The sequence below is a fragment of the Citrobacter sp. S39 genome (assembly GCF_009495675.1).
GTDB classification, from domain to species: Bacteria; Pseudomonadota; Gammaproteobacteria; order Enterobacterales; family Enterobacteriaceae; genus Citrobacter; species Citrobacter freundii.
This window is the reverse complement of the sequence record NZ_CP045555.1, coordinates 3,556,725-3,614,395: the sequence shown is the minus strand read 5'-3', so window position 1 is coordinate 3,614,395 and position 57,671 is coordinate 3,556,725. Positions and strand designations below refer to the sequence as shown.

At 50.2% G+C, this 57,671-nt stretch carries 54 protein-coding genes, 2 tRNA genes and 2 pseudogenes (2 of these 58 cut by a window edge); 25 read left to right on the top strand and 33 right to left on the bottom strand.

All coding sequences use genetic code 11. The features are described 5' to 3' along the window. The 8 genes from ttrR to ydhT all read left to right on the top strand — a co-directional run. Window positions 1–423: the 3' portion of a tetrathionate respiration response regulator TtrR gene (gene ttrR, locus GFB57_RS17235; protein WP_003029348.1), read on the top strand. Its footprint begins 162 nt before the window's first position; only the last 423 of its 585 coding nucleotides appear in the window; the start codon falls outside the window, past its left edge; the stop codon is at window positions 421–423. Window positions 424–515: 92 nt separating this feature from the next. After that, on the top strand, window positions 516–725 hold the full coding sequence (fumD, locus tag GFB57_RS17230) for a fumarate hydratase FumD (protein ID WP_003029345.1): 210 nt from the start codon (window positions 516–518) through the stop codon (window positions 723–725). Between the two features lie 481 nt (window positions 726–1,206). Further along, the gene (locus GFB57_RS17225) at window positions 1,207–1,833 is read left to right on the top strand and encodes a ferredoxin-like protein (protein ID WP_003029338.1); all 627 of its coding nucleotides are present in this window, start codon (window positions 1,207–1,209) and stop codon (window positions 1,831–1,833) included. A gap of 120 nt (window positions 1,834–1,953) precedes the next feature. After that, on the top strand, window positions 1,954–4,056 hold the full coding sequence (locus GFB57_RS17215) for an aldehyde ferredoxin oxidoreductase (protein ID WP_003029336.1): 2,103 nt from the start codon (window positions 1,954–1,956) through the stop codon (window positions 4,054–4,056). Window positions 4,057–4,066: 10 nt separating this feature from the next. Beyond that, entirely contained in the window at window positions 4,067–4,732 is a 666-nt protein-coding gene (locus GFB57_RS17210) for a YdhW family putative oxidoreductase system protein (RefSeq protein WP_003029334.1), read from the top strand. Between the two features lie 63 nt (window positions 4,733–4,795). After that, the gene (locus GFB57_RS17205; RefSeq protein WP_003029332.1) at window positions 4,796–5,464 is read left to right on the top strand and encodes a 4Fe-4S dicluster domain-containing protein; all 669 of its coding nucleotides are present in this window, start codon (window positions 4,796–4,798) and stop codon (window positions 5,462–5,464) included. After that, a complete protein-coding gene (gene phsC, locus GFB57_RS17200) occupies window positions 5,461–6,246 on the top strand; it encodes a thiosulfate reductase cytochrome B subunit (protein ID WP_003029330.1) in 786 nt (261 codons plus the stop codon). The genes GFB57_RS17205 and phsC overlap by 4 nt, the downstream gene beginning before the upstream one ends. A 3-nt stretch (window positions 6,247–6,249) precedes the next feature. Beyond that, window positions 6,250–7,062 carry a protein YdhT gene (gene ydhT / locus GFB57_RS17195; protein ID WP_003029328.1) on the top strand — a complete coding sequence of 271 codons (813 nt, stop codon included), beginning with the start codon at window positions 6,250–6,252 and terminating at the stop codon, window positions 7,060–7,062. 9 nt (window positions 7,063–7,071) lie between these two features. Here ydhT and GFB57_RS17190 read toward each other — a convergent pair whose 3' ends face one another. Genes GFB57_RS17190 through GFB57_RS17175 form a run of 4 tightly spaced genes read right to left on the bottom strand, consistent with a single transcriptional unit; the run spans window position 7,072 to window position 10,177 of the window. Then, window positions 7,072–7,749 carry an amino acid ABC transporter permease gene (locus tag GFB57_RS17190; protein WP_003029326.1) on the bottom strand — a complete coding sequence of 226 codons (678 nt, stop codon included), beginning with the start codon at window positions 7,747–7,749 and terminating at the stop codon, window positions 7,072–7,074. Next, complete coding sequence (locus tag GFB57_RS17185) at window positions 7,739–8,524, bottom strand: amino acid ABC transporter permease (protein ID WP_003029324.1); 786 nt, start codon at window positions 8,522–8,524, stop codon at window positions 7,739–7,741. Before GFB57_RS17185 ends, GFB57_RS17190 begins: the two co-directional genes overlap by 11 nt. After that, entirely contained in the window at window positions 8,524–9,342 is an 819-nt protein-coding gene (locus tag GFB57_RS17180; protein ID WP_003029322.1) for an amino acid ABC transporter ATP-binding protein, read from the bottom strand. The genes GFB57_RS17185 and GFB57_RS17180 overlap by 1 nt, the downstream gene beginning before the upstream one ends. A gap of 1 nt (window position 9,343) precedes the next feature. Further along, on the bottom strand, window positions 9,344–10,177 hold the full coding sequence (locus tag GFB57_RS17175; RefSeq protein WP_003029319.1) for an ABC transporter substrate-binding protein: 834 nt from the start codon (window positions 10,175–10,177) through the stop codon (window positions 9,344–9,346). 305 nt (window positions 10,178–10,482) lie between these two features. Here GFB57_RS17175 and GFB57_RS17170 point away from each other — a divergent pair, with 305 nt between their 5' ends. Continuing rightward, window positions 10,483–11,376: a LysR family transcriptional regulator gene (locus GFB57_RS17170; protein WP_003029317.1), complete on the top strand. Its 894-nt coding sequence runs from the start codon at window positions 10,483–10,485 to the stop codon at window positions 11,374–11,376. Between the two features lie 49 nt (window positions 11,377–11,425). Here the strand turns inward: GFB57_RS17170 and GFB57_RS17165 are convergent, their stop codons facing one another. Continuing rightward, a complete protein-coding gene (locus GFB57_RS17165) occupies window positions 11,426–11,560 on the bottom strand; it encodes a hypothetical protein (RefSeq protein WP_085952529.1) in 135 nt (44 codons plus the stop codon). 339 nt (window positions 11,561–11,899) lie between these two features. Between GFB57_RS17165 and GFB57_RS17160 the strand changes: the two genes are divergently transcribed. Continuing rightward, complete coding sequence (locus tag GFB57_RS17160; RefSeq protein ID WP_003029313.1) at window positions 11,900–13,381, top strand: APC family permease; 1,482 nt, start codon at window positions 11,900–11,902, stop codon at window positions 13,379–13,381. Window positions 13,382–13,402: 21 nt separating this feature from the next. Here the strand turns inward: GFB57_RS17160 and GFB57_RS17155 are convergent, their stop codons facing one another. Together GFB57_RS17155 and GFB57_RS17150 are read right to left on the bottom strand one after the other, a co-directional pair. Continuing rightward, entirely contained in the window at window positions 13,403–14,101 is a 699-nt protein-coding gene (locus tag GFB57_RS17155) for a cache domain-containing protein (protein ID WP_003029308.1), read from the bottom strand. Between the two features lie 24 nt (window positions 14,102–14,125). Continuing rightward, window positions 14,126–14,851 carry a GntR family transcriptional regulator gene (locus GFB57_RS17150; protein WP_003029304.1) on the bottom strand — a complete coding sequence of 242 codons (726 nt, stop codon included), beginning with the start codon at window positions 14,849–14,851 and terminating at the stop codon, window positions 14,126–14,128. A gap of 315 nt (window positions 14,852–15,166) precedes the next feature. Between GFB57_RS17150 and GFB57_RS17145 the strand changes: the two genes are divergently transcribed. The 4 genes from GFB57_RS17145 to GFB57_RS17130 all read left to right on the top strand — a co-directional run bounded on the left by GFB57_RS17145 (window position 15,167) and on the right by GFB57_RS17130 (window position 20,272). Next, window positions 15,167–16,594: a gamma-aminobutyraldehyde dehydrogenase gene (locus GFB57_RS17145; RefSeq protein ID WP_003029301.1), complete on the top strand. Its 1,428-nt coding sequence runs from the start codon at window positions 15,167–15,169 to the stop codon at window positions 16,592–16,594. Between the two features lie 11 nt (window positions 16,595–16,605). Continuing rightward, complete coding sequence (locus tag GFB57_RS17140) at window positions 16,606–17,079, top strand: ester cyclase (RefSeq protein WP_003029299.1); 474 nt, start codon at window positions 16,606–16,608, stop codon at window positions 17,077–17,079. An 88-nt stretch (window positions 17,080–17,167) separates the two neighbouring features. Continuing rightward, the gene (locus tag GFB57_RS17135; RefSeq protein WP_290366839.1) at window positions 17,168–19,060 is read left to right on the top strand and encodes an FAD/NAD(P)-binding protein; all 1,893 of its coding nucleotides are present in this window, start codon (window positions 17,168–17,170) and stop codon (window positions 19,058–19,060) included. A gap of 3 nt (window positions 19,061–19,063) precedes the next feature. Continuing rightward, window positions 19,064–20,272: a cytochrome c gene (locus tag GFB57_RS17130; protein WP_003029295.1), complete on the top strand. Its 1,209-nt coding sequence runs from the start codon at window positions 19,064–19,066 to the stop codon at window positions 20,270–20,272. Window positions 20,273–20,315: 43 nt separating this feature from the next. On the opposite strand, the gene GFB57_RS17125 is transcribed toward GFB57_RS17130, so the two are convergent. Further along, complete coding sequence (locus GFB57_RS17125) at window positions 20,316–21,791, bottom strand: PLP-dependent aminotransferase family protein (protein ID WP_290366838.1); 1,476 nt, start codon at window positions 21,789–21,791, stop codon at window positions 20,316–20,318. Window positions 21,792–21,897: 106 nt separating this feature from the next. Here GFB57_RS17125 and puuE point away from each other — a divergent pair, with 106 nt between their 5' ends. From puuE to GFB57_RS17095, 6 genes are all read left to right on the top strand, one after another. Next, on the top strand, window positions 21,898–23,160 hold the full coding sequence (gene puuE / locus GFB57_RS17120; RefSeq protein ID WP_003029290.1) for a 4-aminobutyrate transaminase: 1,263 nt from the start codon (window positions 21,898–21,900) through the stop codon (window positions 23,158–23,160). A gap of 213 nt (window positions 23,161–23,373) precedes the next feature. Continuing rightward, complete coding sequence (locus tag GFB57_RS17115) at window positions 23,374–25,506, top strand: TonB-dependent siderophore receptor (protein WP_290366837.1); 2,133 nt, start codon at window positions 23,374–23,376, stop codon at window positions 25,504–25,506. A 9-nt stretch (window positions 25,507–25,515) separates the two neighbouring features. Next, window positions 25,516–26,526 (top strand): ABC transporter substrate-binding protein, encoded by a 1,011-nt coding sequence (locus GFB57_RS17110; protein WP_003029287.1) that lies wholly within the window; start codon window positions 25,516–25,518, stop codon window positions 26,524–26,526. 158 nt (window positions 26,527–26,684) lie between these two features. Continuing rightward, window positions 26,685–27,740 carry an ABC transporter substrate-binding protein gene (locus tag GFB57_RS17105; RefSeq protein ID WP_003029285.1) on the top strand — a complete coding sequence of 352 codons (1,056 nt, stop codon included), beginning with the start codon at window positions 26,685–26,687 and terminating at the stop codon, window positions 27,738–27,740. Then, window positions 27,727–28,731, top strand: coding sequence for an iron ABC transporter permease (locus tag GFB57_RS17100; protein WP_003029283.1), 1,005 nt, complete (start codon window positions 27,727–27,729; stop codon window positions 28,729–28,731). The genes GFB57_RS17105 and GFB57_RS17100 overlap by 14 nt, the downstream gene beginning before the upstream one ends. Further along, entirely contained in the window at window positions 28,728–29,480 is a 753-nt protein-coding gene (locus tag GFB57_RS17095) for an ABC transporter ATP-binding protein (RefSeq protein WP_003029280.1), read from the top strand. Before GFB57_RS17100 ends, GFB57_RS17095 begins: the two co-directional genes overlap by 4 nt. On the opposite strand, the gene GFB57_RS17090 is transcribed toward GFB57_RS17095, so the two are convergent. From GFB57_RS17090 to GFB57_RS17035, 12 genes and pseudogenes are all read right to left on the bottom strand, one after another. Beyond that, window positions 29,467–30,189: a substrate-binding domain-containing protein gene (locus tag GFB57_RS17090; protein ID WP_003029278.1), complete on the bottom strand. Its 723-nt coding sequence runs from the start codon at window positions 30,187–30,189 to the stop codon at window positions 29,467–29,469. The genes GFB57_RS17095 and GFB57_RS17090 overlap by 14 nt on opposite strands. Before the next feature lie 169 nt (window positions 30,190–30,358). After that, window positions 30,359–30,435 (bottom strand) — tRNA-Val (locus GFB57_RS17085). Window positions 30,436–30,439: 4 nt separating this feature from the next. Beyond that, a tRNA-Val gene (locus GFB57_RS17080) sits at window positions 30,440–30,516 on the bottom strand. Window positions 30,517–30,715: 199 nt separating this feature from the next. After that, window positions 30,716–31,182, bottom strand: a pseudogene (locus GFB57_RS17075) (glutathione peroxidase). Window positions 31,183–31,394: 212 nt separating this feature from the next. Next, complete coding sequence (gap, locus tag GFB57_RS17070) at window positions 31,395–32,405, bottom strand: type I glyceraldehyde-3-phosphate dehydrogenase (RefSeq protein ID WP_003029274.1); 1,011 nt, start codon at window positions 32,403–32,405, stop codon at window positions 31,395–31,397. Between the two features lie 78 nt (window positions 32,406–32,483). Continuing rightward, window positions 32,484–33,464: a helix-turn-helix domain-containing protein gene (locus tag GFB57_RS17065; RefSeq protein ID WP_003029273.1), complete on the bottom strand. Its 981-nt coding sequence runs from the start codon at window positions 33,462–33,464 to the stop codon at window positions 32,484–32,486. A 72-nt stretch (window positions 33,465–33,536) separates the two neighbouring features. Further along, window positions 33,537–34,178 (bottom strand): DUF1120 domain-containing protein, encoded by a 642-nt coding sequence (locus tag GFB57_RS17060; protein ID WP_003029271.1) that lies wholly within the window; start codon window positions 34,176–34,178, stop codon window positions 33,537–33,539. A 145-nt stretch (window positions 34,179–34,323) separates the two neighbouring features. Continuing rightward, window positions 34,324–34,875: a hypothetical protein gene (locus GFB57_RS17055; RefSeq protein WP_003029269.1), complete on the bottom strand. Its 552-nt coding sequence runs from the start codon at window positions 34,873–34,875 to the stop codon at window positions 34,324–34,326. Beyond that, window positions 34,872–37,205, bottom strand: a complete 2,334-nt coding sequence (locus GFB57_RS17050) for a fimbrial biogenesis usher protein (protein WP_003029267.1) — start codon at window positions 37,203–37,205, stop codon at window positions 34,872–34,874. The genes GFB57_RS17055 and GFB57_RS17050 overlap by 4 nt, the downstream gene beginning before the upstream one ends. Before the next feature lie 202 nt (window positions 37,206–37,407). Beyond that, entirely contained in the window at window positions 37,408–38,112 is a 705-nt protein-coding gene (locus tag GFB57_RS17045; RefSeq protein WP_003029264.1) for a fimbria/pilus chaperone family protein, read from the bottom strand. Between the two features lie 99 nt (window positions 38,113–38,211). Further along, window positions 38,212–38,916 carry a DUF1120 domain-containing protein gene (locus tag GFB57_RS17040; protein ID WP_003029262.1) on the bottom strand — a complete coding sequence of 235 codons (705 nt, stop codon included), beginning with the start codon at window positions 38,914–38,916 and terminating at the stop codon, window positions 38,212–38,214. A gap of 224 nt (window positions 38,917–39,140) precedes the next feature. After that, entirely contained in the window at window positions 39,141–39,446 is a 306-nt protein-coding gene (locus GFB57_RS17035; RefSeq protein WP_003029261.1) for a helix-turn-helix transcriptional regulator, read from the bottom strand. 749 nt (window positions 39,447–40,195) lie between these two features. On the opposite strand from GFB57_RS17035, the pseudogene GFB57_RS17030 reads away from it, so the two are divergent. The 3 genes and pseudogenes from GFB57_RS17030 to GFB57_RS17020 all read left to right on the top strand — a co-directional run. Beyond that, window positions 40,196–40,279: pseudogene (locus GFB57_RS17030) on the top strand (DNA methylase); the annotation flags it as partial. A 134-nt stretch (window positions 40,280–40,413) separates the two neighbouring features. Continuing rightward, complete coding sequence (locus GFB57_RS17025; RefSeq protein WP_003029259.1) at window positions 40,414–41,103, top strand: YafY family protein; 690 nt, start codon at window positions 40,414–40,416, stop codon at window positions 41,101–41,103. Between the two features lie 70 nt (window positions 41,104–41,173). Then, window positions 41,174–41,920, top strand: a complete 747-nt coding sequence (locus tag GFB57_RS17020; protein ID WP_003029256.1) for an SDR family NAD(P)-dependent oxidoreductase — start codon at window positions 41,174–41,176, stop codon at window positions 41,918–41,920. Window positions 41,921–42,340: 420 nt separating this feature from the next. Here GFB57_RS17020 and trpS read toward each other — a convergent pair whose 3' ends face one another. From trpS to GFB57_RS16965, 11 genes are all read right to left on the bottom strand, one after another. Further along, window positions 42,341–43,345, bottom strand: a complete 1,005-nt coding sequence (trpS, locus tag GFB57_RS17015) for a tryptophan--tRNA ligase (RefSeq protein ID WP_003029254.1) — start codon at window positions 43,343–43,345, stop codon at window positions 42,341–42,343. 201 nt (window positions 43,346–43,546) lie between these two features. Continuing rightward, on the bottom strand, window positions 43,547–45,331 hold the full coding sequence (locus GFB57_RS17010; RefSeq protein WP_003029251.1) for a diguanylate cyclase: 1,785 nt from the start codon (window positions 45,329–45,331) through the stop codon (window positions 43,547–43,549). A 119-nt stretch (window positions 45,332–45,450) separates the two neighbouring features. Next, window positions 45,451–46,560 carry an AI-2E family transporter gene (locus GFB57_RS17005; protein WP_003029249.1) on the bottom strand — a complete coding sequence of 370 codons (1,110 nt, stop codon included), beginning with the start codon at window positions 46,558–46,560 and terminating at the stop codon, window positions 45,451–45,453. A 165-nt stretch (window positions 46,561–46,725) separates the two neighbouring features. After that, entirely contained in the window at window positions 46,726–47,208 is a 483-nt protein-coding gene (locus tag GFB57_RS17000; RefSeq protein WP_003029247.1) for a glutathione peroxidase, read from the bottom strand. Between the two features lie 84 nt (window positions 47,209–47,292). Then, window positions 47,293–49,257, bottom strand: a complete 1,965-nt coding sequence (locus GFB57_RS16995; RefSeq protein WP_003029244.1) for a GGDEF domain-containing phosphodiesterase — start codon at window positions 49,255–49,257, stop codon at window positions 47,293–47,295. Window positions 49,258–49,274: 17 nt separating this feature from the next. Continuing rightward, window positions 49,275–49,769 carry a molybdopterin-dependent oxidoreductase gene (locus tag GFB57_RS16990; RefSeq protein ID WP_003029241.1) on the bottom strand — a complete coding sequence of 165 codons (495 nt, stop codon included), beginning with the start codon at window positions 49,767–49,769 and terminating at the stop codon, window positions 49,275–49,277. A 409-nt stretch (window positions 49,770–50,178) separates the two neighbouring features. Further along, window positions 50,179–50,820 (bottom strand): PAS domain-containing protein, encoded by a 642-nt coding sequence (locus tag GFB57_RS16985; protein ID WP_003029239.1) that lies wholly within the window; start codon window positions 50,818–50,820, stop codon window positions 50,179–50,181. A 127-nt stretch (window positions 50,821–50,947) separates the two neighbouring features. Next, window positions 50,948–51,916 carry a threo-3-hydroxy-L-aspartate ammonia-lyase gene (locus tag GFB57_RS16980; RefSeq protein ID WP_003029236.1) on the bottom strand — a complete coding sequence of 323 codons (969 nt, stop codon included), beginning with the start codon at window positions 51,914–51,916 and terminating at the stop codon, window positions 50,948–50,950. Window positions 51,917–51,943: 27 nt separating this feature from the next. Further along, the gene (locus GFB57_RS16975) at window positions 51,944–52,339 is read right to left on the bottom strand and encodes a RidA family protein (RefSeq protein WP_003029233.1); all 396 of its coding nucleotides are present in this window, start codon (window positions 52,337–52,339) and stop codon (window positions 51,944–51,946) included. 222 nt (window positions 52,340–52,561) lie between these two features. Next, the gene (locus GFB57_RS16970) at window positions 52,562–52,870 is read right to left on the bottom strand and encodes a monooxygenase (RefSeq protein WP_003029229.1); all 309 of its coding nucleotides are present in this window, start codon (window positions 52,868–52,870) and stop codon (window positions 52,562–52,564) included. A gap of 36 nt (window positions 52,871–52,906) precedes the next feature. Beyond that, entirely contained in the window at window positions 52,907–53,698 is a 792-nt protein-coding gene (locus tag GFB57_RS16965) for a PhzF family phenazine biosynthesis protein (protein WP_003029228.1), read from the bottom strand. Between the two features lie 129 nt (window positions 53,699–53,827). On the opposite strand from GFB57_RS16965, the gene GFB57_RS16960 reads away from it, so the two are divergent. Then, entirely contained in the window at window positions 53,828–54,526 is a 699-nt protein-coding gene (locus GFB57_RS16960) for an RluA family pseudouridine synthase (RefSeq protein ID WP_003029226.1), read from the top strand. A gap of 39 nt (window positions 54,527–54,565) precedes the next feature. Here the strand turns inward: GFB57_RS16960 and mdtK are convergent, their stop codons facing one another. Beyond that, window positions 54,566–55,939 (bottom strand): multidrug efflux MATE transporter MdtK, encoded by a 1,374-nt coding sequence (gene mdtK, locus GFB57_RS16955; RefSeq protein ID WP_003029224.1) that lies wholly within the window; start codon window positions 55,937–55,939, stop codon window positions 54,566–54,568. Between the two features lie 217 nt (window positions 55,940–56,156). Between mdtK and GFB57_RS16950 the strand changes: the two genes are divergently transcribed. Then, a complete protein-coding gene (locus tag GFB57_RS16950; protein ID WP_003029220.1) occupies window positions 56,157–56,804 on the top strand; it encodes a riboflavin synthase in 648 nt (215 codons plus the stop codon). A 41-nt stretch (window positions 56,805–56,845) separates the two neighbouring features. Here GFB57_RS16950 and cfa read toward each other — a convergent pair whose 3' ends face one another. Then, window positions 56,846–57,671: the 3' portion of a cyclopropane fatty acyl phospholipid synthase gene (gene cfa / locus GFB57_RS16945; protein ID WP_003029219.1), read on the bottom strand. It continues 323 nt past the right edge of the window; the window shows 826 of its 1,149 coding nt (coding positions 324–1,149); the start codon falls outside the window, past its right edge; its stop codon occupies window positions 56,846–56,848.

Below are 57,671 nucleotides of genomic sequence, written 5' to 3'. Positions count from 1 at the left end.
ATGCCGGTACTGGATGGGCACGCTGTGCATGAAATCATGCGTCAGAAAGCAAGCACGCTGGCGGTGGTCTTTCTCACCGGGCATGGCGATGTGCCGATGGCGGTTGAGCAAATGAAACGTGGCGCGGTCGATTTTTTGCAAAAACCGGTGTCAGCCGTGCCGCTTCAGGCAGCATTAGAACATGCCTTGCAGGTCTCGGCAGCGGCGTTCTCGCGACAAGAGATCATCTGCTGCTATCAACAACTTACGCCAAAAGAACGGGAACTGGCGCATCTGGTAGCAAAAGGATTAATGAATCGGGAAATTGCTGATGCCATGAATATTGCCGTACGTACGGTTGAAGTGCACCGGGCGCGGGTGATGGAAAAAATGCAGGCGGGAAGTCTTGCTGAGCTTGTAAATCGACTTCAGAGAGTTCAGTAGAATGATGACATTTCTTTGATTTTCATTGAATTTTGTCTAAATCCTCAGAGTGATATATGCTGTTGGTTTGAGTTAATGACGAGTGGGCAAAAATGGGAAATCAGACGAAAGACGACGAGTTGTACCGTGAAATGTGCAGAGTAGTCGGTAAAGTAGTGCTGGAAATGCGCGATCTGGGACAAGAGCCTAAGCATATCGTCATTGCGGGAGTACTGAGAACCACCCTTGCTAACCAGCGTGTGAAGCGCAGTGAGTTAGAAAAACAGGCTATTGAGACCGTAATTAAAGCATTGGCCGGATAATCCGCAAAAAGAGGGCGGTAGTTTCTCTCGCCGTCCTCTTATTCTCATTACGTTAATCTATCAATAATTATAATTTAGTGTTGCAATTAACGCTATCCAACTCGCTATATATTTAATTGTATACCGGATGATATATAAAAATATATATGAGAGTGGAGTCACAAATATTTGCAAGACATATGAAGTGCTATTTCAATTTATCTTAATGATAATAAATCTCACTCCGCATTAATTATATCCCTTCCGTTTTTTAATTGATGACGATCAAGACTAAGCATGCTGAATAACCACATTATTTCTGTGCCTAACCCTAAAGGATTAGATTCATTCAGTTTAACCACCGTCATTTATGCGATCAGGTTAGGGCAAAAATTTACGTGTTGTTGGCAACTTTAACCGCCCGATATGGCTTGAGCTGCGCTGGTTTAAATTAGCCTGAAGGTGTTGCTACCACAGCATTTGCGAAGAGGATGCGAAATAAATGAACCAGGTTGATCGTCCATTTTTAGATTGTGGTTTAACGCGACTAGAATTTCTGCGGATATCAGGAAAAGGACTGGCGGGATTAACGATTGCTCCCGCGCTGTTATCCCTTTTTGGTTGTAAGCAGGAAGATGTCGATAGTGGGACTGTTGGGCTTATCAATACGCCTAAAGGGGTTCTGGTGACCCAGCGAGCTCGCTGTACGGGCTGTCACCGCTGTGAAATTTCCTGTACCAATTATAACGATGGTGCGGTGGGTACCTTCTTTTCCCGGATAAAAATCCATCGCAATTTCTTCTTTGGCGATGATGGTGTCGGGTCCGGTGGTGGGCTTTATGGCGATTTAAACTATACCGCTGATACCTGCCGGCAATGCAAAGATCCGCAGTGTATGAAGGTCTGCCCAATAGGTGCAATTACCTGGAAACAGGAAGACGGTTGTATTGCGGTGGACCACAAACGCTGTATTGGCTGTAGCGCGTGTACCACAGCCTGCCCGTGGATGATGGCGACCGTAAATACCGAAACGAAAAAGTCCTCAAAATGTGTGTTATGCGGGGAATGCGCCAATGCTTGTCCGACTGGGGCATTAAAAATTATCGAGTGGAAAGATATTACTGTTTGATAGATAGCAGGCATACCTGATTCGCGCCATTAATTGCCAAAAATACCGCAGTTTTGGATAAAAAAGCTGCCTGAAGAATGGCGGGTATATCTATTAAACCTTCTTGCAAAGGAAAACATGATGGCTAATGGTTGGACAGGTACTATTTTACGGGTCAATCTCACCACGGGTAATATCACCCTTGAAGATTCCAGTAAATTTAAAAAATTTGTCGGTGGGATGGGCTTTGGTTATAAAATTATGTACGACGAAGTCCCGCCAGGCACCATGCCTTTTGATGAAGGGAATAAGCTGGTTTTTGCCACCGGACCATTAACGGGTTCTGGCGCTCCCTGTAGCTCCCGCGTCAATATCACCTCCTTATCGACATTTACCAAAGGCAATTTAGTCGTGGATGCCCATATGGGGGGATTCTTTGCCGCGCAAATGAAATTCGCCGGTTACGACGCCATTATTATTGAAGGCAAGTCCGCATCACCGGTCTGGATCAACATTAAAGACGATAAGGTTAGCATCGAAAAAGCCGATTTCCTGTGGGGTAAGGGGACGCGCGCCACAACTGAAGAAATTTGTCGCATCACCAGCCCGGAAACCTGCGTCGCCGCGATAGGCCAGGCAGGGGAAAATCTGGTGCCGCTCTCCTGCATGATCAACAGTCGCAACCACAGCGGCGGAGCTGGTACCGGCGCAGTAATGGGCTCGAAAAACCTGAAGGCTATTGCGGTAGAAGGGACCAAAGGCGTCAATATTGCCGATCGCAAAGAGATGAAACGGCTCAATGACTACATGATGACCGAGCTCATCGGCGCTAACAACAACCACGTTGTGCCAAGCACCCCGCAGGCCTGGGCTGAATACTCTTCGCCAAATTCGCGCTGGACGGCGCGTAAAGGGCTGTTCTGGGGCGCAGCAGAAGGCGGACCAATCGAAACCGGGGAAATCCCGCCGGGAAACCAAAATACGGTAGGTTTCCGTACCTATAAATCGGTGTTCGATCTTGGGCCAGCCGCAGAAAAATACACGGTCAAAATGAGCGGCTGTCATTCATGCCCTATTCGTTGTATGTCACAGCTCAATGTTCCGCGGGTGAAAGATTTTGGCGTGCCGAGTACCGGCGGCAACACTTGTGTGGCGAACTTTGTGCACACCACCATTTTCCCCAATGGCCCGAAAGATTTTGACGATAAAGACGATGGGCGCGTGGTGGGAAACCTGATTGGTCTGAACCTGTTTGACGATTACGGTATCTGGTGTAACTACGGCCAGTTGCACCGTGATTTTACTTATTGCTATTCGAAAGGCGTCTTTAAGCGCGTACTGCCGGCTGAAGAGTATGCGGAGATCCGCTGGGATCAGTTGGAAGCGGGTGATCCTAATTTTATTAAAGACTTCTACTATCGGTTGGCGCATCGCGTGGGGGAACTCAGTCACCTTGCGGACGGCTCGTATGCCATTGCTGAACGCTGGGATTTGGGCGAAGAGTACTGGGGTTATGCCAAAAATAAACTGTGGTCGCCGTTCGGTTTTCCTGTTCACCATGCGAACGAGGCTTCAGCGCAGGTGGGGGCGATCACTAACTGTATGTTTAACCGTGACTGCATGGCGCACACCCATATCAACTTCATCGGTTCCGGTTTGCCGTTGAAATTGCAGCGCGAAGTGGCGGGCGAGCTGTTTGGTTCACAGGATGCCTACGATGAAACCAAAAACTACACCCCGATCAATGCAGCCAAGATCAAATATGCCAAATGGACGCTGCTGAAAGTCTGTCTGCATAACGCGGTTACGTTGTGTAACTGGGTTTGGCCGATGACGGTTTCACCACTCAAGAGCCGTAACTATCGCGGAGACTTGGATCTGGAAGCGAAGTTCTTCCAGGCAGTCACCGGTGATGAAACCACGCAGGCGAGTCTGGATCTGGCCGCTGAACGCATCTTTACTTTGCATCGTGCTTATACGGTCAAACTGATGCAAACCAAGGATATGCGCAATGAGCACGATCTCATCTGCTCCTGGGTATTCGATAAAGATCCGAAGATCCCGGTCTTCACTGAAGGAACCGACAAGATGGACAGGGAGGATATGCGTCAGTCATTGACGATGTTCTATCAGGAAATGGGCTGGGATCCAGAGCTGGGTTGCCCAACGCGTGAAACCCTGAACCGACTCGGACTTGAAGACGTGGCAGCTGATTTGGCGGCGCAAGACCTGTTGCCAGCGTAAGGAACGTGAGATGACTAACGTGAGCAACGTTCTGGCACCCGTAGAGGCGCTTCCTGACGAGGTAGATGGTCAAAAGAGACACTGGCTACAGGCGTTTCACCCGCCGGTAGAACAGGTGACTGCGCCGCAGGTTCAGGAGCCTGTCAGCCCGGAGTCGATTGTGGCGGATTTTATCCGTCAGCATTCGGCATCCGGGCAATTGGTGGGGCGCAGCGTATTTCTGCAGCCACCTTATTCGGTCCCTGAAACCGATCTATCCGCGCTGCTGGATGCGCTGTGTCAGGACGCAATTAACGCGGATATCACCCGTGTGCAGGGCGCGGAAGATGTCTATTTCTACTCAACGCAAACCATGACGGCAAACTACGCCGACATGTGCGTGCAGGTAGTGGAAAACGACATCTGCCGTGCAATTGCCGAGGCGGTACGCTTCGACGGCCGCACGTATCCTCGCCCCTATAAGGTCGCCATGTTGACGCAACCGCCGTATAGCTTTGAATCTCAGCAGATTACAGCGGCGCTAACGGCTATGGAAACGCATCCCGATTACGCAGATATACGTACTGTGGAATCGTCAAATGCGGAACCTTATCTGTTTAGCGAACGTTTTATGAGTTATGGCAAAGCGTACGGCCTGTGTGAATGGCTTGAGGTTGAGCAGTATCAGAACCCCTGAATTATTCAGGTTGATGTCATGGAACGTGTGGACGACCACTGTCACAGTTTAGAGGATAACCCGATGTCCTTCACCCGACGAAAATTTGTCATTGGCATGGGGACGGTGATTTTTTTCACCGGCCCAGGTCAAAATCTGTTAGCGAGTACCAGGAGCCCTAAAGCCGTTCGTTACGTCATGATTCACGACGAATCACTGTGTAACGGATGTAATATCTGCGCGCGGGCCTGCAGGAAAACCAACCATGTTCCTGCCCAGGGCAGCCGTTTGTCGATAGCGCATATTCCAGTCTCAGACAACGACAACGAAACGCTGTATCACTACTTTCGTCAATCCTGCCAGCATTGTGATGATGCGCCTTGTATTGAGGTGTGTCCAACCGGTGCCTCCTGGCGGGATGAGAACGGTATTGTGCGAGTAGATACGTCTTCCTGTATCGGCTGCAGTTACTGTATTGGTGCGTGTCCTTATCAGGTTCGTTATCTCAACCCGCATACTAAAGTGGCGGATAAATGCGACTTTTGCGCTGAATCACGCCTGGCGAAAGGTTTTCCACCGATCTGTGTTAACGCTTGCCCGGAACATGCGCTGATTTTTGGCCGTGAAGATAGCCCGGAAATTCAGACCTGGTTGCGAGAAAACAAGTATTACGAATATCAACTTGCAGGCGCCGGGAAACCCCATCTGTATCGTCGGTTCGGTCAACATTTGATTAAAAAGGAAAATGTATGAACGCGTCGCAAAATGCCGAACAGTTTCACGCCCAGCTTGCGCAGTATGTTCCCCTGTTTTCACCGGACTACTGGCCCGTGTGGTTAGTCGTTGCCGGGTTAATGCTGGTGGGAATGTGGCTGGTGCTGGCGCTTCACGCCATGCTGCGCTTTCGGGCGGCACATAAAACGTCGGCAGGGCACGGTGAGAAGGTCTATTTATATTCGAAGGCTGTTCGTTTGTGGCACTGGTCAAATGCGCTGCTGTTTTTGCTACTTCTGGTCAGTGGCCTGGTCAATCACTTCTCTGCCGTCAGCGCACCGGTAATGAAAAGCCTGCTTACCGTTCATGAGGTTTGCGGCTTTTTGCTACTTGCCTGCTGGGTTGGTTTTGTGCTGATCAACCTGATTGGCGGCAACGGACATCACTATATTATTCAACGTCAGGGCTGGATCGCTCGCGCGCAAAGACAAACACGTTTTTACCTGTTTGGCATTATGCAGGGCGAGTCACATCCATTCCCGGCATCGCCGCGTTCTAAATTCAATCCGCTACAGCAGGCGGCCTACGTTGGCGTGATGTATGGGTTGCTGCCACTACTGCTGATTTCTGGGTTGTTATCGCTTTACCCGACGGTCGTCGGAGATCTGTTTCCTGGTGTGCGTTACTGGCTGCTTCAGGCGCACTTTGCGCTGGCAATTGTCAGTCTGTTTTTCATTTTTGGGCATCTTTATCTTTGCACTACGGGCCGCACGCCGGGCGAAACCTTCAAGTGTATGGTGGATGGCTACCACCGGCATTAAGCGATGATGATTACACGAAGTGACTTACGGGCCTGGCGTGTTGGGCCCGTCATGTATCGCTGGTTTCTACGCGCGTTTCCCGCAGGAGGAAGCTATGCCGATGTTCATCGCGCGCTCCAGCGGGAAGGGTATACCGATTGGGCAAATAGCCTGGTGGAATACGGCTGGTCGAAATGGCGGGAAGAGGCGAGTTTTGCTCAGCAGGATATTGACGCAATGGGGAATATTTCCTGTGAGCAAGCCGCGGAGGAAACCAGTCGTCCGTTGGCGAGTGCAGAAGATTATGCCCGATTTAGCAGTGCGGGTGACAACGTTAAAATTGCCAGCACCGGGTATGCCGCACAGATCGCCAGTGCCGGTTACAGCGCACGGATTGGCAGTGTAGGCTATAACACGCATATCGGCAGTTCAGGCGATCGTGGGCGAATAGCGATTGCGGGAAATTCGGCGCGTATCAGCAGTGTGGGCGACGGAACGCGTATCGCCAGTACCGGCATGCGCGTACGCATCAGTTCGCTTGGTGACCGAAACCGGATTGCCAGTAGCGGTGATTTAACCCAGGTAGCCTGTTTTGGCGCAGAGACGAAAATCGCTAACTGCGCGGACAATATCCACATTATTGCCAGCGGAAAGAACGCCGTTGTTGCCAGTACCGGTGCTGTAGATTCGATAACGCTCGGTCCCGGCGGATGTGCGGCGCTGGCTTATCACGATGGCGAGAGAATGCGTTTTGCGCTTGCCGTTGAAGGGGAAAAAAACATTCGGGCGGGCGTGAAATATCGGCTCAACGAAGACCATCAGTTTGTGGAATGTTGAGCCGAGAGGTCATTTTAGTGCGAAGCGGCGCTGGGTGATTTTCTCCAGGCTAAAGCACAGCAGGTAATAGACCAGTCCGGTAAAGATAAAAATGGCTGCCGGGTAGATTTGCACCCGGCTGTTAACCTGACCGGCAACCGTTGTGAGTTCCGGTACGTTAACGATAAATGCCAGTGACGTGTCCTTCAGTAGCCCAATGAAAATCCCCGTCAACGACGGCAGTACGTTACGCAGCACCTGCGGCAGCAAGATAAGCCACAGGGCCTGATCCGGGCGAAACCCCTGAACGACTGCCGCTTCATATTGCCCACCAGGCAGTGCGCTAATTCCAGCATACACCGAGTGCATCACCGAAGCGGCGGTGAACCATGCCAGCGCCAGCGTCACGGTAACGGCACCGGGCAGATCGCTTCCGGTCAGCATGGGTAGCAAATACCACATCCAGAAAATCACAAAGATGAGCGGAATGCCGCGAATAAATTCCGCCCAGATAAACAACCCGTTGCGAACCGCGCCTGGAAATCGCCAGGCGCAGCAGGCAAGAACGATCCCGCCAGGCAGCGCCAGCAAAGCCGCACCGATAGCCATCAGCAAAGTGAGCAGTACACCGCCGGGTTGCCCCTCAGCTACACGTCCCCACAGGAGATAGTCAAGATTGTCGGTAATGACCGAAATATTAGCGATCATGCAGTATGCTCCTGACGCTGAAGATGCGCATTCTTACCTTTGACGATTTACCCGCCGCCGGCCGCGGCCCAAGACGCGTAAGCAACATACCCAGCACGATGCCGGTAAACAGATAGAGTGCGGTGCCAACGGCAAAGGCTTCCAGCGCGTGCGCGTTGTAGCTCTCAATTTGCCGTACCTGGTAGGTGAGCTCAGCAAATCCAATACCACTGGCAAGCGAGGAAAGCTTCATCAGGTTGAGATATTGCCCAACAATGGGTTGCCAGGCATTTGCCAGTCCCTGAGGCAGCAGAATGTGACGAAATATCGCCCAGGATGAAAACCCCTGCGCCACGGCAGCCTCGCGTTGTCCGGCAGAAACTGCCTGTAAACCTGAGGCGATCTCTTCGACCAAAAATGCTGAGGTAAATACGCCCAGTCCCCATGCTGAACAGATAAACTCCGGCGTTAACCACCAGACATCACCCGGCAGAATTGACCATGGATGATCAGCATTGATGAAGCTAATGACGTCACGGGGAAGCCAGTTCCATGCGGCAAAATACCAGAACATCAGTTGCACCAGTAAAGGGGTATTGCGAAACACCGAGACCCACACCCCGACCATCGTTTTAGCGAGACGATTGCCCGTCAGTCGCAGGCTGAGCAGTGAGATGGCAATGAGCGTGGCGAGCACGATACCTGCCAGCGTCACCCAAAGCGTGGTAAGAAAACCAGAAATTATCCATTGCAGGGGTTGCCCGCTCAGCACTCCCTGCCAGTCCATTGCATGCATTATGATGATGACTCCTGGTGTAACGGGTCGAGCACTTTTTTCAGGAAACGCTGGGTTCTCGGGTGCTGTGGTTGGACGAAAAAATCCTCCGGCGGGGCCACTTCAAGAATATCGCCACCATCGATGAAAACCACACGATCGGCAATCTCGCGGGCGAAATGCATTTCGTGGGTCACGACGATCATGGTGATACCGCTGTGGGCGAGATTTTTCATCACCTGCAATACCTCGCCGATCATTTCCGGATCCAGCGCGGAGGTGGGCTCATCAAACAGAATAATTTGCGGTGATGAAGCCAGTGCGCGGGCGATGGCCACGCGCTGCTGTTGTCCACCGGACAACTGTGCGGCATAGGCATTGGCTTTTTCCGCGAGTCCCACCTTTTCCAGCAACTCAAGTGCCCGACGATCCGCTTCCGTCTTATTCCAGCCGTGAACATATTCCAGCGCCAGCGCGATGTTTTGCAGTGCAGTCAGATGCGAATAGAGATTGAATTGCTGAAATACGAAACCGATACGGCTGCGTAGCTGGCGTAATGCCGCCCCGCGCAACTGGCTAATCGGTTTACCATCAATGAAGATTTCGCCATCGCTGAGCGACTCCAACTGGTTGATAAGACGTATAAGAGTGGACTTTCCAGAACCGGAAGGTCCCAGAATGGTCACCACTTCACCGGGCTCAACTGCCAGGTTGACGCCGTTAAGTACAGTTTGAGCGCCATACTCTTTAACCACATTGCGTAGTTCGACGCTCGCCTGACGCAAATGGGTAAAATCCGCAGCCGAAGCTGCGGAACGATGAAAAAGGGCTGAGAGCATATTATTTGGCTTCTATTTTAAAGGCGCGGGCTTGTGGATTTTTGGTTTCAGGACCAAACCAGACATCATAAATTTTGGCCGCCTGCCCGGTAGATTCCAGCTTCAAAAGTTCATCGTTGACGGCTTTTAACAACGCTGGCTCACCTTTTTTCACCCCCACGCCAATCTCTTCTTTGCTCAACAGGTCCGGTAGAATTTTGAAATCTGCTTTATCCGGCGCACCGCCTAATAAACCGGCCAGAATCGTACTGTCCTGGGTGATGGCCTGAACATTGCCGTTGCGCAGTGCGGTTAACGCCAGCGGGATATCGTCATAGGCCAGTACGCGCGACTGCGGGAAGCGCTGATGCAGTGCCTGTTCACCAGTAGTGCCTTTTACCGCGCCGATGCGTGCTTTGCTGTATTGATCGAGCTTATCCGGAGATTTTGCTGGCACAAGGAACTGCTGGCCGGTAACAAAATAGGGGACGGAGAAATCTATTACCTGCGACCGCTCAGGCGTGATCGTGATATCCGCAACGATTAAATCGGCTTTACCAGATTGTAATAACGGAATTCGGTTTGCCGGATTGGTCGCCACCAGTTCCAGTTTTACACCAAGAGATTTAGCCAGCGCTTCGGCAAAATCGACGTCGTAGCCGACAATCTTATGCGTTTTGGCATCGATGGAGCCAAACGGTGGGTTCGCGTCAAATGTTGCGACTTTTACTACGCCTGCGGCTTTGATATCGGCCAGTTGGTCAGCCTGAGCCTGCGAGACGGTAAGTCCAGAGGCCAACAGCACGCCGAATGCCAGCAGTGTTTTTTTAGCGCGGTAAGTTTTCGTAGCCATCATTGTATGAAATCCCTGTAGTTTTTGGTTTGTGCTTTTTACGCTCCCATAACTTACGGTTGGGACAAAATAAGAAAAAATTCTTATCTATATACAAAATGTTATTAGTGAAGGATGTGTTAATAGCGGGTGAAAATAATGCATGAGTGAAAGGTAAAATAGTGCATAAGCCTGATAATAATTTGCATTTTGTTTATGTGTGAGGGCACTCTTGAATAAGATTGAGCTGTGCTAATGTACAGAAGGTTTACTGGAATACCCTCCAGACCTGTACCATATGTCACAACAGGTTTGGATTGGGGATAAGCATGCTGCGTGATAATTTTAACGATCTCTATTATCTCATTATCGTAGCGCGCGAGCGTAGTTTTACCCGGGCAGCGGCAAAACTTGGGGTTTCGCAATCCGCGCTAAGCCATGCGATTCGCGGGCTTGAAGAACGGCTGGATGTACGGCTTCTCACCCGCACCACGCGCAGCGTTGCGCCGACCGCAGCCGGGGAACGGCTTATCAACAGTATCAGCCCGCGTTTTGATGACATTGAAACAGAGCTGCTGGCATTAACCGATGTCCGTCAGCGCGTGGCAGGTAACATCCGGCTGACGCTGGGCGAACATGCATTGCAATCTACCGTCTGGCCCGCGTTGGAGCCGTTTTTGCAGGCTTACCCTGATGTGAATGTGGAAATGACCATCGACAATAGTCTGACGGATATTGTGACTGGCCGCTATGACGCGGGGATTCGGCTTGGCGAGCAGGTGGCAAAAGACATGGTCGCCGTCAGAATTGGCCCGGACTGGCGCATGGTAGTGGTGGGGGCACCGACGTATTTTGCTCGCCATGGAAAACCGCAAACCCCTCACGACCTGCAAAATCACAGCTGTATTAACATGCGTATGCCGACGTTGGGCGGATTATACGCCTGGGAGTTTGCTAAAGACGGACAAGATTTGCGCGTGCGGGTTGAAGGGCAGCTTATTTTTAACAATCTACCCCCGCGAATTAGCGCAGCGATTGCCGGAAGGGGGCTGGCTTTTGTGCCGGAAGACACTGTCGAGCAGGCTGTTGCAGAGGGGGCGTTGGAAAAAGTTTTGGAGGACTGGTGTGAACCTTTTCCTGGCTATTATTTGTATTACCCCAGCCGAAAGCAGCATACCGCTGCCTTTGCGCAACTGATTGAGGCCTTACGGTATACGGGCTGAAGTGGGGGGTAACAGGCAATAAAAAACCGGCATTGCGCCGGTTTGGAAATCAGATTTTGCAGGCGTCGCCGCAGTCATTATCAGCAATAATTTCCTGCGCTTTCTTGTCTGCATCTTCCAGACGTTCAGCGTTACGCTCTTGCGCTTCTTCCAGTCCATCAAAGACCAGATTATCGAGATCAATTTTCCATCATTCACCTGCTCAGGTTCAGCGTTTAACATCACGTTATTATATTGCAAAAATGTTGCTTAACAGCAGCGATTCTTGCTACTTAGCATCGAACGCAATCCGCTGTGCGTATTTATCCGCCAAAGTGGCACACGGATCGCAATTGCTAAGGAATCGTTGGTTGTAAATACCGCAAAATTCGCGCTCTCTCTACCGTTTTACCCCCACTTTTTCATTAACGTGATGCGCGATCATTTTTAACAAATCTGCGACAAAATCACTATACATATAACTTAATATCTTTTATACATTAATTGTTCAACCCTGCGACTATTCCACAAAAGAGAAAGCTATATGGAACAGACACCTGATAAGAAAAACGATAATTTTCAAAAAGATGGCAAAGAACAGTTCAATAGATCGATCGGTTTAATTTCAAACTTCGCGTTGGGTTTTACCTACCTGTCGCCGCTTACCGCCGTCTATTCGCTGTTTGCGCTGGCCGTAACGCTGGCGGGGCCGCCTGCAGTATGGTGGATTTTAATCGTCGCATGCGGGCAACTTTTGGTGGCGCTGGTGTTTGGTGAGGTCGCTTCCCAGTATCCGATAACCGGCGGACTTTACCCTTGGGCCAGAAGGTTGTGGGGCAAGAAATATGCGTGGATCGCCGCCTGGATCTACCTGTGGGCACTGGTGGTCACCATTACGTCGATCGCGGAATATACATCAACGTTTGTTGAATCACTCTTCCACTATGGTCAGACTCCAGCCACGATGTTGGTGACTTCCGTTCTGCTGCTGCTGTTGATGATGGCGGTTAATATGTCCGGGACTAAAAATCTGGCCCGGGTGGCGAAAATTGGTTTCTGGTGTGAAATTGTCAGCGTGATCGCGCTGGGGATTTATCTGCTGATTTTCCACCGTTCGCAGCCGTTCTCTGTAATTTTTGACTCGATGGGTGTGCTGGCTCATGACGGCAGCTATTCCACCGCATTTATGTCTGCTGCGCTGATGGGACTGTTTATGTTCTTTGGCTTTGAGGCCTGCGGTAACGTTGCGGAAGAGGTGCAGAATCCCAGTAAAAAGATCCCAGTGGCGATGATTTTAAGCATCGTATTCGGCGCGATTTCCGCCATTATTTCTGTTATGGGTTATCTGCTGGCTTCACCGAATCTGGTCAGCATCGTGAATGGCAAAACGTCCGATCCGATCCCGGCAATCCTTAATGAAGCGCTGGGCGAAACCGGCGCGACTGTCTTTATCGTCGTCGCGATTATCGCCATGTTGTCGTGCATTTTGTCTCTCCAGGCTGCGTTAAGCCGTCTTATCTTTTCTTTCTCCCGCGACAGAATGCTGCCGGGAAGTGAATGGATGGCCAAAATCTCTAAAAATGGTGTTCCGGATAATGCCATGGTCGTCAGTTGCCTTCTGCCAGTGATCATCTGTGTTTGGGTTTATTTCCAGCCAGATAACCTGTCACGTATCACCGCGTTTGCTGTTATCGGGATTTACATCTCGTTCCAGATGGTTGTGCTTGCCGCGCTGCGTCAGCGCCTGAAAGGCTGGAAACCGGCGGGGGAGTGGACCATTGGCGGTTGGGGGGTAATCGTGAATGTGCTGGCGTTAGCTTACGGATTGTGCGGGATCTGGTTACTGGCGCAACCGGCAGACAGCAGCGACTTCATTGACCGTTGGACGGTCCTGTTCGGCCTGGCGATTGTCGTTGGCTCGGGACTTATTTATATGTTCCTGACCCGTCCGTTTGGTCGTTCAGCGGCGCCGGAAAACGACGCCATTGCGTACGCCAGTAAGCTCAATATGGGGCAGGATAACTAAAAACTAAGGGCCTTCGGGCCCTTAGTTTTGATAGTGATAAAGGATAAAGTAGTCGCTCTGATACACCACGGTACTATTTGCAGGTGACAGCAATTCACCCACGCGAAAACGTGGCCAACTGGAGAAAATGATCCTGTTTTCCAGATTGGTCAGAATCACATAATCAGGATGAGCGCAGGAGAGCAGTTCGGCTTCTATCTGACTGACCAGCAAATCGACCGCGGCAACACCGAGAAACTGGTCGTTGTAGTAGACCGGGACGGCTGACGTTAGGGTATAGGAGATATTGCAAATATAGTCGACGTAGGGACCGTGGATATAGGCTTTGCCAGCCGGAGGAGAATGCTTAAACCACTCAAAGGTTCTGAAATCCAATCGTTGTTGTGTGGCCTGATCCAAATCCAGATGCGCCTGGCTCAAACCATTATCTTTCTTATACCACCACTCCAGCAACCAGTACTCTTTTGTGTTTGCGGTGCTCTCAATATGGCTGGCGAATCCCGCCCCTGAACAGTAATGGTTGTCACTGAGCGTGCGCTTGATGTGCTGTTGAACGGTGGATCTTACTGATGGGTCGAGAACGACCTCGGCTGAGGCCTTTTGTACCCCTGAAATCGCCTCATGGATGCTCCTCGCTAGCGCAACGGTAGAATCTACGGTAGAAACAGTAATGTCATCAATTTTACGGATTAATGCGCTTAGGGATGTCGAAGAGCTCATTGTCTGTCCTGCCTTCACTGATTGTCAGTTTGAGTTATATTTCAGCTTTTTTTCAATAAGGTAGTAGGTAAACGTGTCGATGATCCGTGTGGCAAACTGTACTGACTCTGCCTCGTTGTGAGCAGCCAGTGCATCGGCCAGCGCTGAATAAAGCGCGATAATTTCCGCATGAATACTGTCTGTGCGATAAAGTATCGCCACAAGTGATGCCCATTCAGCCTGAACTTGCAGCTCCTGATTGGCCAGTCGCGCTGAATGCGAACTGGCAGCAATCGCCAGCAGACAACGCATATCGGCCTGGGTCATCAGCTCAGGTGAGTTTGCCTTTCTGAGTACCTCGACAAACTCGCGAAATTTGGCGATATCCGCACCGGTCATCCGTCGGGAAGCCAGCCTCGCGCTATGGCTAATAATGGCGCAATGCATTTCACCCAGATCAGACAGATAATCCGTACTGATCGCTTTGAACGGGTGTAGGGCGCTATTTTTGCCATCGATATTTTCGCAGACGAAGCTCCCGCCATTACGACCGCGAACCGTATGGATAAGATTATTAGCCCGAAGCGTGTTTAGCGCTTCTCTGATAGTGATATGTGAGACACCCATCATTTTTGCCAAATCAGTTTCGTTGGGAAGCTGTTCTTTTGGCTCCAGCAACCCCGTGATAATGGCATTTGAAAGGCGCTGGACTATCTGGTCTGAACGACTGACCTGCCCGATAGGCGCAAATATGACCGCGTGAGTAATCATAATCTTTTCTGTACTCAATTCCCTGAAACAACGACCATTTTTAACACATGCCCGTCGGGCAAGGAAGGTAAGAATGGCCGAGTTATTTTACATGCCTGGGCGCAACGTCACTGCACAAGCGGATGTGTGTCCCGATAACCTCATGATGAGCTGAGCATAACGCGTCAGCTGGCAATGAAAAGCCTTACCTTACAAATGTGAAAATTAAGTTAAAAATGCGAGGCTTATCATAGTGCCAATGTTGCGCATTTGAAAAAATTTTACAATATATATATTACATAAGATTCTTTATGTATTAATTGGCAGGAGACAAGCATGAAAACCCTGAAGCATTTTATTAATGGGCACTATGTAGCAGGCAGCAGCGAAAATAGCTTCGAACTGGTGAGTCCGGTTGACGGTGAAACATACGCAATTTCTCCCAACGCTAACGAGGCGGAGGTAGAGCAAGCCTACTCAGCAGCGGAGGCAGCGTTTAGCATCTGGAGAAAATCGACGCCAGCACAGCGGCAAAAGGCGTTATTGCTGCTGGCCGATGAGATTGAACGCAACGTTGAGCGACTGGTAACCGCGCAGAGTCAGGAAACCGGTCAGCTTCGCCATTTTATTGAGAAAGAGGAGATTGCGGCATCCTGCGATGCCATCCGCTTTTTTGCTGGCGCGGCGCGCTGTCTTGAAGGGAAGGCGGCCGGAGAATATTCCGCCGGGTTTACATCGACCATCCGTCGTGAACCGCTGGGTATCGTTGGGCAAGTTACGCCGTGGAACTACCCGTTCATGATGGCGGTGTGGAAGATTGCACCAGCGCTGGCGGCAGGCAACACGGTCGTGTTAAAGCCAAGCGACACCACTCCAGTGAGTACGCTGCTGTTGGCTGAACTGGCCGCACCGTTGTTTCCGAGGGGGGCGTTTAACGTTGTGCTGGGCAAAGCCAGCACCGGTTCGCTGGTGGTTTCAAATCCGAAGGCTTCACTGGTTTCGATTACCGGTTCGGTCCGCGCGGGTTTGCAGGTTGCGGCTTCGGCGGCGGCAAACCTGACCAGAGCACACCTGGAATTGGGTGGAAAAGCGCCTGCAGTCGTGTTCGCCGATGCGGATATGGACAAGGCGATTGCGACAATCACTACGGCAGGCTTTTTCAATGCCGGGCAGGATTGCACAGCGGCTACGCGGATCCTGGTAGAGCAATCCATCTATGCTGAGTTTCTGGAAAAACTGATCCAGAAAACAAAAAGTATCAAATTTGGGCCGCCAGAAGATCAGAATGCGCTGTACGGCGCATTGAATAGCCGGAATCAACTGGAGCAGGTGAAAGGTTTTATTGAGCGTTTACCGGCACATGCAAAAATTGAAACCGGTGGGCGCGCCGGGCCAGGTCCGGGCTTCTATTTTGAGCCGACGATTGTCTCCGGATTGCATCAAAATGATGAAGCTATTCAGCATGAAGTATTTGGTCCGGTAATGACCATTCAGTCGTTTTCTACTGACGAAGAGGCACTACACAAAGCGAATGATGTGGAGTATGGTCTTGCCGCCAGCGTCTGGACCCGTAACCATGGTCGCGCGCAGCGCTTCAGCATTGACCTCGATTTTGGCACGGTGTGGATTAACAATCACATTCCTCTGTGTGCCGAAATGCCGCACGGCGGGTTCAAAAAATCGGGTTATGGCAAAGATCTCTCATCCTATTCGCTCGAAGAATACACTCGGGTGAAACATATCATGTGTGACATTTCTGAATAGAGAGGATTACGATGAAAACAGTAAAAATTGCGGTTCTTTCATTAGTGATGCTCTCTGGCTATAGCTTTGCAGAAAGTACATCACTGAATACCGTAAAAGAATATATGGCGGCGTGGAATGCGCATGATGCTTCGCGAGCCGCTCAATATCTTGCGGATGATGCGGTTTATTATGATGCCGCCGCGGGTGAACCGGTAAACGGGAGAGAAAAAGCGGAAAAAGAGGTTATCGGCGCTTTTATTAAGGCGGTGCCAGATCTGAACTGGAAAATGGTTGGCAAACCCGTCTACGACGAAGACACCGTGGCATTCCGTTGGGAGTTTTCAGGCAAAAATAGTGGTGAATGGGCAGGGAGTCCGCCGACAAATAATCCGATCAAATTTGAAGGCGTAAGCTATATTCATGTTAAAGCAGGAAAAATCACCTGGCAGGGTGATTATTATGATTCTAAAAAACTGGATGAAGAGTTAAAGCCAGTGAAGTAGTCGGTTGTGCCCCTTTATAACTAAGAAGGGGTATTTCTCTTATTTTTGTCGTATTAAAGGCAGTGTGTAGCAATAAGGAAAAAAGTTAATGGCAATTACCAGACGTGATTTTCTCAACGGCGTCGCGGTGACTATTGCGGCGGGACTTACCCCGCTGGAGTGGGTCAGGGCGACAGGAAAGGGAAACGCATTTATAGATGGAAATTATTATCCTCCTGCGCTGACGGGGCTGCGAGGTAATCATCCTGGATCGTTTGAAATGGCGCATGCGCTAGGCCGCGAGCAGAAGCATTTTGATTTAAACGCTCTGCCCGTTGAGGAAGAGTACGATCTGGTGGTTGTTGGGGGCGGGATTAGCGGGTTAGCTGCCGGTTGTTTTTGGCGACAACTTGCCGGACAAAATAGCCGGGTCCTGATCCTCGATAACCATGACGATTTTGGCGGGCACGCTAAACGTAACGAATTCACCAGTTCGGGCAAGAAATTACTCGGTTATGGCGGCAGCGAAGCATTCCAGTCACCCGCGCATAATTTCAGCCCTGAAGTACAAAAACTGATGGAAACCGTGGGCGTCAGCGTCACGCGGTTAAAAGAGAGTTTTGACGTAAACTTCTACCCCGACTGGCAGCTCAGTCGCGGGGTTTTTTTCGACAAGAAGAATTTTGGCGTAACAAAAATCGTCAGCGGCGATCCGGGCCGCGCGGTATCTGATGATATTCCGCCGGACAGGCTCAATGGCCGTAAAATTGAAGACTTTATCAATGATTTTCCGCTAGGTGAGAACGACAGAAAAGCGCTGATCGACCTGCACGTGCGCCCTGGCGATTACCTTCCGGGTATGACGGTCGATGAGAAAATGGAATGGCTTGATACCCACAGCTACAGTGAATTTTTAGCAACAAAAGTGGGTTTGAGCAAAATGGCGCTGCTCTATTTTCAGCAGCGTTCCAATGACTTCTTTGCCATCGGCATTGAAGGCATCTCCTGCAGCGATGCCAGGGCGTGCGCCTTACCCGGCATGGAAGGGATGGGGTTACCGCCGTTGGACGGAGAGTCGCTGGCCGACCTCGAAGAGCCGTATGTTTACCATTTCCCGGACGGTAACGCCGGTCTGGCCCGACTGTTAGTCAGGTATATGCTGCCGGATGCGCTACCGGGTAACACGATGGAAGACTCTGTTCTCGCCAGATTGAATTATGAAAAGCTGGATCTACCAGAAAACACCACGCGCCTGCGCCTGAACAGCACAGTGATTAATGCGGCTAACGTGCAGGATGGCGTTGTGGTGACCTATCTGCGTGACGGTAAAATGCACCGTGTGCGCGGTAAGAACACCATCATGGCAGGCTATAACATGATGATCCCGTATCTGGTGCCTGAGATGCCGGAACAGCAGCAGGCGGATCTCAAACTGAACGTCAAGGCTCCGCTGGTGTACACCAACGTGGTGGTCAAAAACTGGCAGGCGTTCAAACAGCTTGGCGTACATGAATTTTATTCTCCAGCGGCACCTTACAGCCGGGTTAAGCTCGACTATCCGGTCAGTATTGGTGGGTATCAGCATCCGGCCTCCCCGGACGATCCGATGGTCATTCACATGGTCTATGTGCCGACCTATCCGGGCAGTAACCTATCGGCCAGAGAGCAGTTTCGCCTGGGACGAGCCTATTTGCTGGGGACCACTTTTGCGGCGCATGAGGAGATGATTCGCTCCCAGTTGCAGGAGATGTTTGGCTCAACAGGCTTTGATAATCAACGCGATATCTCCGCCATTACCGTTAACCGCTGGGCGCATGGCTATGCGTACTACGCCAATTCACTGTTCGATGATATGGATAAAATGCCAGAAATTATCGAGCGGGCGCGTCAGCCAGTCGGTCGCATTGCCATCGCTAACTCCGATTCTGACTGGAGTGCTTATGCCCACACGGCAATCGATCAGGCATGGCGTGCGGTTAATGAACTCAAGGATATGGGGTGATCTATGCGTAACGTAACCATTCTCGCCGCCTGTTTATTTACCGCTTCGGTAAGCGCTGCTGAATCTAACGGTGAATACATCGCGCGAATTTCAGACTGCGTCGCCTGTCATACCGCTGAAGGTGGTGCGGCGATGGCGGGGGGCAAAAAGTTTCCTACTCCGGTGGGGGATATTTATTCGACCAACATTACCCCGGACAAGGCACAGGGTATTGGTAATTACTCATACGAGGATTTTGAAAAGGCGGTACGCCAGGGAATTGCCAAAGACGGTCATCCGCTCTATCCGGCCATGCCTTATCCCTCTTATGCAAAACTTTCTGACGAGGATGTTCAGGCGCTGTATCGCTATTTTATGCATGATGTCACACCGTCTGCGCAACCCAATAAAGAGAATGCCATTCCGTGGCTACTCTCCGCCCGCTGGCCACTGCATATCTGGAACTGGCTGTTTACCGACGCGCCAGCGACGACAGTAGATAGCGCGAAACCAGATGACAACGCAGCCCTGGTAAAACGGGGCGCTTATCTGGTGGAAGGTCCCGGACACTGCGGTTCATGCCATACACCGAGAGGTATGGCGATGAATGAAAAAGCTTATACCCATGCTGATGCCGAGTACCTGAGTGGCGCGATGATTGACGGCTGGTATGCACCTTCGCTGCGGGGCAGCGGAATGTCTGAGCAGGCGTTAAAATCGCTGTTGCTGACCGGTAAGAGTAAGCATGCCGCGGTTTCAGGTTCGATGGCTGAAGTCGTCACGCAGAGTACACAGTATCTGACTGACGAAGATGCCACGGCGATCGCCCAATATCTGCTGAGTCTGAAAAGCGCGAAGCCTGAAACGGTGCGTGCTGCTGCGACTACAGTATCCTGGTCGAATTCACCTGAGGCGGGCAAAGTGACCTATAACCGTTACTGTTCAACTTGTCACGGTCTGGAAGGGAAAGGTACGGATGATAACGCACCTTCTTTGGTCAACAATCCGCTGGTCATGGTTGATGATCCGACGCCGCTGTTCAGAGTGATTGCCCACGGCGCAGAAACACCGACAACGCGTGGCAGCGTCTCCTTTAAGATGCCCGCCTACGGAGGCATGTTAAGTGACAACGAAATGCGCGACGTGATTAATTACGTGCGTAAGACCTGGGGTGAAGGGAATGGCGAAGTAAGCCATGAAGATCTGGCTGGGATTAAAAAAGCATCACATTAAACAGTATGCCGGATAAGGTGCTTGCACCACCATCCGGCAGCGCTTACACGGTGTTTGCCCTGATAATATCCGCGAGTCGGGTAAACGCCGCCGCCATTTCATGCTCTTCAATACTTGCAAACCCCAGCAACAGGCCGCTGCGTTTCTCTTCATTCACGTAGTAGCGTGACAGCGGGCGCACCAACAACCCTTGCGCATTCGCCTGTTGGGCAATGACCGCGTCATCGCTCCCTGCGGGTAACTGTAAGATCATATGCAGCCCGGCGTTGCTGCTGAAGGAACCAAGATAATGCTCACCAAGCTGGCGGCTGATAAGCTCTACCAGCATCTGGCGACGACGACTGTATAGTTGGCGCATTTTCCGAATGTGTGCTGCGTAATAACCCTCGCGAATAAACTCCGCCAGCGCGGCCTGAATCAACAGATGTCCACCACGATAGAGGTCGTTATGAACCTTTTTCAGCGGAGCGGCTAACGATTTAGGTAGCACGACATACCCGAGTCGCAGTGCGGGATAGAGTGTCTTACTGAATGTCCCGATGTAGATGACCGGTGTCTCTTCTTCCAGCCCCTGCAAAGAGGGGATCGGCTGGCCGGAAAAGCGGAACTCACTGTCGTAATCATCTTCCACTATCCAACTTCGCGTTTCACGTGCGCGAAAGATAAGTTGCCGGCGGCGACTGAGGCTCATCACCGAACCGAGAGGGTATTGATGTGACGGTGTCACAAAAATCAGTTTTGGCGGTGTTTCGCCTGAATCTGGTGGGATCATACCTTGTTCATCAACCGGGATAGCCGAAAAATTTACCGCATTGATCCGCAGAATATTTTTGATTCCCCAGTAGCCCGGCTCCTCAATCCAGGCGTAATCGCCCGGGTTGCATAACGTTCGGGTCACCAGATCCAGCGCCTGGTGAATACCTTCGGTAATCAGAATTTGCTCCGGCGAACACCGCACGCCGCGAGCGGTGCGCAGATAGTCCGTCAGCGCTTCTTTCAGCTCATTCACACCGCCTGCGGCATCGTAAGTGAGAAACTCCGGGCGCAATCGTCTTGCCAGCCTGTCCTGAATTTTTTTGAGCACCCGGTGCGGGAAATGCTCTACATCAGGTACGCCTGGAATAAACGCGCCCCACTGACGGGGACTGGCGCTGGCATTACCTAACAGCTCAAGGCAGCGGGCAGATAAGCGGGTGTGATCCTCCAGAGCGGCAGCAACAGGTTCTTTATTGGGACGCAGGTTGAGATTGTCCAGCACGCTGTCAGTGACAAATGTGCCGCTACTGGTTCGCGCAGAAATATAACCTTCGGCCTGCAACTGTTCGTAAACCCGCAGGACGGTATTGCGCGATAGCGTCAGCTCTCCTGCCAGATCACGTGACGGAGGCATTCGGGTAGCCGGTTTCAGGCTACCTTCGAGGATGCAACTACAAATGGCGGCATACAGGCGGCGATGTAGTTTTTCGTCAGTCTGCTGACTAAATGCCTGCTTGATCACATCTCCGGCAAGTGAACGCATTTGGATCCTTAAAATAAAACGATTTGGCTCTCGATTAAAGTACCAGACGGCGTCTAAATTGAAAGGGTAATTCAACCGAAATGTATTAATGGACAAGGTGTAGAGAATGAACAATAAAAACCTGCAACAACGTCGTCTGGATGCCACCCCGCGTGGCGTGGGTGTGATGTGTGATTTTTATGCCCAGTCGGCAGAAAACAGCACGATTACCGATATCGAAGGCAATCAGTACATTGATTTTGCTGCCGGGATTGCCGTGCTGAACACCGGACACCGCCATCCTCGCCTGGTGCAGGCAGTCGAAGCGCAACTTCAGGCTTTTACCCATACGGCTTATCAGATTGTCCCGTACGAAAGCTATGTGTCTTTGGCTGAGAAAATCAACGCCGTCGCGCCAATCGATGGCAAGCGTAAAACCACATTCTTCACCACCGGGGCTGAAGCGGTAGAAAACGCGGTGAAAATTGCACGCGCACATACCGGGCGTCCTGGCGTTATCGCATTTGGCGGTGGTTTTCATGGTCGTACTTACATGACGATGGCGTTAACCGGCAAGGTGGCACCCTATAAAAAAGGTTTCGGTCCGTTCCCTGGCTCTGTTTACCATGCTCCGTATCCTTCTGAATTACAGGGTATTTCCACGGAGGATTCCCTAAAAGCGATTGAGCGTCTGTTTAAAGCCGATATCGACCCAACCCAGGTTGCGGCGATTATCTTCGAACCCGTCCAGGGCGAAGGGGGCTTCGTGGTGGCACCGCCGGAATTTGTGGCTGCCATCCGCCGTATTTGCGACGAGCATGGCATCGTGATGATTGCCGATGAAGTACAAAGCGGGTTTGCCCGTACGGGCCAGCTGTTTGCGATGGATCATTACGCCGATAAAGCGGACCTGATGACCATGGCGAAAAGCCTCGCGGGCGGCATGCCACTGTCTGGCGTCGTGGGCAAAGCCGAAATCATGGATGCACCTGCGCCGGGTGGTCTGGGTGGAACTTACGCCGGGAACCCGCTGTCGATCGCGGCGGCCCATGCAGTACTGGACATTATCCATGATGAACAGCTGTGCCAGCGTGCGGCGGCCCTCGGCGAACAGCTGCGCGCCGCTCTGACAGATGCGCAAGCAGGGTGTCCTGAACTGGCCGAAGTGCGTGGTTTAGGTTCTATGATTGCTGCTGAATTCTGTGATGCAGCGACAGGGGAACCCAACGCTTCCGCCGCACAACGCGTGCAGAAGAAAGCCCTTGAGCAAGGACTGCTGCTGCTGACCTGCGGTCAGTATGGCAACGTTATTCGTTTCCTTTACCCGCTGACGATTCCGCAGGATCAGTTCGCCAAAGCGCTTCAGATCATCAAAGCGGCAACCAAATAATTCGTTAGTTGTCCTTTACCTAAAGCCGACGGTCGTCATTACCGTCGGCTTTTTTGTTGCAGTAAATTTACCAATCACACCTCGTTGTATATTTACATATATATCGATTAGATCTATCCTATTCATCATACAAATATAATAACTGTACTCTTCAAGAGAAGGTGCTTGCGTTAGCAGCCTCCAGTCTTTCTATCTAACGAATTGAATTAACGAATGTTAAATAACAAAATTACCCCAGTGGCCTCTGGGTTGTTGACCTTTGCCTGTTTTTCCACCGTCGTAACGGCTCATGCTGAAGATACCGTCATCGTTTCGGCGCCCACCACGTCACAATCCTCGTTATCGGAACATGAACCTCCTGCGAGCGAAAAAAAAGCAACGTTAGGTAGCCTCGGCGAGCGAGAGCTGATAGACGTTCCCTGGTCGGTGCAGACGCTGTCGAAAAAAGTGCTGGATCAGCAACAAATCAAAGATGTGAAAGACGCCTATCGCTACCTACCGTCCGTTCAGGGTGACGGCGTCCGCCCGCAAACCCGGGGCATGCAGGGGAGTGTGGTACAAAACCATATGATTGATGGCCTGAACGCCGTCTCCACGACTGAATATTCGACCGAACAGTTCCAGAACATTGAAGTGTTGAGCGGCATCGCCGGGTCGCTGTATGGCCCCGCCAATCCAGCAGGGATGTTTAATCTGGTGTCCAAACGACCCGTCGATACGCCGTTACACCGCGTCACCGTGGGGCAAGGTACAGGGTCGGGTACGCTGACGTCGATGGATTTCAGTGGCCCAATCGATGCGGGAGACCGGGTGAAATATCGTCTCAACTTGCTAAATGATGAGGGCCATAGCTACACCACCGATAGCCATGTCCGTCGACAGTACGCTGGCTTGGGGCTGGACTTTCAACTGACAGATCAAACGGTGCTGGAGAGTAATTTCAGCTATTACCATTATTACGAAAAAGGTATGCCGGGGAGTTTTGCTCTGGCGAAAGGCGTTCACTTCCCCGCGGCATTTGATCCTACGGACAGTAAGTATGGTCAGTCTTATGCGGGTCATGATGACGAAACAACCACCGTCGATATGCATATTAAGCATGATTTTGACGGCAACTGGATGCTGGATCTGGGGGCGCTGCACCAGGTTGCAGACCGAGAATCGACGGCAGTGACCAATACTCTGACGAATAACCAAGGAGATTACACCACCACAACCGCCAATTCGGCGGCCAGTCGCTTTACCATCAACAGCTATTTAGCGAACCTGACTGGTAGCGTTGATACTGGCTGGCTGACGCAGGACATTGCTACCGGAATGCGTGGATTTGTGTGGAAAAACTATAATCCAAGAAACGGTGGCACTTTCACTCTGGGGCATTCTTCTCTCAATCAACATCCCGACTATCCACGACCACCGTATCCAGATTTTAACGATCGCTATCATTCGGCGACCACCACTCAGCATGCATTTTTGCTAAGCGATACGCTGCATTTTTCCCCGCAGTGGAGCTTGCTGCTTTCCGGCAGCGAGAACCTGTTTACCGTCAGTAACTACAACAAAGCTGGGCATGAAAGCAGCCGTCAGAAAGACAATGGCATGAGCGGTTCCACCAGCCTGATGTATAAACCGGTGGAGAACGTCACGCTGTATACCACCTGGGCGGACAGTTTGCAGCAGGGCGATACCGCACCCGCCGGGGCGCGCAATGCCGGGCAGGTGTTAGATCCCTACCGCAGCCGTCAGATCGAAGTGGGCGCAAAATATGCGCCTGTAAAAGACCTGCTGCTTACCGCTGCGCTGTTTGAAGCCAAACGCCCCTTTGCCTATACCAACGACAACGGCGATTTTGCTCAGGACGGTACGCAAAAAAACCGTGGGCTGGAGCTGATGGCTGATGGGCATATTACTCATAATTTACGCGTGTTAGGCGGCGGAGCCTGGCTAGATCCAACGCTTCATAATACCGCGGCCAGCAATGCGGATGGTAAGCAAGTTGTTGGTTTGCCGCGTTTCGCCTCGAATATTCTCGCGATCTACACCATCGAACGGGTTCCGGGACTGGATGTCGACACGAACGTGCATTACGTCGGACGTCGGGCTACCGATAATGCCAATGACAGTTGGGTCGGGAGTTACACCACGGTGGACATCGGCACGCGTTATGCCACCAGACTGTGGAACACGCCAACCACTTTCCGGTTTGATATCACCAATCTCACCGACCGTCACTATTGGACCAATATTGTTCCGGGCGCATTGACCGGCTACACGGGCGCAGGGGCTGCCAGCGCTCAACTTGGTGCACCGCGTCAGGCTCAGGTTTCTGTTCAGGTTGATTTTTAGGGGTTGCTCATGAAAACGTGCCACACATGGCTGCTTTGTGTGTGGCTGGCGTTTCCTGCCCTGGCAACGCGCCAGGTTGTGGATGATGCTGGTCACACAGTTACCGTTCCCACACATGTTGAACGTATTGCGGATGGCTGGTTTGCCCATCATTCGGTGCTGATGACGCTGGGCGCAGGTCGTAACATTGTTGTGACGGTCAACCATGAGGATAACCAGCCATGGATGTTCAAAATCAACCCTTCCCTGAGGCAAGCCTTACAGATACGAGGAACATCATTTAATACTGAGGATTTGTTGGCTCGGCACGTCGATGTGGTGTTCGTGGCAAAAGGAAAAGGGGATGCTCAAAGTTACAGTCTGGCGGGCATCCCGGCCCTTGAAATGGCATTTACTGACTATGCTTCGATGGAAAAATCGGTCACTACAACCGCAGAGGTTCTGGGGACGGGGCAGGCTCGCGCCCGGGCGACGGCTTACAATCAGTATCTCAACCGTGTACTCGCGGATGTGCAGGCTAAAACGGCGAAGTTGTCGGCAGATCAGCGCCCTCGGGTACTTCATATTCAGTCGCTGAATCCGCTTAAAGTCGATGGCAGGAACACGTTGATCGATACCTGGATTACGCTGACGGGGGGACGGAATGCGGCAGATGAAGTGGACGGCAACATGAAGGAGGTGTCGCCCGAAAGGGTGCTCTACTGGCAACCGCAGGTCATTATTCTCGGTGCGGGTTGCGGTGATATCGCCAGTTCGCCATATGCGGCATTGTTCAAAGAACTTGACGCGGTTAAGCAGGGTAATGTCTGGCGCAATCCGGCGGGCGTGTTCCCCTGGGATCGTTACGGCACTGAAAGCGCGCTACAGCTGCAATGGGCTGCATCAAAACTGCATCCTACGCTGTTTAGCGGCCTGGATATGGTCAGCGTGACGCGCGATTTTTATCGCCAGTTCTTCGATTATTCGCTCACTCCAGCGCAGGCGATGCGAATTTTAAACGCGTTACCTCCACAGGAGTAACACTTGCGTGTAAAGACAGGCGAGATAAGGATCGCACGCCATTTTTACCCCTCTTAAATGTGGGGTTTGGTGCGTTGCATGATGATAATGGGTTGCCAGTCATCACGTTATATAATTTAATGCATATCGTTTTTACTCCTCTATTCAGATGGTATCCCATGTTAACTTTCCGCTCTTTTGTGCTGGTATGCGCCAGCATGTTGTTTGCGTTTTCTGCTCAGGCCGACCGTACGATCACCGATCAGCTTGGTCGTCAGGTCACGATTCCTGACCATGTGGACAAAGTGGTCGTGCTGCAACACCAGACGTTGAATATTCTGGTCCAGCTCAATGCGCAGCAGGACATTGTTGGCGTGATGTCGAGCTGGAAAAAACAGCTCGGGCCTGAATTTGCGCGCTTTATGCCGACGATTACTACATTGCCGACACCGGGCGATCTCACCAGCGTGAACATTGAAAGCCTGCTGGCAATTCATCCACAGGTGGTGTTTGTCGCCAACTATGCGCCCGCGGAGATGATCCAGCAGATTCAGAACGCCGGTATTCCGGTCGTGGCTATCTCATTGCGCAAAGATGCCGACGGGCAACAGAATAAAATGAACCCGACTATGGCCGATGAAGAGCAGGTCTACAACGAAGGGTTAAAGCAGGGTATTCGCCTGATTGCGGATGTCGTGGGGCGCAAACCGCAGGCTGAAACGTTAATCGACTACGTTTTTGCGGCACGAGCAAAATTCAATGCGCCGGTTGCAAACATCCCGGATGCGCAAAAAGTCCGTATTTATATGGCTAACCCCGACCTGATGACTTACGGCTCCGGGAAGTACACCGGACTTATGATGCAGCACGCGGGGGGATTGAACGTGGCGGCTGCCAGTGTGAAAGGGGCCCGTCAGGTTGCGCTGGAGCAGGTATTAGCGTGGAACCCGCAGGTGATTTTTGTCCAGGATCGCTATCCGCAGGTGGTAACTCAGATCCAAAACGATCCGAACTGGCAGGGGATTGATGCGGTGAAAAATCATCGTGTCTGGTTGATGCCTGAATACGCCAAAGCCTGGGGCTATCCGATGCCGGAGGCGTTGGCGATCGGTGAACTGTGGATGGCCAAAAAACTGTATCCGGATGCCTATAAAGATGTGGACGTTGATGCGCAGGCGCAAGATTACTATCAGCGTTTTTATCGTGTGAACTGGCAGTCTGATGCAGCTAAGTAACCGTTTTTTGCCCCAGCAACCGCTCTTAATCGTTGTGGTCCTGTTGCTGGGCGTCAGTTCGCTATGCCTCGGACAATATCCGCTGTCGTTAAGCGAGGTGTTTTACCACCTGACGCACTATAGCGACGCTGAGGGAATAGCCAGCCAGGTGATCTGGACGGTCAGATTACCGCGTATTCTGATGGCGCTGCTGGCGGGGGGCGCGCTGGGGTTATGCGGGGCGACGTTGCAAGGAGTATTTCATAATCCGCTGGTCGACCCGCATATTATCGGTGTGACGTCGGGGGCGGCCTTTGGCGGAACGCTGGCCATCCTGCTCGGTCTTTCGCCCTTGCTGATGATGGGGTCAACGTTTTTCTTCGGTCTGACGGCATTGATCCTGGTGTATGCCATTGCTGCGTTACAGGGGCTGGAGAATACGCTGGTGTTGATCCTGTCAGGTATCATTTTGAGCGGCTTTTTTGCCGCGCTGGTGAGCCTGATCCAATATCAGGCTGATACCGAAGAGACGTTACCTAATATTGTGTTCTGGCTGCTGGGCAGCTTCGCGACGGCCAACTGGCATAAAGTACTGCTATTGGCGGTTCCAGTCGGTATCGCCGCGACGGTTTTGTTCCAGCTACGCTGGCGGATAAACCTGTTATCGCTCAATGACAAAGATGCCAGAGCACTGGGTGTGGCGGTGGTTCCTCTGCGACGCAGCGTTTTGGTGTGCTGCGCATTTTTGGTCGCCGCTCAGGTGGCGGTCAGCGGCAGTATTGCCTGGGTTGGGTTGGTTATTCCGCATCTGGCGCGTTTGCTGGTGGGCGTTGATCATCGTCGTCTACTGCCGTGTGCCTTCTGGTTGGGGGGCGGTTTTATGATTGTCGTGGATGATATTGCCCGCACCCTGATGCACGCGGAGATACCGCTGGGGATCATCACCGCATTGTTCGGTGCGCCGTTGTTTGCTTTCTTGCTCATTCGTACCAGCCGTCGGGAGAAATCATGATACCTGCCGCACTGCGCGTAAATCAGCTTTCTTATGGGTATCGCGCGCCGCTATTTGAGCCGCTAACGTTCTGTTGCCAGAAAGGTGATATCTGGGCCGTGCTTGGACGTAACGGTCTGGGTAAAAGTACGCTGCTTGATACGCTAACCGGCACGCTGCCTGCTTTAGGCGGGAGTATTGAAAATAACGGTGGGATAGGAATTGTGGCACAGCATAGCCATCTACCGTTTCCTTATACGGTCAGCGATGTGGTGCTGATGGGGCGAGCACAGCACGTGAAGCTTTTTGCGCAACCCAGCCAGCAGGATCAACAAAGAGCAATGCAGGCATTAGAGCAGTTGAGTATTGCGCATCTTGCCTCCAGCTCATTTGGCTCACTTTCTGGCGGGCAGCAACAGTTAGTGATGATTGCCCGGGCTCTGGTGACTGAGTGTCAAACGTTGTTACTTGATGAACCGTGTTCCGCGCTGGATCTCGCCAATCAGCAGGTGGTGCTCCAGCTCATCAGCGATTTGGCCCATCAACAGAGATGCAGCATTCTCTTTTCGACCCACGATCCGCTTCACGCGTTGCAGGTTGCTTCCCATACTTTGCTGCTACTCCCTGAAGGTAAATGGCGGGCAGGGCCAACGGACAGCATTGTGACCGAAGAGAATCTGTTTCTGGCCTATGGCTTACCGCTGCGAAAACTTAGCGTGGAGAATCACTCTACGCCGTTTATCGCACCGTTGTTTTCTATTCGGCGTTAAGCGGTAAGAATCCTGCGGCGGTAAGGAACGCCTGACCGCTGCGGGAAAGTATGAATTCAACCAGCGCCATGACTTCTTTGGATGCATCAAGCACCGCCAGTTGGTATTCGCAGCAAATATTGTGCTCATCCGGAATAGCCACGTAATGTACGTCGGTCATCGCGTGCAGCGCGTGTGCGTAATGCGCGTAACCGATAAACAGATCGGCCAGCCCCTGGCGCAGGATCCAGGCGCTCGCCAGTTCTCCTTGCGGGATTTTAACCGTATCACGGCCACCAACCAGTGGGATAGCGCGCGCCCGAAGTTGCTGCCCGAGTCCTGGTTCCAGTACATCCATATTGTCGAAAAATGCCCAGGTATAGTCTCCGGAAGGGTCGCAGCCGGGCGTTGATGTACCTGGTCGCAGCGTTGGGTCGCGGAGTAAATCCAGCCAGGTTCCGATTCGGTTGCTGACAAGGCTCAGTTTGTTCCAGCAAAAGGTGTGCGTTGAGACGGCTTTATTGCGTACCAGCAGGTTTTGCGGATGTTCCCGGTTGGCGGAGGCAAAGAGCGCACACGGTTCACCCGTTTCAATACGCTCGCGCAGTAAACCGGCCGGACCATATTCAATCTTGACGTCTATTCCACTCATGCGCGTGAACTGGCTTATCAGCGGGGTAAATGCTGGGCGTAAACTGCCCGCGGCGAACAGGAGAATGGAAGAGGGCATGGTATCCGGGCTCTGACGAAAGACATTATACGAAGAAGATGAATGATACGCGTTGAGCATGGAATTTAGAATGATTTAACGCATTGCTATTGTAGCAACGTAGGAAATGATAAAACTGAAGATAAACGATAGTTTTGAGGGGAAATAGCACCAAATCGAAGAGATGATTTGGTGCGTCCGAGTGGACTCGAACCACCGACCCCCACCATGTCAAGGTGGTGCTCTAACCAACTGAGCTACGGACGCAAGATGGTGCGTTCAATTGGACTCGAACCAACGACCCCCACCATGTCAAGGTGGTGCTCTAACCAACTGAGCTATGAACGCAACGTTGTAGGTGACAACGGGGACGAATATTAGCGGCACAGACCGAATGAGGCAAGAGGGAAATGGCATTTTTCTTCCTGATCTCACGCGATTGCAGAGTAATTAAGCAAGTTGATTATATTTTGTTGATTTTGCAGCGTGTTTTTTATTCATGCAGCAGGCAGGGGCATAATGGGAACGGTTTGAATGACATGAGCACTCAGTCTTTTAGCGTTGCAAGGATCGTGGCTTCTATTTTCTCTTGAGTCGTGTAGGGGGCAAAACGCTTAAGCGGCTTACCGTCGCGCCCGATCAGGAATTTAGTGAAGTTCCACTTGATCCACCCAGCACGCCGGGTAATTCATCTTTCAGGAAACGAAACACCGGATGCGTCCCAGCGCCGTTGACGTCCACTTTCTCAAACATCGGGAAGCTCACACCGTAGTCGATGTGACAGGTTTGTGCGATTTCATCGGCTCCACCAGGTTCCTGTTTACCGAACTGGTTGCAGGGGAAACCCAGCACCACCAGACCCTGTGCGGTCGAGCACTTCGAGGCCTGCTATTGTGGCGTGAATCCACAATGACTGGCGGTATTAACCACCAGCACCAGTTTGCCAGCGTAATCGGCCATCGAGATGGGGTGGCCATTGAGACTGGTGGCAGTAAGTTGATGAAAGGTGGTCATACCGGAATCCTCAATTAAGTTCACATTACTCATATTGCCTGCGGGTTATAGGCTTCGCTTAGTGACTTTTTATTATGGTAGCAACCGTAAGATTAATAAAATGACTAAGTTGAGAGGAATTGCTCCGCCATCAAACTCACATTTAATCTGCCGTGGCAGAGTTAAAAAATCCACGCCAGGCGTGGATTTTAAGAGGGCGTGGGAAGCAGGAGTTAGCGCTCGTTTTTTGCCATTAACAGCGCCAGGTCGACGAGCCGATTGGAGAATCCCCATTCGTTATCGTACCAGGCGAGAATTTTGACCATATTGCCACCAATTACCAACGTTGACAGGCCGTCGATAATGGATGAACGCGGGTCACCCTGGTAGTCGCTTGAAACGAGCGGTTCATCGCTATAGCCCAGGATCCCTTTCAGCGGCCCCGTCGCGGCGGCGTTACGAAATGCATTATTGACTTCTTCTTCCGTTACATTCCGCTCAAGCGTGACGGTCAGGTCGACAATTGACACTACCGGAACTGGTACGCGCAGCGAATAACCGGTTAAGCGACCATCCAGCTCAGGGATGACTTTGCCAAGTGCCTTTGCAGCACCGCTTGAGTAGGGCACTATCGACAATGCAGCGGCGCGGGCGCCACGAAGATCTTTTTCCGGTTGGTCGTGCAGCGCCTGGCTGTTGGTGTAGGCATGGGTGGTGTTCATCAGACCATGCTTAATACCGAAATGTTGGTGCAAAACCTGCGCGGCAGGTGCCAGACCGTTGGTGGTGCAGCTACCGTTGCTGACGACAAAGTGTTTATCCGCCGAGTAGAGATGATCGTTAACGCCCATCACGATGGTTAAATCATCGTTTTTACCTGGAGCAGAGATAATTACGCGCTTTGCGCCACCGCTGTGGATATGTACTGCCGCCTTGTCTCGTTCAGTGAAGAAGCCGGTTGCTTCAATGACAATATCGACTTCACGTTGACGCCAGGGGATTTTGGCTGGGTCGCGTTCGCTAAAAACAGTAATGGAATTACCGTTAACGACCAGTTGCCCCTCACTGGCGGCGACGTCGGCATCGAGTTTACCCAGCAGCGAATCGTATTTCAGCAGGTGCGCCAATGTTTTACTGTCAGTCAGATCGTTGATTGCCACAATCTGAATATCCGAGTTACCCAGTGCAGCACGCAGTACGTTACGTCCGATACGGCCAAAACCGTTAATACCGACCTTTACCATGATCAACTCCTTATCTGTTGTCTCTGGCATAAATTTAGGCCGATCACTGCTTGGCGTAAACGACAAAAAAGGATCACTTTAGGCCATTTTACGACAATGAAAACGCTGGCGATATTCGCCCGGGGTCAGGTGAAGCTGTTTTTCGAATAGTCGTCGCAGGTTGATGCTGCTGCCGAATCCCGTTTGTTCGGCAATACGCTCCAGCGTCTCGTTGGTCTGCTCCAGACGCTGCCGGGCGGCGGCCAGACGAGCTTCAGCTACATAGCGCGCCGGTGAAGCTCCTGTTTCCCGGGTAAACACGCGGGTGAAGTTACGTGGACTCATGGCGACTTTTTCCGCCAGTTTATCCACGCTGAGGTCGGCGGTGAGGTTCTCAAGCAGCCAGACCAGCAGATCGTTAATCGGGCCCAGAGTACTGGTATGCTGAAGGTTGTAGCGGCTAAACTGCAGCTGGCCCCCAGGACGGCGCAGGTACATGACGAAGTCTTGAGCGACGTCGCGCGCCAGACTGAAACCATAATCCTCTTCAACCAGCGCTAGCGTTAGATCAAAGCCGGAGCTCACGCCACCCGATGTCCAGATGTGTTCGTCCTGAATATAAAGCGGACCGCTTTCGACGCGCACCTGAGGGAATTCTGCCTGCATGGTTTCAAGTAGTTTCCAGTGGGTGGTGGCTCGTCTGCCGTCCAGCAGCCCGGTTTGTGCCAGCAGCATCGCACCGCCGCAAATGGATGCAATGCGGCGGGCATGGGGAGCGGCAAGGCGCAGCCAGTCAACCACAGCAATTCCTTCCTGCGGATTTTGACCTCTGCCGGTGATAATGATGGTATCGAGAGGTTCGCGAGGATCTATCTCATGCAGGCGATGATCTGCCAGTAGGTTCAGGCCGGACTGACCATGGATCACCTGATGTGGTTGCGTTGTGGCTAACTGAACCTGATAACAGGTTTCCGTAGCGCTTTTGGGATGCAGGCGGTTGGCCTGCATCATGATGTCGGCAATACCGGCGGATTCAAACAGCATGCCGCCATCGGGAACAATGATGAGTATCTTCTTCATGTCCTGAAAAGTAGTCTTTTTACAAAATAAGTCAACAGACATGTGTTGCGGGATACTATTCTTGTCCCAATATTACAAATAAATCAGGCTGATTGTGGCCTCGCCCTGTAACTCAGTCTCATCCTGTAAGCTCAGGCCATCGGAGGCAATGGCGGCAGAGATCCTGAGGGGGATTGTCAACTGACGAATTGCCACGGGATTATTTTTCGCATCCACCGGAGTCAGTCTCATGATGCCTGAAATCAGTGTTAGTGCTGTCCCGGCTGATTGCCACATGCTCCGTTCTTGTTCCCCCGTCTGATACCCCCATGACGCGATATCGCCTTCCACGGCGCTCTCCCCGGCTAATGCGGTTATCAGGTAGCCACCAATCGGTTTTTGACCTGAGGTAACACCCAGTCCAAAGAGGGTGTCAGATGAATGCCGACCAGATGTCTTATCATCGTGAGAGTCAATTATCAGGTTACGGACCCGGGTTTCCGCTTTTTCATCATTGACCATCCATGCCACCTGTCGCAGGCTCTCGCACTGTATATGCAAGCCGATAACACGTGGCGTCAACAGATAGGGAGATGAAGAACGGATCGATGAGAGACTCAGCGTACCGTAATCCACAGTGCCGCCATTATCCAGCGATACCCGGCATGCCGCCGGGATCATTTCAGCTGAAAAGCTCACATCCACCGTATTTTCCGCATACGCCTTCGTAATCAACAGGCAAAATATCCCCCCGGCACAACAAAGCCACCGATGTATCCGTCTATTAATAAGCGAAATCAGGCGCATCTTTCCTGTAACACTTGACTGGTGGTCTATAACACGCTGGAAAATTTCCTTGAACCAAAATGAAATCATCGAGTTATTCTCTCTCTGGTACGGTCATACGTAATGACAATGTTGACGCCTGCTGATCTGAAACCTGAAAGCTGCGGGCCTGTACACGGGGAATAACCGTAAGCAGGAAAGTGGCCGACATCCCGTTCACGGGCTGATGATGCTGCTGGAGCTCAACTGTGTCTCCGTTGAGAACAGCAATAGGGGTCTGCGACTGTGATTCAGACGATTTATTAAGCTCGTGGTGAACAACGAACTGGCTGCTCTTATTATCGACAAACGCTTCACTGAACATCACCGTTGCCCGTCCCTCCTCACCGAAACTGAAGTCGAGTCCTCGACGGTCATTGTCATCAAACCGGATATGTATGGGTTGAGGAACATCACACCGCACCTGTACCTGTACCTGGCGGGCGGGCAACTGCTGCCATTGTACCTGCCCGGTGGGCTCAGTATCCTGAAACCGGACTTTGCCGTATTCGTGGCGCAACTGGCTGGCAATAATATTGCACTGCGCTTGAACGACCGGACTGACAATAAAATAGATGCCGCAACATAATGATATTAAACGAATCATTCGCATACTCCCGTTAACTCTTCATATAAACCATCCTGAGGTGGTGTTGGGGGCAGGGAATACTGTAGCTGGCACATGGGGCTACCGTTGTCATCTCCCACAAAGAACGACTCACCGGGCTGCAGGTTGCTAAAGAAAACCAGGCCGTTTTCCAGAGAATTCGTCACGTACTGCCCATCGCTGTCTACGATCCCTTTTCCTTTAGACAGAAGCTTTCCGTCAGTCCGTCTGACTGTCATGAGTACCCTGCGGGTGTCTGATACCCTGAATTGTGTGAATGCGACGGCTCCTCGCGAAACGGTAAGCTCTGCGGCACCATTGGTTAAGTCGACATGTCTGGGCAACGTTTTAACATCAATATTGAGACGAGAGGGCTGCCACGGTGTTAAGCCGGGAACCAGCGCTTTGCCGCGATAATCAGTCCAGACGGGGCCCTGCGGGGTAGATACTTTGATCCCGGAAAGCGGAGAATTTAATGAAAGCGCGCCGTATGATTCCTGAATCGCATAAGGTGAAAAAAGTATCCCTTCCTGATTAACGGAAATCCCACCGCTTAGCGAACCGCCATACCCCCAATAATTGGCGGTCTGGCTGGCATACCCACTCATCTGGGCATAATGCAAATTCTGCCCAAAACTGCCGCTGATGGTATTTTGGGCATTTTGCCAGTCCCGTCCTGCCGATAGCGAATATGACATATCGTCCCATTGTCCGCTGGTCTGAACATCGTTATAAGTCCGGGAGCCCTGTCGACGAAGGGACAGATTTACGCGATCGTGTCCCAGAGGCAGCCCAAGTCGGATATAAAAGACATCATCGTCACGTTGCGTACTCGTCCGGGAGCCAGAAACACGTTGCCATGTGGCCGAAAGGTTAATCTGACCATGTCCAGCCCAGCGCCAGTTTTTTGACCATGAGGCATACCATGATTTCGGTGTGGCGGCATGGTCACGCGCGGAGGAGGTCGAGTAACTCAGCGAAAACAGACCTAAATGTTCATGAGCCCAGTTACCTCCCACATTGTAGTAACTGTTCGCTGTGGAAGTCGTATGATTTACAGCGTCGCTGAGCTCACGAAATCCCGCAGATGTTGTGGTCCAGGCCGCCTGAATACTGGCGGAAGGGTTAAGCTGGTAGCGGAGACTGAGGCTTTCCTTGCTGCCCGCATGATGCGTGTACTGTTCCTGTGCCATCGTGGTTTGCAGCGACAGTGACCATGCCGGTATCGGAATAAAACTCAGGGATGCCGCCGCGGATTGATACTGTGCTGAGGCCAGAGCGCTACCGCTTAGCGTTGCCTGTCGGGAAATCCGCATCCCCTGACTTCCGGTAATGAGCCAGGGGGCCGATTCATCGCTGGCAACTGTCTCGCGCACTTTACCGAGTGCCACAGACCCATAAAGGGGAGCGTCGGCCGGAGTTTGTAAGGCCGTGACAGGTACTGAAAACGTTGTTAACTGACCATCCTGTTCCGTCACTTTCACATCCAGCGGAAACTGCGTGCTGAGCATGGAAATGTTATCTAATGAAAACGGTCCTTCAGGAACCTGTGTTGCCTCGATTAACTGTCCGTTTTGATAAACCTCAACACGAGCCTGCGCGGAACGCGCTATTCCCTGAACAGAAACGCCGCTACGAGCAGGACGCAGTGCACTATCAGGAAACAGTTGAAGCCCCGTTAATCCAGGAATGGCGAGTAGCGTCTGACGAGCGTATATCTCTCCTGCCTGAAAGGTCTGTTGTAGCGACTGAAACGTCTTCTGGACATAAGTATATAGTCGCTGAGAACGACGTGTTCCGTCACTGTACGATACCGTATGACGACTGCGAAGCAGCCAGTCATTCAGATTCAGTCCTGATTCAAATAGTCCCAGTTGATAAGTTTCGTGCTTTCCGGACTGAACTGTGGTTGACGACTGCAGATTATAATTAAGCAGCCCCGATGTGCCTCCCTGAATAATATCCTTCCGTAATAAGATGCTTTCTGGCGTCAGCGCAGATGTCGGAACTGTAAAACTAATCTGATTTTTATACGGGTCTGCCGTTAACTGTGCTGCGGGATAAAGCGTCTGATAATCCAGACATCCTTGATTAAACTCATACGCAAGTCCGAGATTTCGGGATGTTTCAGGGGTTATACAGGGTTCGCCCTGCGCATTAAATCGCGTCATAAGCTGACGTTTATTGCGCCCGTTAATCATCCAACTAACAGGATATTCGCCTGGTGAAAAACGTGCGGCGTGAGAAAAATAATGACTCAGACCAGCATCCAGTCCGCGGTTTTTTAATCTTCCGTCATCAAATAGTAAAGGTTCGGCGGATAACATCATACTGTAACTACCAAGTAGACCGAGAAATAAATAATATGCATACCTGTGAACAGGCAATGTTCTGATTAAATTAAAGGGCATTTATTAACCTTATAGCTATCCTTGCAGGAGCTCGGATATAAATCGTTCTGATGCGAAATAGGTTTTTATAATAAATATTCAGCGTTGAAACCTGACATCCGGTCTGGCGCTAAAGTTTCTTTCAATTTAGCGAAGCAATAAACTCCGACACCTGAACACCGTAACGGCTGACTGGAACAAAACGTACTTCGTTATCAGCCGTAAGCGAGGATGCTGATGATAAGGTTATATGCTGGCCCGGCAGTAAATACGTTCTCCCGAGGTCAAATTGTGTCTTCGACGGTAGTGTGACAAACTGCTGGGCCAGGCGGACGACATAGGGGCCTGGATTAGTAACTTTCAGCTGATTGCCTTCTTTATGCCATGTAAGTAACGTCCAGGGATCTTTTCGTTCCGGTAATCCTTCTGGATGAATAAGTACGGGTAAATTCTGACGTATGGTAATACCAATTTTGTTACTACCGGGGATTTTTGGGGGGATACCTTCGAAAATGACACGTTTAAGATGCTCAGTAATTAGCGGCTTTTCCGTTTTAAGAATAAATCGAACTTGCTGAGTCTTACCTCCTTCAACCCGGACTACCGGCTGAGTCGGCAGGAGTTTAATCGTGTCATCCTCACCGTCAACATTAATGACCTGTGTGTAAAGCAGGGAAGGGATATTGTCTGTATTGGTGACATTCATGCTGCCTCCGCTTTCCTTTTCCTGGATCAGTAAAAGGGAACTGTCAGGCTGCATTCCGGTGGCCATACTAACCTGTGGGACGCATATCAGGAAAAGTGAAAGAATGAAAAGAACTTTCCAGAAGAAAAATGGCTGACGCATTGTAGTTATTCCAGTATATTTACCGGGCCATTAGAACATGGCCCGGTAATAAACAGAGTCGATAAAATTGATTTTATCGTATTAATTTACGGGATATTATTAAAGATAAACCAGAGAAATCGTTGCCTCACCGTCGAGATTCGTTTCATCCGTAATCTTAAGGTCTTCCCCTTTGCGAAGAACTCCTTTAATAGATAATGGAACTTTCAATTCAGAGAAAGCTGCCGGGGTTAATGTATCAGGATTACCTAAGGTGTGTAACCTGGCCGCAACATCCACGCCGTTTACGGTGCTGCCAGAGGCCGTGCGTGACCAGTCGTCGCTGGTAATTTTTTTACTGATAAACACCAGATTGTCAGTGCTACCCGAATAAGTCATATCAGGGAACCAGTTAATAACAGTATATGCCCCCAGTGTTGTTTCACCGTCGTTCGTAAGCCCCAGACCAAATTGATTGCTGCTTGCGGGTATATCGCTGCCATCAACGGTGGCATTTTTAATCACACCATTATAAAGAGAATCTCTACGTTCATCATGAAGGGTATACGCAACAAGTCGTTCGGAATTGCATTTAATACCCATATTAATACGTTTTTCCGGCAGTTGATTGTCTTCAGTTGCAGACAGGTTCGTCATTAACATTGTTCCGTAGTCAACAACACCGGCGTTATCCAAATTGACGGTACATGCGCCCGGCACTAATTTCCCGGTGACTTTAAGCGTGGCCGTGTCTCCACCTGCCGCAAGGACTGAGCCGGAAATAAAAGTAAGTGATAAAGCAACCAGTAGTTTATTTAATTTCATTTAAGTAACATTCCTAATTATGGATTTAAAAATACAACGCCTGTGCAGCGCCATGTTCACTTTATTCAAGTAAACATGGCGATGCGGAGCATGACTTTCTTCATATAGCAGGTTTTAGATATTCACACCCGGTAAAAATTAGAGAAATACAAAAGCAATATGCTGTATTTGGTTTCTCTCGAAGAATATTGTCCAGTAAATGTTGTTTTTAAAAATAAAGCCCGTTAATTAATGGTCTTAGTCATTGAATTGTTTTGGATAATGCTTCTGGCCTTGCTAAATACCTGTGTATCCTCATAAAAAACTTCACTGACAAGATGACTCAGTCTTATGTTAAAAACGTTCAGAATTCGCAGAATAAACTCTAACGTAAAAGCGCACTGTCCCCGTTCAAACCGTGATACATGCTGCTGACATATATTTAACTCAACAGCTAACTCTTCTGCGCTCATATTCATTTTTTGTCGATTGCTACGAACGAATCGACCGATTCTGGCGTTAACGTTAGATATATTGTATTTCAAGTGCATTAGCGACTCCGTTTACTATTTGTTTATGTTGATTTATTTGTTGACATATATTTCGGCCATAAAAGTATTGCAAACATCCCTTATTCTTGAAACAAGTTAATATCGATCGGTCAGTAAATCATCAATAGAAAAAAACTATCAAAACAGGTTAAACGATTGTTTCAATAAATTAAATGAATTTGGGTTTTTACTGTATGTCAATGAAATATATAGATAATATATACTAATAATCTACTTATCCCACAGTCATGAATACACTAATAGTTTCACGCGAAATCATAATTGCTATTATTTGGTTACTTGGTGAAATATATAGTTACATGTTACACCAATAAGGAGTAAATTACAGATGTGTTCTATAAATATCAGCGAGCATCTGGTGCTGAAAATTGGAAATAAGGCCTGAGCTGACCATTGTCAGGCCTCAACAATAATGTTGGCGAGTAAACAGGAACTCGTAATTTATAGTTCAGAGTAAAAGTTGCGGTGATATCTGCCCGTTGCCTGAATTCACTCACACCCACAGCACGATATACTATCCGAAAAGCTTTACGAATGTTTTGTAATGACGCCTTGCGGTTCCATGTCCATATCGCGTGATGCGTAAGGATATCCATTGTTGGCTCCAGTGTACCGCGCCTGAGTGGACACAGGACGGGCTGCTTTTCCGCTTCTTTCCGGATCGTGCCGTTGATTTCATCCCCCACAGATCCCCCGCAGTTGGTCGGAGTCCGTGGCCTTTCCGACACAGCATTGCCGGCGACAAAAGCGATGAATGGCTACAACCCACCTGCAATGAGATGAAATGTGTCCTCAAAACAGACGCACTGATGAACGCATTACGAACTTAGCGCGGTGTCAGACCTTGGGGCAGTTCAACTTAGCCATCTACACTTGCTTTGTACTAAGATGCTTATCTAATAGATGCTTTAAGAAATCGTCTCAGGATCATGATGGATTTATCACTATGACTAGAACAGAAAGGCTTCTCGAATTACTACAGATATTAAGGGCACAAAGATATCCGATCACTGCATCCACACTCTCAGAAAGATTAGGGATAAGTGTGCGTTCCCTTTACAGAGATATAAAAACGCTACAGCATCAAGGGGTATGCATTGAAGGTGGTGCTGGAATTGGTTATATCGTTAAATCTGATTTTCATTTGCCACCCTTAAACCTGTCTCATGAAGAAGTCAATGCTATTACGCTTGGATTGAATTGGGTCTCTCATAATACGGACCATGATTTCAAAATTATCGCTAAGAATGCACTTGCCAAAATACATACCGTCATTTCCGGTGAGTTGAAAAATCTTATTGAAAGTCAATCCTATCTGATTGGTCCTTCAGAAAAAAATGAGATGTTTTTTGAAGATATTCGCAATGCTATTAAAAAGCGAAAGAGAATCAAAATAAAGTATTGTGATAAGAAAGACTCTTACTCTTCTCGAGTCATATGGCCCATTGGGTTGGTATACATGGAGTCATGTTGGCTTTTGGTTGCATGGTGTGAGATGAGAAATAATTTTCGCCACTTTAGGACTGACAAAATTAAGGAAATTGAGCAACTGGATTCCTTTTATAGTGAAAGCAGGGCGGTTTTATTGAAAAAATGGAGAGTAAAAGAAGGGATTAGCGAGGAGAAAGAGTACTGACAAAAACTGTCACAGCTCATTTGTATACTAACCCAGATGAAAGGTTCAATTTTACATCTTTGGGGGGAGTATGAATTTCCAAAATAAAATTGCTGTGATAACAGGAAGCACTACAGGAATAGGTGAGGCCGTCGCAAAGCAATTACACATACATGGTGCTAAGGTCATTATTGTCGCCCGTTCGTCAGAGCAGGCTAAACAAAAAGCGAAACAATTATCTTCACAGGGTCAACAAGCGATGGGGATCGGATGTGATGTATCACAGCCCGAACAAGTACGACAAATGATCGATGAGGTTATCGAACGCTTCGGCAGACTTGATTATGCTGTAAATAATGCAGGCTTAACAGGTGATCATGGTAAAAACATAACAGAGCAAACAGTTGAGAACTGGGATAAGGTTATTGCCACCTCATTGAGCGGAGTTTTTTACTGCCTAAAATATGAAATACCTCAGATGATGAAGTTTGGTGGCTCAATAGTGAATTTATCTGCCGTAAATGGCCTGGTTGGCATTCCTGGATTAGCGCCTTACACCGTGGCTAAGCATGGTATAATTGGTTTAACCCAAACCGCAGCGCTAGAATTTGCATGTCAAGGAATTCGAGTAAATGCAGTCGCTCCTGGTTATGTCCAGACCCCGCGAATGAGTGCACTTCCTGAAAATATCGTACATAGCTTCGCCAATAGCCACCCTATGAAAAGGATGGCAAAAATGCAAGAAATAGCAGACTTCATCTTATTTTTGCTATCAGACAAATCCGCATTCTGTACCGGAGGAGTTTATCCAATTGATGGTGGATATTTAGCCGAGTAAATTTCTCTAACGTTTTAAACTATAAGCATTACCTAACCAAAGCGGTAGGTTCAATAGGAGCGTTATAATATATTTAATGCTCCTATTATAGGGGTAATGATAACAGCACCTCCAGTTTGAACTAATATGAGAATAAATGATCGACTTTCCATTGGTTTAACTCACATTGAAAAACGGGCATCTTTGTCTGTAGATACAGATGAAATGCTTCCTTTGGCCACTCGTTGAGTAGCATAGTCTCTTCGGCGACAATCCATGCCTTTTCTCAGAGGGGCCATCGCCTGAAATGAGGTTTTGATTTCGAAATAAAACATTAGTGCATTTTGCTGATAAAACGTGGGGAAGATTCTGAAAGCTCCCGGCGAAGGTAACTCGTTGGGAGCTGTCTTTATTTATTGGGCCGACTGTAATAGGTCGAGTTCAGAACACCGGCAAACCCAGCCCTTGCTTCACTTCTCTTAATGTCTGCTGCGTGATCTCGTGCGCCTGTTCGCTGCCTTTTTTGAGCATTGCCATCAGCATGCCTTTATCCTGAATGTAGGTTGCCCGCAGCTCGCGCATTGGGGCGATGAGTTCCTGCAAGCACACCTCCAGCTCGTTTTTGCATGTCCGGTCACCCAGTCCACCCCGTTGGTAATGCGCTTTCATTTCCGCCACTTTTGCTTTATCCGGATGAAAAGCGTCGAGGTAAATGAATACCATATTGCCGTCGATTTGCCCCGGGTCGGATACTTTCAGATGATTGGGGTCGGTGTACATTGCACTGACCGCGTGATGAATGGTTTCTTCGCTGGCTGACAGGAGCAATGTGTTACCAAGCGATTTTGACATTTTGGCATTCCCGTCGATCCCTGGTAGGCGGCTGGTTTCACTCAGCAGCGCTTTGCAGTGCGATAAGACGGGGGCCGGTAACAGGCTATTCATCTTGTGCACGATTTCATTAGTCTGCTCAATCATTGGCAACTGATCGTCGCCGACGGGAACCACTTCGGCTTTGAAGGCCGTAATATCTGCCGCCTGACTGATGGGATAAACCAGAAAACCAACCGGTAACGAGCGGGCAAACCCTTTCTGCGCAATTTCGTTTTTAACCGTAGGATTACGCTCTACGCGAGCCACGGTGACGATATTCATATAAAGCGCGGTCAATTCCGCAAGGGCAGGCAGGGCCGATTGCAAACAAATAGTGGTCAGTGAAGGATCTATTCCTGCGGCAAGATAGTCGGCAAGTACCTCGGGAATATTGTCGCGGATCTTTTGCGGTGTGCTGCCGTTATCGGTTAGCCCTTGCAGGTCAGCCACCAATATAAACTGCTGATAATCATGTTGCAGCGCGGCGCGCTGGCGCAATGACCCCACATAATGGCCAAGATGCAGCGGGCCGGTGGGACGATCGCCAGTGAGGATGATGGTTTTATTGTTCATGTAAGACTCCTTAGTCATAAAACCGAAAGGGGTCTCTAAATGCAAATAACCGCCTTTCGGCGGTTATCTAAAAATGGGAAAAACACATTTTGACCGCCTTTAAGAAGGCAGCCACCACAGGTTGTAATTAAAAGCGGTGATATCGTGTTTTGTGTTCATTGAATTAACATATCACCGCCTGGCGTTGAGGTAAAGCCATGTTCAACTGGCCTCCAGCATGCCAAAGCTCACGATGCGCGAACGTCCCAGCTCTTTAGCGCGATACAGTGCCACGTCTGCAGCACGCAGCAGGTTGTCGCTCTGGGCGTGCTGCGGATAGCTGGCTACGCCAATAGAAACATCGACGTGACCAATTTCAGAGACGCCAAAGCGCAGCGACAGTTCGCGTACGCCGTTATAAATATCCGTCGCAAGGCGGTTGGCGGCCTGTTCATCCGTATTGGCCAGCAGCACCAGAAACTCCTCACCGCCATAGCGGAAGGCCATGCCGCTGTCGTGAACCACGCGCTGAATGGTGGCGGCGATACTTTTTATCACGCTGTCTCCCGCCTCGTGACCAAAGCGATCATTAATATTTTTAAAATGGTCAATATCGATCATCAGGCAACTGATCGGCTCCTTGTTGCGTACGGCCTGGCTCATCTGAGTGCGTAAGGTATCTTCCAGATGATGACGGTTGCGTAGACCAGTTAGCGGATCGTAGAGCGCTTTCTCCAGCAGGGCGTCACGCAGACGCTGGTTGGCTAATGCGAGGCCGAGTGCTTCTGCCATTAGCTCCAGATACGCACGAGAGGGGGCGGAATCATCGCTAAGGTTCTGGAATGAGAGCAGACCGATGGCTTCTCCCTGGGCAATCAGCGGAACGCACAGGGTATGCTGCTGGCATGAATCCGGCAGATGGTAGCAGGCGATATCGGGTTCACCTTGTACCGGAGGGTGGCTCTGGCCGCGGCGCACAGCCCAGCATTCGTCCGGGTGGAACGCATCCGCTTTACCCTGTGGTGATAGCCATTGTGCAACGCAGCGCATTTGCCAGGGTTCCCGGTCCAGTATGTAAAGCCGCCCGGCAATACCTGGGGCAATATTCGGTGCAAACAGTTCCGCCACATTGATGACATCGGCAAAATTCTCGCAGCCCTGCAGACGCTGCGTCATACGTGCCAGCAGATCGCGGATTGCCCAGTCGGCATCTCGCTCCTTCTCCAGTCTCTGACGAGCCAGACCGTTCTCGCGGAATATCCGGATCGCCTGTGCCATGTCGCCTATTTCGTCTATCTGGTTAAAGCTGGGCGTCTCAACGGCATAATCCTGCGATGCGAGACGGTTTACGACATCGCTCAAACGCACGACGGGGCGCAGAACACGACGCTTTAAAATGAAACCGAGAACGAATAAAAACAGCAGCGCCGTCAGACCGACCATCACTTCAGAGGCCGTCCGCAGCATGCGGGATGACTGGGTTGCATCTTCAATCGTGTTGCGTACGCGGCTATCGAGTAACTGGCGGAAATGATCTATCCGGTCCTGGGCTCGCTCCAGTTCCTGTTCATAGGCTTTCCCGTACAGCAGGGCGATGGCCTGCGACTCTTCTCCACGCGCGACGCTGGCAAGCGCCTCGGCCTGCTCATCCTGCAGAGCATCCGCAATCCGCAGCCCTTCATGCAATAGCGCCAGCTCTTCATCCGTTGCACCAAGGTCTTTGAGCTTCGAAAGACGATGCTCAACGGCTTTCAGCGACGCTTCTTTCTGACGGTAGGCGTTGAGCACCTCAGGATCTTTTGCAATAACATAGTCGCGCGCCAGGTCGGACAGCGACCAGGCATCGAGTTCGACTTCTTCGGTAAGTTGATCGAACTGATAACGCTGTTCTACCACCTGGCGTTCTGTGTTATCGGCGCTGGATGCCATCAGCATGACAACGCCTGAAGCGATGGTCAGACATACCGTCGCGCTATAGGCCCAGTTGGTGATTGTGGCTATTCGCACTGATTAGTTCCTTCTGCGACGATTAATGAATACGCATGATTGAAATTATAGGAAACGTATGATTTTGCGTGAAAATAAAAAAGGCGGTCCTTAAACCGCCTTCTGTTATCGTCCTGCAATCAAAAATCTGGAGGATTTTTTCCTTCTTCCATAAAGGCTTCGTCGATTCCTTCCACGTTACCTTCATGGTCACGCCCGGAAAACAGGTTCCAGCAGGTTATGAAAAGTGCAGCAACCAGGGGGCCAATCACAAAGCCGTTAATACCGTAGATCTCCATGCCGCCGAGAGTGGTAATCAAAATCAGATAGTCCGGCATTTTGGTGTCTTTACCTACCAGCAGCGGGCGCAGGATATTGTCCACCAGCCCAACGATGATCACAAAGAAGCCAACGATAAACAGCCCTTGCCATAGCTGATGGGTGGCGAACAGAAATATTGCTGCTGGTACCCAGACGATCGCTGAACCGACGGCGGGCACGAGGGAGAGAAACGCCATCAACGCGCCCCACAGAACGCTACCATCGATATCTACAATCGCAAACGCGATGCCGCCAAGAATACCCTGAACCAAAGCGACGACCGCCGTGCCCTTGACGGTTGCCCGCGTCACGCCGACGAATTTTGCAAACAGGTGCTGTTTGGCAAAATCAGAAAGCGGTAATGAGTCCAGAATCTGGCGCACCAGGTACGGTCCGTCCTTCAGTAAGAAGAACAGTAGATACAGCATGATGCCAAAGCTAATAGCAAAGCCGAATGTTCCTTTACCAATCAGGAACGCGCTGCCGGCGAGGTATTGTCCACCCTGCAGCACGACATCGGACAGTTTTTTCTGGATCTGCGCGACATCATCCAGATTGTGTTCTGCCAGAAAACCTCTGGCCCAGTCAGGAAGATACGAAAGAACAGAAGCGACGACCTCCGGGAACTGCGTGTCATTCTGTTGCAGCTTGGTGTACACCACGTTCAGTTCAATGGCCAGCGATGACAGGATTACCATCAGCGGGATAAAGACAATCAGACAGATAATGACGATGGTAATAAACGATGCCAGTCCGTTGCGGTCGCCAAGCGCGCTGCGCAGTCTGTTTTTTACCGGGTTAAAGATAGTCGTTAATATCGCGGCCCACAAAATGGCGGAAAAGTAGGGGGACAGCACATCGAAGAATGCCCAGGTCACGAGGGCAAGTATGAAAATGAAGAAACCTTTAGTCAGTCCGTTAAATCGCATTAGTAAACCCTGTAATGAAAAGCAGTCCCGACTATAGAACCGTTCAGAGGATTTACCAACTTTAGCTGAAGATTGCCGCTTATTTTGGCTAATACGGTGACTTACTGAAGATAAAAACCAATGAATATCCACAGTATTAATGTGATATTTGAATGACAGCAACCATTAGATTTTTAGTGCATCAAAGATGACGGTATCTATTTTTTCTGGAGTGGTGAAGGGGGCAAAACGCTTAAGCGGTTTTCCGTCGCGTCCGACCAAAAATTTAGTGAAGTTCCACTTGATCCTCCCACCCAGTATGCCGGGTAATTCATCTTTCAGGTAACGAAATACTGGGTGTGTAGCGGCACCGTTAACCTCCACTTTCTCAAACATTGGAAAACTCACGCCGTAGTTGACGTAGCAGGTCTGCGCGATTTCGTCGGCCCCACCGGGTTCCTGCTTACCAAACTGGTTGCAGGGGAAACCAAGCACCACCAGGCCCTGTGTGTTGTATTTCTTATACAGTGCTTCAAGGCCCGCATATTGTGGCGTAAAGCCACAATGGCTGGCGGTATTAACCACCAGTACCAGTTTGCCTGCATAGTCGGCCATTGAAATAAGCTGACCATTCAGGCTTGTGGCGGTAAGTTGATGAAAAGTGCTCATTTTTTAAACCTCAGGTCAGGGTGAGTTTAGCGTCGACATTGCCACTCAGCGCGTTACGGGCAGTTGAAGCCTGATAGAAAATCTTCATGGCATCGTTTTTCTGTTGTTTATTGGCACAACTTGACCATTTCTGATTTCCTCATTGACACAAGGTTGAGGTTTACCAAACAGATATCCTTGGGCGAAATCGCAGCCCAGCGCCTGAAGGCTTTTTAGTTGTTCCTGCGTTTCAACACCTTCAGCAACAGCCTTCATATTGAGGGATTTCGCCATGCCCGTGATCAGTTTGATGATATTAAGCGCATCTTCATGTGTGGATATTGAATGCACAAAAGACTTGTCTATTTTAATTTTATCGAAGGCAAGCTTGCTCAGGCGCGAAAGAGAAGAATATCCGGTACCAAAATCATCGATGGAGATTTTTACGCCCAGGGCTCTGAGCTTATTAAGCGTATTCATCGGTGTCGTACTCTCAGTGAAGAGAGAGGACTCTGTTACTTCCAGTTCAAGACGATCGGCTGGGAGTCCAGTTTCTTTCAGAATAGACAGTACGATACCGACAAAGGCTTTGCTGCTTAGCTGGACAGGAGAGACATTTACTGAAATTTTAGCAGGAACCGCCCAACAAGCCGCTTCCCTGCAGGCAATTTCAAGCACTGCTTTCCCCATCTCATTAATCATTCCGGTTTTTTCAGCAACAGGAATAAAGCTATCCGGCGACAGGAGGCCCTTCAGAGGATGGAGCCAACGAATTAGGGCTTCATAGCTATAAATTTCCTGGCTGAAGGAGTCAACAATGGGCTGGTAATAAACCACGAATTCTTTGTTCACTATTGCCAATGCCATATCATGCTCAAGCGTTCTGCTTTCTTGTAGCTTTTCTAACATTCGTTGTCGGAAGACTTTTATCTTACCTGAGCCTTCACCTTTGGCTTCATAAAGGGCCAGATCGGCAAATTTATAAAGATAGTCGGAACGACGTTCAGTGTCTGAGATAACAATGCCAACACAGGTGGTTATGTTGATAATCGTGTTATAAATAGTGTAGGGCTGGCTGATAAATTCACATATTTTCTGGGCCCGCGAAACGGCGTGGCTTTCTGTCAGGCCACTTGAGAGAAACGCAAATTCATCTCCACCCAGGCGATACAGCGTATCCGAAGTAAGGCTCATTGAAACCAGTCGGTCTGATATCTGGCGTAGCAACATATCACCGGCATCATGACCATACGTATCATTTACCTCTTTGAATCGATCTAAATCAAACAACATCACAGTCACAGAATCGTGATTTTTTTCTGCTATCTCAATTGTTTTATTTAAATCGCTCCAGAATAGTTGACGATTATTCATCTCGGTAAGAGAGTCATGGTAGACGTCATATTCCAGTTTAGCATTCTGGATTTGCAGCTTTTCTTTAGATTTCTGCAGTTCTTCGGCAAGACTCTTGACCTGCAGGTGCGCCCGCAGAATATTTCTGTTTTGATAGAAAATGAGCACGCCCAGGATCGCACTCAGTATTATCAGCAGCACCGAGGTTGCTGAGTAAATATAGTACAGCGTTTGAATTTTTTGGTTGGCGTTATTGATCGAGTTAACATCTTTGTTTAACGCACCAGATGAAAGACGACCCAGTGGCGCATCCAGAGTATGCATTTTTTTCAGATAAGCCTGGAGTGCCGAACGGTTCATTTTCTCTAGATTAACATCCAGAAAACTAAGAGTGTTTTCAAGTTTTACCGCCAGCTCACGGTGGGCTATATTGCTTTCTATGTAGCGCCCCAGGTCACCTTCTTTTATTAAATCACTCTGGCTGAGCATAATGTCGAGGCGCATGCGTACATCATCGAGATTCATCGTGTCATCGATAGTGTAAAGACCCAGCAATGACTCGAATCGGTAATATTGTGATACCAGCTGAGCAGCAGACCAGGAATCGGTGTAGTGAGTCAGTTTCTGTAACTCTTGTTGCCGTTCATGCACGAGGAAAGAGATATATCCGGTAGATATAAAAAGAAAAAAGATGATGCCAGCCAGTATTCTGTTCATGATGTTCCTCTGAACGTTTACTCAATATCCATACTACTGACCTGCCATGCAGACCTTGAATAATAAATCTGATTATTCAGTTCCGGCATGCTGTCATAGGGGTACACAATGAATAAAGGACCTTTATCACGGATGCGCATATATTTTCCGTTGATTTTTAACGCAAGGATGGCATTGTATTTTTTGAAATCACTGAGAGGGATTACGGTGGTGTAGTCATTGAGCGCAGTGACCTTTACAACCGAGCCGCTCGCGCCGACGTAATCCATGAGCTTTTGTAGTGGAATACCCGTAAAGGTAGTGCGTCCATTATACCAGGGGGAGGTGGTCTGGAAACTGACCATGCCCAGCTTCTCAAGGCTGGCGGTATCAAAAACGGCTTTCCCGTCTGCATTTGTATTTTCAATATTACCGGACAGCGTCAAAAGAACTGTACCGGAAGGCTGGGGAAGTTCACCCGCCCAGAGCTGGGTGGTGAGCACAAAGCTTACTAACATGACGATTAACCGCATACTTACCTCACCAATCAGCCGGATGTAAAAGAATTATAATTTAGATATCACTCTATTTATATATATTGCATAGGTATTATTGACGCAATAAAATCAACTTTATTTTTATTCCTCTAAATCAATGGGTTAGATTTTGTTTGTTTTATTATGATGTTTAATCAATGCTGATGGTGTTATTTGAGGAAAACGTAATCTCACTATGTATGTACAAAAATAAATCATTTATTGACCCAGTGCCAATAAATACCTACGAAAATAAAGGTTTATTTTTTTCCCTGCGGCGGGCGTTGTTTACTGGTTGATGGCTATATCGGATACGAAGCGGGCCAAAGTATAGCGGGAGCGCTTCGTGTCGGTAATCAAGAACAGACTTTTTATACTGCGGCTGGTGCGGTTCAACAGAACCCGTTTATTCACCCGCCTGAACTGACTGGCGGGCATACAGGTAGGCGGTGGCCCTCGATACGCCCAGATGCTGCGCCACCGTATCCATAGATTTGCGTACGTTAAGCAAACCGTCCTGGCGTAATTGTTGAATCAGCAGCTTACGGTCTTGAGGTTTAAGGGCTCGGGCCGTCGTAGCGCGTTTAGCGGCAAAGTCATCAATACGCTGGCGGATGACTTCGTTACTGCCGGGATCGATATGTTCCTTAATGGGGGAGTTTTCGGTTTCAGTAAAACGCGCAAGAGCACTCTGCATACCACGAAACAGTGTCATATCTACATTCAGACAGAGAGCTGCTACGTATCTGCCTTCTTCGTCCTTGATGCCAATTGAGGTACTTTTCACCGGGCGACCATCGGCAAACTGATTACTGTAGTTCGCAATGATGCTGGGAAAGTCAGGCGATGCGATTCTCGCCAGGCCAAGCTCGGTTGCTGGCTGGCCGGGTTGACGTCCGGACAGATTATTATGGATGGATAAAATGGCATGTTCAGGATTTTTGAGGTCATGAACCACCACTTCGCAAAACGGAGAGAAGGTCTCACTCAATCCCCTGGCGATAGTATCAATTTGGCTGAGAAGCGAGTTATTGTCGGTTTTTGGCATGCCAGTCTCCTGCGGTGATGCCTGTTGCCATGATTGCGAGCAGTTTACAGTGACCTGGGATCGTTTTTCCAGACGGCAATGTACAGACAGTAACATTAGGGTATCTGCATGACAGATACCCTGTTTATCATCCGGCCAGAAATTCACTGTAGCGGCTGATATCCACGTTTCCGCCGCTGATGATAATGCCGACTTTTTTGCCGCGAAGTTCAGCTTTGCGCGCTCTGGCGGCAGCAAAACCCAGACACCCGGTCGGTTCTACGACGATTTTCATGCGTTCAGCGATAAATTTCATTGAGGTGATTAATTCAGCGTCTGAAACCGTCAGAATATCGTTCACGTTTTGCTGGATAATCTGAAACGTATAGTTCCCGAGATGTTGGGTCTGAGCACCGTCAGCAATGGTTTTGGGCGTATCGATATGAACAATCTTTCCGCTACGAAACGACTGTTGACCATCGTTACCCGCCTCAGGTTCAACACCATAGACGATGCAGTCAGGAGACAGATGTCTGGCCGCCAGAGCGGATCCTGAGAGCAGGCCGCCACCGCCCAGACAAACGAAAAGGGCGTCTAACTGACCCACTTCTTCAATCAGCTCTTTTGTGGCGGTGCCCTGGCCTGCAATCACGTGCGGATGGTCGTAAGGGGGGATCAGCGTTAATCCCTGTTTCTCTGCCAGGTCCCGACCAATTTTTTCACGATCTTCAGTATAGCGATCGTAAGTTACCACCTTTCCGCCATAGCCTTTTGTTGCTGCAACTTTAGCTACCGGAGCATCATGCGGCATAATAATTGTTGCTGGAATCCCCAATAATTTTGCCGACAGTGCAATGGCCTGCGCATGGTTACCGGAAGAAAACGTCACGACGCCCGCAGCACGTTGTTGTGGTGTGAACTGGCGTAGCGCATTCATAGCGCCGCGAAATTTGAAGGCGCCCATTCTCTGGAAGTTTTCGCACTTAAAGAAGACTTCCGCGCCAAATTCTTCATTAACCGTTCGGGATGTCATCACCGGCGTTTTGTTAGCATAATCTGCGATGCGCTCTGCCGCAGCGGCAACATCGTTATAATCAGGCAGTGTCATTTCAGTCATTGTTGTTCACCTGTATGTTGTTAAATGTCACGCTTGCGGGGCCAGCGCCATAGCTTCAACTTCCAGCGCAAAACCATAATGAAGTTCCGCAACACCGGCTACTGCACGGGATGGACGGAAATCGCCGATCCACTCCCCATAGATTTTGTTAAACGTCGGCCACTGATTCATATCCGTCACATAGACGCGAACTGACACCAGATGCTGGCGGGAAACTCCAGCACCTGCCAGACAAGCATCAATATTCTGTAGCACCAGCCGGGTTTGATCTTCAAAAGAGGCATCCGCTTTTTTCTCACCGTCGAAAGTGACCGGCAATTGCCCGGAAATGAAGACGAAACCGCCAGCCGTTGTACTGTGCGAGTAATGACCTGCTGGCGGGAAGCTTCCAGCAGATGAGTTCAGTGTAATGTCCGCGGACATAATAAACCTCCAGTAGCTGATGATTCATTTTGTATAAAATAATACGATTTGTATTATTTTATACGCCTTTATGCCACATTCGGCTAGAGATAATTTTCGCGGGTGATGATTTTGTGAACTATTGCAAATGTGGCTAACGTAAATAGCTAACCTGGGTAGGAACGAAGAGGGGAAGGCAGGAGAGTGAAGAAACGCCCCGGGCGGGGCGTCTAAGGCAAAATACTAGCCGATGTGACCGTGGTTAATTTTAGTTAACGGTTCATTGATATCGAAGATTTTGAACGTCACGTCTTCCACACCCAGATGCTTCAGACGGGCGGTATGCTTTTTGATATAGGCCTGAGAGGTGTCTTCGTCCCGGAACAGGTAGATGCCACCCGCTTCGTGATTTGCTTCGTTCTCGGTCCAGATTTTCCAGATGAACCCCGGCTCCTGGTTGATTGATTCGGCCAGTTCAACGAGCTGACTCGACATCTCAGCCCCAAACGGACCATGAAAATCAAAGTGTATCTGCACGAGTTTGTTCGACATAAATCCTCCATGGATTGGTTATTTCGGGTAAGGCTGCTAGCGCAGCAGCACTTTACCGGTCAGATAAGTTATTGCCTGTCCACTGATATAAACACGCGTTCCTGCTAACTGACAGCGTAAATCCCCGCCGCGCTCAGAGACCTGGCGCGCCAGCATCTGTGTTTTATTCAGTTTTGCAGCCCAGTAAGGGATCAGCATGCTATGTGCCGAGCCTGTGACCGGGTCTTCCGCGATGGCTTCACCCGGGCAGAAGAAACGGCTGACAAAATCGTATTCCCCGTCACCCGGCGCGGTGATGCACACCATTTTCCCCAGCGGAAGCATGGCGTGGATGTTTGGGCGAACAGCCTCAACCTGCTGTTGATTTTCCAACACCACCATGTAATCGCGTGCCACGCGCATCTCTTTGTATTCGGTGATGCCTAATGTTTCCAGCAGTAAAGCGGGCGGCACGGCAGATTCGCTTTGCCAGGCAGGAAAATCGAGCGTCAGCCATTCACCGCTGCGCGTGACCGTCAGCGGTCCCACAAAGCAGGTAGCAAAATGGATTTTTGTATCCGGGTAATCCAGATGTTCAAAGATGACATGCGCGGTGGCAAGCGTGGCATGCCCACACAGATTGATTTCACCCTGAGTGGTAAACCAACGCAGCTCAAAACCATTCTCATTGGCGATAAAAAAAGCGGTTTCTGACTGGTTATGCTGCTGTGCCATCTTTAATAATGTTTCATCGGGCAACCAGTCCGTGAGCGGACAGACTGCTGCGGCATTACCGCCAAACGTCGTGGTGGTAAAGGCATCCACCATGTAAAAATCGATTTGTTGCACAGAATAACCCTCTCATCGCACTCAGGATAAATCACACTCTACCATGCCAGCCATTGGGTCAGCGCTCCGATTCGCCACTGCGGTGAAAATTCGTTATCATCCGTCCCCACACCTCATTCTGGCCGCCTGATGTCTACGATCCTCGATACCTTTATTGCCCCGCCTTGTCATGACGAGATAGAGACCCTCTATCGGGACGAGCATCTGGTGCTAATCAATAAACCCAGCGGGTTACTTAGCTTGTCGGGCAAAAATCCGCAGAATCTCGATTCGGTACATCATCGGCTGGTACAGATTTACCCTGGCTGCACGCTGGTACATCGGCTTGATTTCGGCACTTCTGGACTGATGGTGGTCGCCCGTAACAAGGCTATCAACGCTGCACTTTGCCAGCAGTTCAGCCAGCGTACGGTCACTAAGGTGTACAGCGCACTGTTATGCGGGCATCTGGAAAACGACGAAGGAGTTATCGATGCAGCGATTGCCAAAGACCCGTCGCTGTTTCCATTAATGTCAATTTGTGCTCTCAACGGCAAACCCGCACGTTCGCGCTATCAGGTTGTCGAGCGCTTTTATCATCGTCAGGAAAAGGGGGCGTTGCTCCCCTTGACGCGGGTACAACTGATGCCTGAAACCGGGCGGACCCACCAACTGCGGATCCACTGTCAGCTGTTGGGACATCCGATTTTAGGCTGTGATTTGTATGGCGGGCGTCTGCTGCCTGGCACTGAAAGGGTGCCGCGACTGATGCTGCATGCCAGTGAACTGCATTTCAGGCATCCCATTAGTGAAGCGTGGATGAACGCCCAAAACGCCAGCCCGTTCTGAGGATGTAAAAAAAGCCGCCAGACGGCGGCTATTTAGGCATTATCGTGCAGCTCGTTGCAATATAACCGCTGACGGCTGGCGTTGCAGAAAGCGCATCCGCAGCATCATCAGCACCGCCGCAGAGGTCAGGCCGATAATAAAGCCCATCCAGAATCCTGCTGGCCCCATGCGGTCAACCACCAGATCGGTCAGCGCCAGTATATAGCCGCTCGGCAGACCCAGCACCCAGTAGGCTGTAAAGGTTATAAAGAAAATGGAACGCGTATCTTTATAACCACGCAGGATCCCGCTGCCAATAACCTGGATAGAGTCCGATATTTGATACACCGCGGCCAGTAACATGAGCTGCGCGGCCAGGGTGACGACTTCCGGATTATTGTTGTAGAGCAGGGCAATATGCTCGCGGAATGTCACGGTGAAAAGCGCCGTTACGACCGCCATGCAGACACCGACACCCAGACCCGTTCTGGCTGCAGTTTGTGCATCCAGCGTGGAGCCCTGGCCCAGACGATAACCGACACGAATGGTGACGGCAGCAGCCAGAGACATCGGCAGGACGAACATTAACGAACTGAAGTTCAGTGCGATCTGGTGTCCGGCCACGTCGACAATCCCCAGCGGGGAAACCAGCAGAGCGACCACTGCAAACAGCGTTACCTCGAAAAATAACGCCAGCGCGATAGGTAAACCCAGTTGCACCAGACGCTTCATTACTGCGGTGTCAGGTTTCTGGAAACCACGCTCATTACGGATATCGCGCATTGAGCGCGCACGTTTGATGTAAGAGAGCATGGCGATAAACATCACCCAGTAAACAGCCGCCGTAGCCACGCCGCAGCCTACGCCACCCAGTTCCGGCATGCCTAAATGTCCATAAATGAAAACGTAGTTAACCGGAATGTTCACCAGCAGGCCGAGAAAACCCATCACCATCGCTGGTTTAGTTTTGGCTAATCCTTCGCACTGGTTACGGGCTACCTGGAAGAACAAATACCCCGGTGCGCCCCACAGCAAGGCACGCAGGTAGCCAACGGCTTTATCCGCCAGCGCCGGGTCAATGTTATGCATGGAGCGAATAATGTACCCTGCGTTCCATAGCACAACCATAATCAGCACGGAGACGCTGCCCGCCAGCCAGAATCCCTGACGTATTTGATGAGCGATACGGTCGCGGCGTCCGGAACCATTGAGTTGCGCAATGACCGGCGTCAAAGCCAGCAGTAGTCCATGACCAAACAGAATGGCCGGCAGCCAAATGGACGTACCAATGGCGACTGCCGCCATATCAGTAGCGCTGTATCCGCCCGCCATGACGGTATCAACGAATCCCATTGCGGTTTGAGCGATTTGCGCAAGAATCACCGGTATTGCCAGAGCTAATAACTGACGCGCTTCACTTACATACTTTTGCACGTGTACACCACTATATTGTTGTTATTTGAGAGACTAAAAAAGCCGCCTTATATGGCAGCAAGGAGAAAAAGCAGGGGAAATTTCAGTCTATTGTAGCGAGGAATACGTAATTCTCCAGTGAAAAAACAGGCGCTGGTGGCGCATTGCTGGCAACCTGAATTTCCACCTGCTATTGTGCTGTGCAGAGATGTCTTAATTGAGTTCAGGAGTAGGAAGTATGTTTACGGGTATTGTGCAGGGCACCGCAAAATTGGTGTCCATTGATGAAAAACCAAATTTTCGTACGCATGTTGTGGAGTTGCCTGAATATATGCTGGATGCGCTGGAGACCGGCGCATCGGTTGCCCACAATGGGTGCTGCCTGACGGTCACCGAAATTAACGGTAACCAGATAAGCTTTGACCTGATGAAAGAAACGCTGCGTATCACCAATCTGGGCGAACTGAAGGTCGGTGATTTGGTTAACGTTGAGCGTGCGGCAAAATTCAGTGATGAGATTGGCGGACATTTAATGTCGGGCCATATTATGACCACTGCCGAAGTGTCGAAAATTCTGACCTCGGAGAATAACCGCCAGGTGTGGTTTAAAGTCCAGGACCCGTCGCTGATGAAATATATCCTGTACAAAGGATTTATTGGTATTGACGGTATCAGTCTGACGGTCGGTGAAGTGACGCCGACGCGTTTCTGTGTACACTTGATCCCGGAAACGCTGGAGCGTACGACGCTTGGCAAGAAAAAGCTGGGCGCAAGGGTTAATATCGAAATCGATCCCCAAACGCAGGCGGTGGTTGATACTGTTGAGCGTGTGCTGGCGGCGCGTGAAAGCGCCATCAGCAACATAACGGGAGAAGCGGGAGCCTAAGCCTGAGAGTTAAGCCCTCGTTGATACGGGGGCGATAACGATTAACGGGGAACGCGCAGGCCGTGTTCAACGCCGCGAGAAAATACCACCTGCCATAACTGAATATCGCGAGCTCGAAACGCTCCGGCACAGGCGTTCAGATAATAGCTGAACATCCGTTTGAAACGTTCGGTATAGTTATCGGCGATTTCAGGCCAGGAGTTAATGAAACGTTCGTGCCAGGCCATCAGCGTCGTGTCGTAATCCGCGCCAAAATTATGCCAGTCTTCCATTACAAAATGTGGCTCGCTGGCGTTGGCAATCTGGCGAACTGATGGTAAACAGCCGTTCGGGAAGATATATTTATTGATCCACGGATCAACGTTATTGTCGGTCTTTTTGGAGCCGATGCTATGCAGTAAAAAGAGACCATCCGGTTTTAAATTGCGATCGACCACGTCAAAATAGGTGGCGTAGTTTTTCGGCCCTACATGCTCAAACATGCCGACGGAAACAATACGATCGAATTTGTCATTCAGGTCACGATAATCCTGCAGCAAAATTGTGACATCAAGCCCCGCACACCGTGACTGCGCCATTTTCTGCTGTTCTGCCGAAATGGTTACACCCACCACGCTGACGCCATATTCTGATGCCATAAACTGGGATAAGCCGCCCCAGCCGCAGCCTATATCGAGCACCCGCATCCCAGGCTTCAACTGCAGCTTTTCAGCAATCATTTTTAGCTTCGCCTGCTGGGCAGATTCCAGGGTATCGGCATCTTTCCAGTAGGCGCAGGAATACTGCATATAGGGGTCCAGCATGCGAGTAAAGAGATCGTTGCCTAAATCGTAATGTTCTTTGCCGACAACCCATGCACGCTTTTTG

What these genes read in the sequence shown, in the direction of transcription:
- GFB57_RS17170 (WP_003029317.1), top strand. Translation starts at nt 10,483, where the DNA reads ATGCTGCGTGATAATTTTAACGATCTCTATTATCTCATTATCGTAGCG.
- puuE (WP_003029290.1), top strand. Translation starts at nt 21,898, where the DNA reads ATGAACAATAAAAACCTGCAACAACGTCGTCTGGATGCCACCCCGCGT.
- GFB57_RS17185 (WP_003029324.1), bottom strand. Translation starts at nt 8,524, where the DNA reads ATGCATGCAATGGACTGGCAGGGAGTGCTGAGCGGGCAACCCCTGCAA.
- GFB57_RS17145 (WP_003029301.1), top strand. Translation starts at nt 15,167, where the DNA reads ATGAAAACCCTGAAGCATTTTATTAATGGGCACTATGTAGCAGGCAGC.
- GFB57_RS17025 (WP_003029259.1), top strand. Translation starts at nt 40,414, where the DNA reads ATGACTAGAACAGAAAGGCTTCTCGAATTACTACAGATATTAAGGGCA.
- GFB57_RS17225 (WP_003029338.1), top strand. Translation starts at nt 1,207, where the DNA reads ATGAACCAGGTTGATCGTCCATTTTTAGATTGTGGTTTAACGCGACTA.
- GFB57_RS17150 (WP_003029304.1), bottom strand. Translation starts at nt 14,851, where the DNA reads ATGATTACTCACGCGGTCATATTTGCGCCTATCGGGCAGGTCAGTCGT.
- GFB57_RS17210 (WP_003029334.1), top strand. Translation starts at nt 4,067, where the DNA reads ATGACTAACGTGAGCAACGTTCTGGCACCCGTAGAGGCGCTTCCTGAC.
- GFB57_RS17000 (WP_003029247.1), bottom strand. Translation starts at nt 47,208, where the DNA reads ATGAGCACTTTTCATCAACTTACCGCCACAAGCCTGAATGGTCAGCTT.
- GFB57_RS17020 (WP_003029256.1), top strand. Translation starts at nt 41,174, where the DNA reads ATGAATTTCCAAAATAAAATTGCTGTGATAACAGGAAGCACTACAGGA.
- fumD (WP_003029345.1), top strand. Translation starts at nt 516, where the DNA reads ATGGGAAATCAGACGAAAGACGACGAGTTGTACCGTGAAATGTGCAGA.
- GFB57_RS17140 (WP_003029299.1), top strand. Translation starts at nt 16,606, where the DNA reads ATGAAAACAGTAAAAATTGCGGTTCTTTCATTAGTGATGCTCTCTGGC.
- GFB57_RS17040 (WP_003029262.1), bottom strand. Translation starts at nt 38,916, where the DNA reads ATGAAATTAAATAAACTACTGGTTGCTTTATCACTTACTTTTATTTCC.
- GFB57_RS17160 (WP_003029313.1), top strand. Translation starts at nt 11,900, where the DNA reads ATGGAACAGACACCTGATAAGAAAAACGATAATTTTCAAAAAGATGGC.
- GFB57_RS17090 (WP_003029278.1), bottom strand. Translation starts at nt 30,189, where the DNA reads ATGCCCTCTTCCATTCTCCTGTTCGCCGCGGGCAGTTTACGCCCAGCA.
- GFB57_RS17045 (WP_003029264.1), bottom strand. Translation starts at nt 38,112, where the DNA reads ATGCGTCAGCCATTTTTCTTCTGGAAAGTTCTTTTCATTCTTTCACTT.
- GFB57_RS17035 (WP_003029261.1), bottom strand. Translation starts at nt 39,446, where the DNA reads ATGCACTTGAAATACAATATATCTAACGTTAACGCCAGAATCGGTCGA.
- gap (WP_003029274.1), bottom strand. Translation starts at nt 32,405, where the DNA reads ATGGTAAAGGTCGGTATTAACGGTTTTGGCCGTATCGGACGTAACGTA.
- GFB57_RS17105 (WP_003029285.1), top strand. Translation starts at nt 26,685, where the DNA reads ATGTTAACTTTCCGCTCTTTTGTGCTGGTATGCGCCAGCATGTTGTTT.
- GFB57_RS17055 (WP_003029269.1), bottom strand. Translation starts at nt 34,875, where the DNA reads ATGATTCGTTTAATATCATTATGTTGCGGCATCTATTTTATTGTCAGT.
- GFB57_RS17190 (WP_003029326.1), bottom strand. Translation starts at nt 7,749, where the DNA reads ATGATCGCTAATATTTCGGTCATTACCGACAATCTTGACTATCTCCTG.
- GFB57_RS17215 (WP_003029336.1), top strand. Translation starts at nt 1,954, where the DNA reads ATGGCTAATGGTTGGACAGGTACTATTTTACGGGTCAATCTCACCACG.
- GFB57_RS17005 (WP_003029249.1), bottom strand. Translation starts at nt 46,560, where the DNA reads ATGCGATTTAACGGACTGACTAAAGGTTTCTTCATTTTCATACTTGCC.
- GFB57_RS16950 (WP_003029220.1), top strand. Translation starts at nt 56,157, where the DNA reads ATGTTTACGGGTATTGTGCAGGGCACCGCAAAATTGGTGTCCATTGAT.
- GFB57_RS16975 (WP_003029233.1), bottom strand. Translation starts at nt 52,339, where the DNA reads ATGTCCGCGGACATTACACTGAACTCATCTGCTGGAAGCTTCCCGCCA.
- GFB57_RS17110 (WP_003029287.1), top strand. Translation starts at nt 25,516, where the DNA reads ATGAAAACGTGCCACACATGGCTGCTTTGTGTGTGGCTGGCGTTTCCT.
- phsC (WP_003029330.1), top strand. Translation starts at nt 5,461, where the DNA reads ATGAACGCGTCGCAAAATGCCGAACAGTTTCACGCCCAGCTTGCGCAG.
- GFB57_RS17205 (WP_003029332.1), top strand. Translation starts at nt 4,796, where the DNA reads ATGTCCTTCACCCGACGAAAATTTGTCATTGGCATGGGGACGGTGATT.
- GFB57_RS17135 (WP_290366839.1), top strand. Translation starts at nt 17,168, where the DNA reads ATGGCAATTACCAGACGTGATTTTCTCAACGGCGTCGCGGTGACTATT.
- GFB57_RS17100 (WP_003029283.1), top strand. Translation starts at nt 27,727, where the DNA reads ATGCAGCTAAGTAACCGTTTTTTGCCCCAGCAACCGCTCTTAATCGTT.
- GFB57_RS17125 (WP_290366838.1), bottom strand. Translation starts at nt 21,791, where the DNA reads ATGCGTTCACTTGCCGGAGATGTGATCAAGCAGGCATTTAGTCAGCAG.
- GFB57_RS17130 (WP_003029295.1), top strand. Translation starts at nt 19,064, where the DNA reads ATGCGTAACGTAACCATTCTCGCCGCCTGTTTATTTACCGCTTCGGTA.
- GFB57_RS16960 (WP_003029226.1), top strand. Translation starts at nt 53,828, where the DNA reads ATGTCTACGATCCTCGATACCTTTATTGCCCCGCCTTGTCATGACGAG.
- ydhT (WP_003029328.1), top strand. Translation starts at nt 6,250, where the DNA reads ATGATGATTACACGAAGTGACTTACGGGCCTGGCGTGTTGGGCCCGTC.
- GFB57_RS17180 (WP_003029322.1), bottom strand. Translation starts at nt 9,342, where the DNA reads ATGCTCTCAGCCCTTTTTCATCGTTCCGCAGCTTCGGCTGCGGATTTT.
- GFB57_RS17175 (WP_003029319.1), bottom strand. Translation starts at nt 10,177, where the DNA reads ATGATGGCTACGAAAACTTACCGCGCTAAAAAAACACTGCTGGCATTC.
- GFB57_RS16990 (WP_003029241.1), bottom strand. Translation starts at nt 49,769, where the DNA reads ATGCGGTTAATCGTCATGTTAGTAAGCTTTGTGCTCACCACCCAGCTC.
- GFB57_RS17115 (WP_290366837.1), top strand. Translation starts at nt 23,374, where the DNA reads ATGTTAAATAACAAAATTACCCCAGTGGCCTCTGGGTTGTTGACCTTT.
- GFB57_RS16980 (WP_003029236.1), bottom strand. Translation starts at nt 51,916, where the DNA reads ATGACTGAAATGACACTGCCTGATTATAACGATGTTGCCGCTGCGGCA.
- GFB57_RS16985 (WP_003029239.1), bottom strand. Translation starts at nt 50,820, where the DNA reads ATGCCAAAAACCGACAATAACTCGCTTCTCAGCCAAATTGATACTATC.
- GFB57_RS17155 (WP_003029308.1), bottom strand. Translation starts at nt 14,101, where the DNA reads ATGAGCTCTTCGACATCCCTAAGCGCATTAATCCGTAAAATTGATGAC.
- trpS (WP_003029254.1), bottom strand. Translation starts at nt 43,345, where the DNA reads ATGAACAATAAAACCATCATCCTCACTGGCGATCGTCCCACCGGCCCG.
- GFB57_RS17050 (WP_003029267.1), bottom strand. Translation starts at nt 37,205, where the DNA reads ATGATGTTATCCGCCGAACCTTTACTATTTGATGACGGAAGATTAAAA.
- GFB57_RS17065 (WP_003029273.1), bottom strand. Translation starts at nt 33,464, where the DNA reads ATGAAGAAGATACTCATCATTGTTCCCGATGGCGGCATGCTGTTTGAA.
- GFB57_RS16995 (WP_003029244.1), bottom strand. Translation starts at nt 49,257, where the DNA reads ATGAACAGAATACTGGCTGGCATCATCTTTTTTCTTTTTATATCTACC.
- GFB57_RS16970 (WP_003029229.1), bottom strand. Translation starts at nt 52,870, where the DNA reads ATGTCGAACAAACTCGTGCAGATACACTTTGATTTTCATGGTCCGTTT.
- GFB57_RS17095 (WP_003029280.1), top strand. Translation starts at nt 28,728, where the DNA reads ATGATACCTGCCGCACTGCGCGTAAATCAGCTTTCTTATGGGTATCGC.